This window comes from Streptomyces sp. NPDC007095 (assembly GCF_040634475.1).
Classification (GTDB): Bacteria; Actinomycetota; Actinomycetes; order Streptomycetales; family Streptomycetaceae; genus Streptomyces.
Window position 1 is genome coordinate 1 of sequence record NZ_JBEYFS010000080.1, and the last position, 46,361, is coordinate 46,361.

At 71.8% G+C, this 46,361-nt stretch carries 38 protein-coding genes and 2 pseudogenes; 26 read left to right on the top strand and 14 right to left on the bottom strand.

What is annotated here, in order from left to right; all coding sequences use genetic code 11:
* From ABZ656_RS26230 to ABZ656_RS26250, 5 genes are all read left to right on the top strand, one after another.
* The coding region (locus ABZ656_RS26230) for a LuxR C-terminal-related transcriptional regulator (RefSeq protein WP_360270881.1) at nt 1–487 on the top strand (487 nt) is incomplete at its 5' end.
* A 175-nt stretch (nt 488–662) separates the two neighbouring features.
* Nucleotides 663–1,181, top strand: coding sequence for a hypothetical protein (locus ABZ656_RS26235; RefSeq protein ID WP_101404051.1), 519 nt, complete (start codon nt 663–665; stop codon nt 1,179–1,181).
* Between the two features lie 17 nt (nt 1,182–1,198).
* Entirely contained in the window at nt 1,199–1,396 is a 198-nt protein-coding gene (locus tag ABZ656_RS26240) for a hypothetical protein (protein ID WP_101402986.1), read from the top strand.
* A 175-nt stretch (nt 1,397–1,571) separates the two neighbouring features.
* Entirely contained in the window at nt 1,572–2,234 is a 663-nt protein-coding gene (locus ABZ656_RS26245) for an HdeD family acid-resistance protein (RefSeq protein ID WP_360270884.1), read from the top strand.
* A 111-nt stretch (nt 2,235–2,345) separates the two neighbouring features.
* The gene (locus ABZ656_RS26250; RefSeq protein WP_101404052.1) at nt 2,346–2,810 is read left to right on the top strand and encodes an SHOCT domain-containing protein; all 465 of its coding nucleotides are present in this window, start codon (nt 2,346–2,348) and stop codon (nt 2,808–2,810) included.
* A gap of 64 nt (nt 2,811–2,874) precedes the next feature.
* Here ABZ656_RS26250 and ABZ656_RS26255 read toward each other — a convergent pair whose 3' ends face one another.
* From ABZ656_RS26255 to ABZ656_RS26270, 4 genes are all read right to left on the bottom strand, one after another.
* Entirely contained in the window at nt 2,875–5,133 is a 2,259-nt protein-coding gene (locus tag ABZ656_RS26255; RefSeq protein ID WP_360270918.1) for a PAS domain S-box protein, read from the bottom strand.
* A 217-nt stretch (nt 5,134–5,350) separates the two neighbouring features.
* Complete coding sequence (locus tag ABZ656_RS26260) at nt 5,351–7,795, bottom strand: SpoIIE family protein phosphatase (protein ID WP_360270886.1); 2,445 nt, start codon at nt 7,793–7,795, stop codon at nt 5,351–5,353.
* Nucleotides 7,796–7,987: 192 nt separating this feature from the next.
* Entirely contained in the window at nt 7,988–8,689 is a 702-nt protein-coding gene (locus tag ABZ656_RS26265; protein ID WP_101404054.1) for a CBS domain-containing protein, read from the bottom strand.
* 124 nt (nt 8,690–8,813) lie between these two features.
* On the bottom strand, nt 8,814–9,821 hold the full coding sequence (locus ABZ656_RS26270; RefSeq protein ID WP_101402989.1) for a nitroreductase family protein: 1,008 nt from the start codon (nt 9,819–9,821) through the stop codon (nt 8,814–8,816).
* Nucleotides 9,822–10,507: 686 nt separating this feature from the next.
* On the opposite strand from ABZ656_RS26270, the gene sulP reads away from it, so the two are divergent.
* A complete protein-coding gene (gene sulP / locus ABZ656_RS26275) occupies nt 10,508–12,247 on the top strand; it encodes a sulfate permease (protein ID WP_360270889.1) in 1,740 nt (579 codons plus the stop codon).
* On the opposite strand, the gene ABZ656_RS26280 is transcribed toward sulP, so the two are convergent.
* A complete protein-coding gene (locus ABZ656_RS26280; RefSeq protein ID WP_360270891.1) occupies nt 12,226–14,556 on the bottom strand; it encodes a heavy metal translocating P-type ATPase in 2,331 nt (776 codons plus the stop codon). The two genes, sulP and ABZ656_RS26280, sit on opposite strands and share 22 nt — an antisense overlap.
* A 328-nt stretch (nt 14,557–14,884) precedes the next feature.
* Between ABZ656_RS26280 and ABZ656_RS26285 the strand changes: the two genes are divergently transcribed.
* From ABZ656_RS26285 to ABZ656_RS26300, 4 genes are all read left to right on the top strand, one after another.
* The gene (locus ABZ656_RS26285; RefSeq protein ID WP_101402992.1) at nt 14,885–15,514 is read left to right on the top strand and encodes a hypothetical protein; all 630 of its coding nucleotides are present in this window, start codon (nt 14,885–14,887) and stop codon (nt 15,512–15,514) included.
* A 168-nt stretch (nt 15,515–15,682) separates the two neighbouring features.
* The gene (locus ABZ656_RS26290; RefSeq protein ID WP_101402993.1) at nt 15,683–16,564 is read left to right on the top strand and encodes a universal stress protein; all 882 of its coding nucleotides are present in this window, start codon (nt 15,683–15,685) and stop codon (nt 16,562–16,564) included.
* Nucleotides 16,565–16,650: 86 nt separating this feature from the next.
* The gene (locus ABZ656_RS26295; RefSeq protein ID WP_360270893.1) at nt 16,651–17,685 is read left to right on the top strand and encodes a zinc-dependent alcohol dehydrogenase; all 1,035 of its coding nucleotides are present in this window, start codon (nt 16,651–16,653) and stop codon (nt 17,683–17,685) included.
* Between the two features lie 5 nt (nt 17,686–17,690).
* Nucleotides 17,691–18,578, top strand: a complete 888-nt coding sequence (locus ABZ656_RS26300; protein ID WP_101402995.1) for a universal stress protein — start codon at nt 17,691–17,693, stop codon at nt 18,576–18,578.
* A 5-nt stretch (nt 18,579–18,583) separates the two neighbouring features.
* Here the strand turns inward: ABZ656_RS26300 and ppk2 are convergent, their stop codons facing one another.
* Nucleotides 18,584–19,387 (bottom strand): polyphosphate kinase 2, encoded by an 804-nt coding sequence (gene ppk2, locus ABZ656_RS26305; RefSeq protein WP_360270895.1) that lies wholly within the window; start codon nt 19,385–19,387, stop codon nt 18,584–18,586.
* A gap of 85 nt (nt 19,388–19,472) precedes the next feature.
* On the opposite strand from ppk2, the gene ABZ656_RS26310 reads away from it, so the two are divergent.
* The 4 genes from ABZ656_RS26310 to ABZ656_RS26325 are packed head-to-tail and all read left to right on the top strand — an operon-like array spanning nt 19,473 to nt 26,064.
* Nucleotides 19,473–21,872 carry a phosphoketolase family protein gene (locus tag ABZ656_RS26310; protein WP_360270897.1) on the top strand — a complete coding sequence of 800 codons (2,400 nt, stop codon included), beginning with the start codon at nt 19,473–19,475 and terminating at the stop codon, nt 21,870–21,872.
* 54 nt (nt 21,873–21,926) lie between these two features.
* Nucleotides 21,927–22,943, top strand: coding sequence for a type I glyceraldehyde-3-phosphate dehydrogenase (gap, locus tag ABZ656_RS26315; RefSeq protein ID WP_360270899.1), 1,017 nt, complete (start codon nt 21,927–21,929; stop codon nt 22,941–22,943).
* Nucleotides 22,940–23,683 (top strand): HAD-IA family hydrolase, encoded by a 744-nt coding sequence (locus ABZ656_RS26320; RefSeq protein ID WP_101402998.1) that lies wholly within the window; start codon nt 22,940–22,942, stop codon nt 23,681–23,683. Before gap ends, ABZ656_RS26320 begins: the two co-directional genes overlap by 4 nt.
* A 2-nt stretch (nt 23,684–23,685) precedes the next feature.
* On the top strand, nt 23,686–26,064 hold the full coding sequence (locus ABZ656_RS26325; protein WP_101404056.1) for a glycosyl hydrolase family 65 protein: 2,379 nt from the start codon (nt 23,686–23,688) through the stop codon (nt 26,062–26,064).
* Nucleotides 26,065–26,079: 15 nt separating this feature from the next.
* Here the strand turns inward: ABZ656_RS26325 and ABZ656_RS26330 are convergent, their stop codons facing one another.
* Nucleotides 26,080–26,811: a universal stress protein gene (locus ABZ656_RS26330; RefSeq protein ID WP_101402999.1), complete on the bottom strand. Its 732-nt coding sequence runs from the start codon at nt 26,809–26,811 to the stop codon at nt 26,080–26,082.
* A 170-nt stretch (nt 26,812–26,981) separates the two neighbouring features.
* Between ABZ656_RS26330 and ABZ656_RS26335 the strand changes: the two genes are divergently transcribed.
* The 4 genes from ABZ656_RS26335 to ABZ656_RS26350 all read left to right on the top strand — a co-directional run bounded on the left by ABZ656_RS26335 (nt 26,982) and on the right by ABZ656_RS26350 (nt 32,959).
* Nucleotides 26,982–29,675, top strand: coding sequence for a GNAT family N-acetyltransferase (locus ABZ656_RS26335; RefSeq protein WP_360270902.1), 2,694 nt, complete (start codon nt 26,982–26,984; stop codon nt 29,673–29,675).
* Nucleotides 29,676–29,687: 12 nt separating this feature from the next.
* Nucleotides 29,688–30,419 carry a CBS domain-containing protein gene (locus ABZ656_RS26340; protein ID WP_101403001.1) on the top strand — a complete coding sequence of 244 codons (732 nt, stop codon included), beginning with the start codon at nt 29,688–29,690 and terminating at the stop codon, nt 30,417–30,419.
* Between the two features lie 26 nt (nt 30,420–30,445).
* Entirely contained in the window at nt 30,446–30,955 is a 510-nt protein-coding gene (locus ABZ656_RS26345; protein WP_101403002.1) for a flavodoxin domain-containing protein, read from the top strand.
* A 243-nt stretch (nt 30,956–31,198) separates the two neighbouring features.
* Complete coding sequence (locus ABZ656_RS26350; RefSeq protein WP_180362274.1) at nt 31,199–32,959, top strand: GAF domain-containing protein; 1,761 nt, start codon at nt 31,199–31,201, stop codon at nt 32,957–32,959.
* Between the two features lie 94 nt (nt 32,960–33,053).
* Here the strand turns inward: ABZ656_RS26350 and ABZ656_RS26355 are convergent, their stop codons facing one another.
* From ABZ656_RS26355 to ABZ656_RS26365, 3 genes are all read right to left on the bottom strand, one after another.
* Nucleotides 33,054–33,755 carry a response regulator transcription factor gene (locus ABZ656_RS26355; RefSeq protein WP_101403003.1) on the bottom strand — a complete coding sequence of 234 codons (702 nt, stop codon included), beginning with the start codon at nt 33,753–33,755 and terminating at the stop codon, nt 33,054–33,056.
* Nucleotides 33,756–33,889: 134 nt separating this feature from the next.
* On the bottom strand, nt 33,890–34,552 hold the full coding sequence (locus ABZ656_RS26360; protein ID WP_101403004.1) for a CBS domain-containing protein: 663 nt from the start codon (nt 34,550–34,552) through the stop codon (nt 33,890–33,892).
* Nucleotides 34,553–34,580: 28 nt separating this feature from the next.
* Entirely contained in the window at nt 34,581–35,045 is a 465-nt protein-coding gene (locus tag ABZ656_RS26365) for a cyclic nucleotide-binding domain-containing protein (protein ID WP_101404058.1), read from the bottom strand.
* Between the two features lie 198 nt (nt 35,046–35,243).
* Here ABZ656_RS26365 and ABZ656_RS26370 point away from each other — a divergent pair, with 198 nt between their 5' ends.
* The 4 genes from ABZ656_RS26370 (at nt 35,244) to ABZ656_RS26385 (ending at nt 40,825) form a co-directional block, all read left to right on the top strand.
* Nucleotides 35,244–36,152 (top strand): universal stress protein, encoded by a 909-nt coding sequence (locus ABZ656_RS26370; protein ID WP_360270905.1) that lies wholly within the window; start codon nt 35,244–35,246, stop codon nt 36,150–36,152.
* A 20-nt stretch (nt 36,153–36,172) separates the two neighbouring features.
* Entirely contained in the window at nt 36,173–38,803 is a 2,631-nt protein-coding gene (gene ppdK, locus ABZ656_RS26375) for a pyruvate, phosphate dikinase (RefSeq protein WP_101403006.1), read from the top strand.
* Nucleotides 38,804–38,996: 193 nt separating this feature from the next.
* Nucleotides 38,997–39,815 carry a universal stress protein gene (locus ABZ656_RS26380; RefSeq protein WP_360270907.1) on the top strand — a complete coding sequence of 273 codons (819 nt, stop codon included), beginning with the start codon at nt 38,997–38,999 and terminating at the stop codon, nt 39,813–39,815.
* 128 nt (nt 39,816–39,943) lie between these two features.
* On the top strand, nt 39,944–40,825 hold the full coding sequence (locus ABZ656_RS26385; RefSeq protein WP_101403007.1) for a universal stress protein: 882 nt from the start codon (nt 39,944–39,946) through the stop codon (nt 40,823–40,825).
* 114 nt (nt 40,826–40,939) lie between these two features.
* Here the strand turns inward: ABZ656_RS26385 and ABZ656_RS26390 are convergent.
* Nucleotides 40,940–41,488 (bottom strand): annotated as a pseudogene (locus ABZ656_RS26390) (universal stress protein); the annotation flags it as partial.
* Here ABZ656_RS26390 and ABZ656_RS26395 point away from each other — a divergent pair.
* Entirely contained in the window at nt 41,488–41,760 is a 273-nt protein-coding gene (locus ABZ656_RS26395) for a hypothetical protein (protein WP_360270920.1), read from the top strand. The pseudogene ABZ656_RS26390 and the gene ABZ656_RS26395 overlap by 1 nt on opposite strands.
* A gap of 42 nt (nt 41,761–41,802) precedes the next feature.
* On the opposite strand, the pseudogene ABZ656_RS26400 reads toward ABZ656_RS26395, so the two are convergent.
* Nucleotides 41,803–42,126, bottom strand: a pseudogene (locus tag ABZ656_RS26400) (TrkA C-terminal domain-containing protein); the annotation flags it as partial.
* Nucleotides 42,127–42,275: 149 nt separating this feature from the next.
* Between ABZ656_RS26400 and ABZ656_RS26405 the strand changes: the two are divergent.
* Complete coding sequence (locus ABZ656_RS26405; protein ID WP_180362276.1) at nt 42,276–43,139, top strand: universal stress protein; 864 nt, start codon at nt 42,276–42,278, stop codon at nt 43,137–43,139.
* Between the two features lie 84 nt (nt 43,140–43,223).
* Here the strand turns inward: ABZ656_RS26405 and ABZ656_RS26410 are convergent, their stop codons facing one another.
* Both ABZ656_RS26410 and ABZ656_RS26415 read right to left on the bottom strand, forming a co-directional pair.
* Complete coding sequence (locus ABZ656_RS26410; RefSeq protein ID WP_360270910.1) at nt 43,224–44,375, bottom strand: site-2 protease family protein; 1,152 nt, start codon at nt 44,373–44,375, stop codon at nt 43,224–43,226.
* 18 nt (nt 44,376–44,393) lie between these two features.
* Nucleotides 44,394–45,239 (bottom strand): CBS domain-containing protein, encoded by an 846-nt coding sequence (locus ABZ656_RS26415; RefSeq protein ID WP_360270912.1) that lies wholly within the window; start codon nt 45,237–45,239, stop codon nt 44,394–44,396.
* Nucleotides 45,240–45,422: 183 nt separating this feature from the next.
* Here ABZ656_RS26415 and ABZ656_RS26420 point away from each other — a divergent pair, with 183 nt between their 5' ends.
* Both ABZ656_RS26420 and ABZ656_RS26425 read left to right on the top strand, forming a co-directional pair.
* Entirely contained in the window at nt 45,423–45,902 is a 480-nt protein-coding gene (locus ABZ656_RS26420) for a hypothetical protein (protein WP_360270914.1), read from the top strand.
* A gap of 23 nt (nt 45,903–45,925) precedes the next feature.
* Nucleotides 45,926–46,342 carry a hypothetical protein gene (locus ABZ656_RS26425; protein ID WP_360270916.1) on the top strand — a complete coding sequence of 139 codons (417 nt, stop codon included), beginning with the start codon at nt 45,926–45,928 and terminating at the stop codon, nt 46,340–46,342.
* Nucleotides 46,343–46,361: the final 19 nt, after the last annotated feature.

Here is a 46,361-nt window from a genome sequence, read left to right on the forward strand (position 1 = left end):
GCTCGGCCTGCTCGACCGTCTGCGCACCGAGGGCCCGGCCGGTCCGGCGGTGACCGTGCGGGCCACGCTGACACGGGCGCAGGCCGCACTGGAGTCGGGTGACTCCGCCGCCGCGGGCAAGCTGGTGGGCCAGGCGCTCCTGGAGGCCCGGCGCGAGCGGCTGCGGCGTCCTTTCATCGAGGCCGGACCGTGGATCCGACGTCTCCTGGGCACGGCGCCACTGCGGCCACTGGCCGCGGGCTGGTTGACGACCGGCGAGGCGCCCCGGCCCGAAACACCCGCACCGCTCGTCGTACAGGAGCTGAGCGAACGCGAACGCGACGTTCTCCAGCGACTGGCCCAGACGATGTCGACGGAAGAGATCGCGGCCGACCTCTGCGTGTCGGTGAACACGGTCAAGACCCACCTCAAGAGCGTCTACCGGAAACTGGCGGTGAACCGGCGCAACGAAGCGGTGCGCCGGGCGCGCGAGCTGCGGCTGCTGTGAACCCGTACCGGTGAGCACCCTCGCCCGTCACGGGTGAGGCGCGGGACGAGCCGTTCGGATGCGATGGGAGTGGCGGCACCACGCACCTCCCGACCGGGCGGGGCGCCCGCATCCCGAATCCGGCGATGCGGCCGATGCCCTCGGTCCGGTGCGCCGAGTCGGAAAGAAGGCCCTGATGTCCCGGACCGAACCCGTCGTACCCTCAGCGGCCGACGCCGACCATCGGGCGCAAGCCGACTACACCGGTGGTGTCTACGGGTCCATGCTCGCCGCATCGGTGGTGATCGGCACCGGCACGCTGGGCTCGTTCGCCCACCTGGAGCTGGCGGTGTTGCTGTTGGGTACCGGCGTGGCGTTCTGGATCGCGCACGTGCACGCCCAGCTCTTCGGAGCGCGTCTGGCCCGACAGTCCCTGGACCGGAGGACCGTCGTCGAGGTGTGCCGTGCGGAGTGGCCGATCGTCAAGGCCGCCGTCCCGCCGACCGTGGCCGTGGCCGTCAGCCCGCTCCTGGGCCTCGACCTCCAGGGCACCTTCTGGCTGGCGCTCGCCGTCGCCGTGGCCGGGCAGGTGGGCTGGTCGGCGGCCGCGGCACGGAGTGCGGGCGCCTCCTGGTGCCTCACGGCCGTCACTGCCTCGATCAATCTGCTGCTCGGCCTGCTGATCATCTCGTTCAAGCTCGTCCTGACGCATTGAAAGGTCGTTCTGAGCCCATGCGCTACGAGATCCGTGTCGAGGGACACATGACGGAGACGCTGACCAAGGCGTTTCCGGAGATGGATCACGTGGTGATGTCCGGTCAGACAGTCCTGTTCGGCCCCGTTGTCGACGAGGCGCACCTGTACGGGCTGCTGGCTCGCTGCCAGTCGCTGGGACTGCACGTCGTGGAGATGCGCCGACTACCGGAGTGACGGGGCGGCCGCCGTCCCGAGGGTGGGGACGATCACCCGCCCCGGGGCAGGGACGATCACCCGCCGGGGGTGACCCGGCAGCGGGCGGCGCGCGGGACGCTGACCCGGTGCAGTCCCCGCACACCGTCCCGTCGGCGGTCCGGCGACGACCCGCTCGACCGCGTGAGGAGGAGCCATGACCGAATCGCGTGGTCCGGCGCCGCGTACCGAACCCGGGCCAAGGCCCGAAGGGCCGGCCTCCGCGCCGCCCGCCGACCCCGAGGAACTGCTGGCGGGACTCGGCCGCTCATGGACCTGGATCCTGGGTTCGGCGGTCTCGACGCTGGTGCCGGGCATCCTGGTACTGGTGTGGCCGGACGAGACCCTGCATATCCTGGCCGTACTCATCGGTCTCTACCTGGTCGTGACCGGGGTGTTCCGCTTCGTGGCGGTCTTCGGCCGCGATGAGCACGGCGAGCGGCTCCCCGGGCTGCTGCTTTCGGTGCTGTTCGTCCTGGCCGGGGTGCTGTGCCTGAGGAACCCGCTGCAGACCATCGCCGCGCTCTCGCTGATCGTCGGCATCGTCTGGCTCGTGTCCGGCATGCTGACCGCCTACACGGCCATCGCCATGAAGGCCCTCCCGCACCGTGGTGTCGTCTTCTGCGCCGCGGCGCTCGGCATCGTCGCGGGAGTCGTGGTGCTCGCCCTGCCGACCGAGTCCGCCCGCGCCCTGACCCGGCTGCTCGGCCTGTGGCTCGTGCTGCTCGGCCTGATCGAACTCGTCCTCGCCTTCGCCTGGCGAGCCGCGCTCCGCCGGGCACGTGCCGCGGACCCGTACGGCTCCGCCCCGTCGCCCTGAGACTCCGCGCGGATGTTCACCCGTGCCGGGTGAGGCCGGACGAACCTTGCCGTGCGCATGCTGAATCTGGAGGAACGACTGCCGGGCGAACGCCCGGGATGGAGGAGCGACATGAGCACACAGATGTACCTCGCGTACGACTACCCGCTGCTGAGCGTCTTCTGGAGCATGCTCTGGTTCTTCCTGTGGATCATGTGGTTCATCCTGCTCTTCCGGATCATCGTCGACATCTTCCGTGACGACGAGCTGAGTGGTTGGGCCAAGGCCGGCTGGCTCCTGTTCGTGATCCTCCTGCCCTTCCTGGGCGTCCTCGTCTACGTGATCGCCCGCGGCAGGAACATGGGCCGCCGAGAGGTGAACCAGGCCCGCGCGCAACAGGAGGCCTTCGACTCCTACATCCGGCAGACGGCGGGCGGCGGCACCGGAACCAGCAGCGTCGACGAACTGGCCAAGCTGTCCGAGATCCGCGCCCGCGGCGACATCACGGACGACGAGTTCCGCCGGGCGAAGGAACTCGTCCTGAGCGGTCAGGGCCCGTCCAGCGGCTCGGGCACCGCCACCTCGTCCGGCCAGTGAGCGACGGACGAGGCGACGCCGGGCAGCACGATGTCACCAGGCAGCACGATGACGGCGGGTCCGCTCACAGGCGGAGGGTGAACCAGGTGGTCTTGCCGTCGTCGGTGGGGCGTACGCCCCAGTTGTCGGCGAGCGCGCGGACGAGGATCAGTCCGCGCCCGCACTCGTCGTCGTCGGCCGCGAAGCGGGGTTGGGGCAACTGCGGGCTGTGGTCGCCGACTTCGACCGTCAGGTCCGAGGCGGTCCGGCACAGGTGCAGCCCGATGGGGCCCTGGGCGTGCTGAACGGCGTTGGTGAGGACTTCGGAGAGCAGCAGCCGCGCGTCGTCCGCTTTTGTGGCGCAGCCCCACGAGGTGAGGGCCTTGCTCAGGAAGGCTCGGCCCTCGGGGACGGAGTCGGGGACTGCCGGGAGGTCGAGGGAGACGGTGGCCAGTGGCGCGTCGGGCAGCCGAGTCAGCAGCAGGGTGACATCGTCGTTGTGACCCTCGGCGTCGGGCAGCAAGGTGGTCAGGACGTGGTCGGCAGCCGCCTCCAGGTCGGGGGCGGTCGTGAACAGGTCGCTCAGCGTGGCGGTGAGCTGCGAGAGCTGGTCCTCGATGTCGCTGCCGGGGGTCTCGATCAGTCCGTCGGTGTAGAGCACGAGGGTGGCGCCGGGCGGGATGACCGCGCTGCACTGCTGGTAGAGGACATCACCCACGCCGAGGGGCGCGTTGACGGGCGCGGGCAGCGCACGGGCGCCCTCGCCCGGGGTGGCCACCAGGGTGGGCAGATGTCCGGCGGAGCAGATCGTCACCGCGTCCGCGTCGGCCGCGATCACCAGGTAGCAGCAGGTGACCAGTTGGTCCGGGACGTCGAGGTCGGCGACGGCCGCGTCGAGGGCCTGCATGAGCTGGCGGGGCTGCATTCCGGTCTTGGCCAGGGCGTGCGCGGCGGATCGCAACTGGCCCATGACTGCGGCGGCTTCCAGCCCGCGTCCCATCACGTCGCCGATCAGGACGCCGACGCGGCCGGCGCCCAGCGGGACCAGGTCGAACCAGTCGCCGCCCACCCCGGCCCCCTGGGTGGCGGGCCGGTAGCGGCTGGCGGTCGTGAGACCGGGGATGGCGGGCGGAGTGCCCATCAGACTGCGCTGCAAGGTCAGCGCGATGTGCCGCTGTTGTTCGTACAGGACAGTCAGCTCGGCTTCGGCCCGCTTGCGATCGCTGATGTCGCGGACGATGGCACACGCGCCGATGACCTCGCCGTCGGGGGAGCGGGTCGGCCACAGTGTGATGTCGACGTCGAGGAGGTCGCCGTGACGGGTGACCCGCAGTGTCTCGAAGTGTTCGACCCTTTCCCCGTTGCGCAACCGGTCCATCAGGAGGTCGATCTCGTGGCCGTGTTCGGGCGGGGCCAGCAGGGACACGTGGTGGCCCATGACCTGGGCGCGTGTATACCCGTAGAGGCGTTGGGCGGCGGCGTTCCAGTAGGTGATGTGCCCGTCGAGGGTCTTGGCGAGGATCGCGTCCTGAGAGGACTCGACGAGCGCGGCCAGCTCGTTGATGCGTTCCTCGGCCGCCTTGCGGTCGCTGACGTCGCGGACGGCGGCGGACACGAGGAGGCCGTCGGTGGTCTCCAGGGGGCTGAGGCTGATCTCGACGGGGAATTCGGTGCCGTCCTTGCGCAGGCCGTGGAGTTCGAGACCGGCGCCCATCGGGCGCACCTGGCGGTTGTTGGTGTAGCCGGTCCTGTGCTGGGTGTGGTGGGCTCGGAAGCGGTCGGGTACCAGCAAGTCCACTGAACGGCCGAGGAGTTCCTCGCGGCCGTAACCGAAGAGCGCTTCCGTCTGGGCGTTGACGAGTCTGATCGTCCCGGTGTCGTCCACGATCACCATGGCGTCCGGCGCCGCCTCCAGCAATCCCCGGAACCGGTCCTCGGCCGCCTTGCGGTCGCTGACGTCGCGGACGGCGGCGGAGACGAGGAGGCCGTCGGTGGTCTCCAGGGGGCTGAGGCTGATCTCGACGGGGAATTCGGTGCCGTCCTTGCGCAGGCCGTGCAGCTCAAGGCCGGCGCCCATCGGACGCACCTGACGATTTTCGGCGTAGCCGGTGCGGTGCAGTGAGTGGTGGGCTCGGAAGCGGTCGGGTACCAGCAAGTCCACTGAACGGCCGAGGAGTTCCTCGCGGCCGTAACCGAAGAGCACTTCGGTCTGGGCGTTGACGAGTCTGATCGTCCCGGTGTCGTCCACGATGATCATGGCGTCCGGCGCCGCCTCCAGCAATCCCCGGAACCGGTCCTCGGCGCCTCCCGAACGGGCACCGCACTCCCCGGCACAGCACGTCAACGCCGCGCAGCCCGACGCCGAGGCCGGTGCGGCCGATGCCGAACTGATCGTTTCTCCCACGTTCGCCCCCCACGGACCCGCCCCATGGGGTCGTTCGGGCCATCTCAGCGCACTTGGGTCACGATCACTCGGGCATGTCTCATTCTGGCCGCTCCGCGGTCGATCGTGTCTGCTGTGAGCGCGGGCTACGTCCGTCTGCAGACATGTTCGGTCGCCGTTACGTTCGCTCGTTCTGGATGTCGATCTCCGCCCAGATCGACTTCCCTCCGGGCAGGTGGCGCGTGCCCCAACGCTTGGCGAACTGGGCCACGAGCAACAGGCCGCGCCCGCCCTCGTCGAAGGTGCGGGCCCGCCGCATGTGCGGGGCGGTACTGCTGCCGTCGGAGACCTCGCAGATGAGCACGGTGTCGTGGATCAGGCGCAGCTGAATGGGAGGGCCGCCGTAGCGGATCGCGTTGGTGACCAGCTCGCTCACCACCAGCTCGGCGGTGAAGGAGACCTCGTGCAGTCCCCACTCCGCCAGGCGACGGGAGACCTCGCCACGCGCGCCCGCCACGGCGGCCGGGTCGGCAGGCAGATCCCAGGTGGCGACCCGGCTCGAGTCGAGGGCGCGGGTGCGTGCCACGAGCAGGGCGACGTCGTCCGACGGCTGCGCGGGGAGCAGGGTCTTGACCAGGTCGTCGCAGAGGGCCTCCAGCGAGGCAGCGGGCCGTTCCAGGCGCTGGCGCAGCAACGCCATGCCCTTGCCGAGGTCGTGTTCGGGGACCTCGACGAGGCCGTCCGTGTACAGCGCGAGCAGGCTGCCGCGGCGCACCTCCCATTCGACCGCCTCGAAAGGCAGCCCGCCCACTCCCAGCGGCGGGCCGACCGGCAGGTCGATGAACTCCGCCGTCCCGTCGGGCGTCACCACGGCGGGCGGAGGATGCCCTGCTCCGGCGGCCGCGCAGCGGCGCGAGACCGGGTCGTAGACCAGGTACAGACAGGTGGCGATGAGATCGGTGACGTTGTCGAGCTCCGGCTCCTCCGTGCCCGTGCCCTCCTCCGCCCTGAGATGGGTGACCAGGTCGTCCAGATGGACGAGGAGCTCCTCGGGAGGGAGGTCGACGTCCGCCAGAGTGCGTACCGCGGTCCGCAGCCGTCCCATGGTGGCGGAGGCGTGCAGACCGTGGCCCACCACGTCTCCGACGACCAGGGCGACCCGGGCGCCCGACAGGGGGATCACGTCGAACCAGTCGCCGCCCAGCCCGGCCCGGGAACGGGCCGGCAGATAGCGGTGCGCCACCTCCACGGCCTCCTGGGCGGCGAGCCGCTGCGGAAGCAGACTTCGCTGCAGGGCCAGGGCGGTGTTCCGCTCGCGCGTGAACCGGCGGGCGTTGTCCACGGCCACGGCGGCGCGCGCGGCGATCTCCTCCGCGAGGAGCAGATCGTCCTCGTTGAAGGGGTCCTGGCGCCGGTGGCGGACAAGCACGGCCACCCCGAGCGTGATGCCTCGGGCGCGCAGCGGGATGACCATGAGCGAGTGCATTCCGAAGGTGCGGACCTTCACCGCGCGCTCGGGGTCGGCCGTCCCCCAGCTCTCGACGGCGTCGTCCCGGGTGCTGTGCAGCGAGGAATGCCCGGTGAGCAGGCAGCGGGCGGGCGGCGAGGATTCCGGGTAGTAGTCGACATCTCCGGGCTGGATCACCGACTCGGGGACGCCGGGAAGGACGGACTGCTGCGCGGCGCGGCGCAGACCGACGGAGCCCTCGCTGGGAGTCCTGGGCTCGAAACCGCGGAACAGCGAGTCCAGCAGGTCGATACTGATGAAGTCGGCGAGCCGGCCCACCGCAAAGTCGGCCATCTCCTGAGCGGTGCGCGTCACGTCGAGGGTGCTGCCCACCTGTGCGCTGACGTCGTTCAGCAGGGCGAGCCGTTCCCGGGCCCGGTGCTGCTCGGTGGTGTCGAGAGCGACGACCTGTACGTGTCGCACCTCTCCCGCGGGGTTCCTTACGGGGGACACGGTGACGGCCCAGAAGATTCCGTGGGCTCCGGGCCGGGGCCGGCCATGTACGTGGAAGAGTTCCGGTGCCCCCGTGTCGAACACCCTGCGCATCCCCTCTTCGACCCTGGTGCAGACATGGGGCGGCAGGATGTCGGTGACACGCCGACCGCGCATCTGCCGCTCTGTGAGCCCCAGTTGACGGGTCGCGCCGGCGCTGCCGCGCAGGACCCGCAAATCGGAGTCGTAGATCATCACAGGAAGGTGGCTCTGCGCGAAGGCCTCCTCCGTCGTGGCCTCGTCCTTGTCCGGATGCGGCTCCTGACCCGGACGAGGACGTTGTGGAGGCGTGGCCACGATGAGCCATTGCGCGTTGCCCTCGCGGTCGAGTGACGGGTACGCCCGCAGCTCGGCTTCCGTGTGATGGCCGTCGCGGTGTCGCAGCGGGGTCGTCCCGCTGCGTCCCTCAAGTACCGCGGAGAAGTCCACCGGGGCGTCGGCGTCGCAGCCGAACAGACACGCCGCGGGGCGCCCTACGACGTCCTCGTACGGGTACCCGAGCAACCGCTGCGCGCCGGTACTCCACCCGGTGACGGTCCCCCGCGCGTCGACGACCGCCGTGGCCGAGGTGACCGGGTCCGGAAGCTGACCGAGGCCGTTTCCCAGGGGGCCGGCATTCTCCATGTCCCATCATCGCCCATCCTGCCCCCCGGGGACCCTCGGGCCCTGGGGAGACACAGCAGAGGCCGCAGGTCGGCGGAACGTCGCATCCCGTCGCGTCGGTTCCTTCCCCCACTTGTATCGCTCCTTGAGCGCACACGCAGGTCGGCGTCCAGCCCCCCGCGCGCGCCGGAAAGTGCCGCCGCACCGCGACCGTCAAGGCGACAGTTGGGTGTGGCGCGGTGAGTCGGCGTACAGGTTTTCGGAGGTGTCGTCCGTCCGGTGGCGCAGCTGTTCGGTGACCTCCACGACTCCGTCCACGCCTTGGCACATCCGCACGGCGACGGGGATGAGGGATTTCCGCTCGACGGTTCCCGCCAAGGAGACCCGGCCGTCCACGACCCGCACGGTCACCGAGTCGGGCGAGATGCCCAGGGTGCGGACCAGTACGTCACCGGAGATCTCCTCGCGGATGGCACTGTCACCGCGCAGGAACACCCGCAGCAGGTCGGCGCGGCTGATCAGTCCGACCAGCCGGTCGACTTCGTCCACCACCGGCAGCCGCTTGACGTGCGAGCGCTCCATCACCTGGGCGGCCTCCACCACCGTCCATTGCGGCCGGGCCGTGATGGCCGGGCTGTTCATCAGACCTCGGGCGTCGGTCGCCTCCTGCTTGTCCCGGTCGGCGGGGAGCGGGTGCAGGACCGGCAGCAGTCCTGCGGGGTCCAGCTGACCCGCCTCCTTGCGCAGCAGATCCGCCTCTGACACCACGCCCACGGGCCGGTCGTCGTCGTCCACGACGGGTATCGCCGTGATGTCGTACTCGGCCAGCAGTTTGGCGATGTCCTTGAAACCGGCGTCCTCGCGCACTCGTACGACCGAAGTCGTCATCAGATCGCTCACCATCCGGTGCCGCATGGCTTCCGCCTCCTTCGTCACGTGCGTTCCCCTCCACTGTGCGGTGCTCTCGGCCGTCGCCCCATGGGCCGGTCGGCCCCGGCCCCGGCCGACCGGTCCCGGGGGAGGGGTGATTCGTCCTCGGTCAGTACTGGTCTCCCTGAGGGACGGCGCCGTCGAGGTCGAGGAAGAGCAGCGGTGTGCGACGGGGCGTGGGAGGCCCTTCCGGGCCGTAGCCGAATCGGATGAGCATCTGCACGTGGTCGAAGGGGGACGTCGCGGGGCGCAGGTCGTCGCGGAGGTCGGTCCACTCCAGAGCCTGGTGCAGGAGTGAGGTGCGCAGACCGTGCGCCGTGGCGACGAGCAGGACGCACTCAAGCGCCTGCCCGGCCCGGAGCCAGTCGGTGCGCCGGTCGTGGCCGGTGCTGAGCGACGCGAGCGCGGGTGTCCGTTCGAAGGGCCGGGCCGGCAGCCGCTCCAGGGATCGCCGCGCGCTGAAATCACGCATGGGGAGCTGCTCGAAGGTGTCCTGCGGCCCCAGCGCCGCGGACGGGATGCCCGTGTCCTCGGCCCCGTCGCGGCTCGACCAGCGGCGGCTTTCGGCGCCGCGTGCCGGGTCGGCGTGGTTACGGCGCTCCGCTTCGGTGGTGATCCGCAGCAGCCGCGCCGTCTCACGCGGGCCGGTGACGGCGAGCGTGGCGCCTTCGGCTTGGGCGGCTTCGGCAAGCTCGTGGCGAACGGACACGGGAACGGGCTGGTCGCCGAAGGGGAAGCGGCTGCTGTGCCGGTGCCAGATGGCCTCGTACAGATCGTCGCCGTGGAGTGTGCGGGGGCTGGTGCGCCCAGTGATGTGCACCGAGGCGAGCAGACCGGGACGGCGGGGGTCCGGGAGCAGCCGAGTGACCGGCTTCCAGCCGAAGTGGCTCACCGCGACCCGCAGGTTGAACAGGGCCGCGCCGGCGGCGATGTGCAGGGCCCGGCCGTGCGGATCCTCGTGCGGCAGTGCCCGTCCGGCGTCGGCGTGGATCTCCACGGTGGTCGAGTCGGCGTCGAGGCGGAAACGCCAGGGCTGCGTGTTGTGCATCGAGGGCGCGGCGACGGCCGCAGCGATCAGCTTCTCCAACGCCGACGAGTCCAGATACGTGGCGGACATGGGGGCCTCCTCCCGGATGAGGTGTGCTGCGGTGCTTGCCATGCTTGAGCCTGCTGCCGTCGGCGGAGCGGGGCGAAGGGGCCGTCCGGCCCCAACCTGAGGCTGTGTGGGTACCGGTAGGGGGCAGCGGTGCCGGGTGGTCCCCTTCGGACCGGAGGTTGACCTGCTGGTCCCGGCAGGAGGGCCCGGTCGGTCCCTCCCCGGTGAGGGGCGCCCATGGGACGTTCCTGGCAGCAGCCGGCAGTGAGTGATCCAAGTGGCGCCGCACGACCGGATGAAAGGCGCCGACCGGGGACAGAGGGGGACCGGTGGGCCCACCCGCGGTCGAATCCGGGTGCGCCACGCCGGAAGCGAGACGTCCGAGAGGCATCACACGGAGTTCCGCTACGGTGGCTTCGGCGGTTCTGTCCGGCTGCCGGTCGGGTCGAAGAGCGGCGAGGCGACCGCGGAGTGGCGAAGAGCGGCGAGGCCACCGCGGAGTACAGAGACTGTGTCCGCACCGTCAGCGTTCCGGTGCCGGAGACGACGGCGGGAACCAGGACGATCCCCGTGCATCACGTCCGACACGCCATCGCTGGCTACGTCGCGATGCCCGGCGAGCCCGGAGCGCCGCCCATGAGGGCCGGTCGGCCCTCGCGGTGGGACGCCCGTGGGGCGATGCTGAAGGGGGTGACGAAGGGAGCCCCATGTCCGAGCGCCCGGGTGCGACCGCCGGGGAAGGCCGACGCGGTCTCGTGCGGCGGGTGGCTCCAGGACTCACCGTACTGGCCGGATACCACCGTTCGTGGCTGCGCGGCGACCTGCTGGCCGGAGTGACCGTCGCGGCCTATCTCGTTCCGCAGGTCATGGCCTATGCGGGCCTCGCGGGACTGCCGCCGGTCGCGGGGCTGTGGGCGATCCTCCCCGCCCTGCTGCTGTACACCCTGCTGGGTTCGTCACGGCTCCTGTCCGTCGGGCCCGAGTCGACCACCGCACTGATGACCGCCACCGTGGTCGGGCCACTCGCCGCGGGCGCCCCGGACCGGTACGCCGCGCTCGCCGCCGGGCTCGCGGTCGTGGTCGGGGCGATGTTCCTGGTGGCGTGGGCGGCACGGCTCGGCTTCCTCGCCGATCTGCTGTCACGGCCGATCCTGGTCGGCTACCTGACAGGCGTGGCGCTCATCATCATCGTCGACCAGCTCCCCAAACTGACCGGTGTCAGCACCTCGGGATCCGAGTTCTTTCCTCAACTGCTCTCCTTCGTGAGGAACCTGGGAGAAGCCCATCCCGCCACGGTGATCTTCTCCGTGGCGGCGATCGCGTTCCTCTTCGCGGTCGCGCGGTTCTTCCCCGGTGTCCCGGGCCCCCTGCTGGCCCTGGTGCTCGGTACGGCGGCCGTCGCGGTCTTCGGACTCGAGGACCACGGCATCGCCGTCATCGGCGCGGTACCGGCCGGGCTGCCGAGCCCCGGCCTGCCGACGCCGGGCGACCTGCCGCAACTGGTACTGCCGGCACTCGGCGTGCTCCTGGTCGGCTACACCGACGTCATCCTCACCGCGCGCGCCTTCTCGGCCCGCGGCGACGAACTGGACCCCAACCAGGAACTGTTGGCCCTGGGGGCCGCGAACCTGGGCGCGGGCGTGCTGCACGGTTTCCCGGTGAGCAGCAGCGCCAGTCGCACCGCGCTCGCGCACTCGGCCGGGGGCCGCAGCCAGGCGTACTCGCTCGTCGCCGGCGCACTGGTGCTCGCCGTGCTGCTGTTCCTCAGCCCGCTCCTCGCGCACACGCCGTCGACCGTGCTGGGCGCCCTGGTCGTCTATGCCGGGGTCCGCATGATGGATCTGGCCGGGTTCCGCAGGCTGGCAGCCTTTCGGCGCCGGGAGTTGCTCCTGGCCCTGGGCTGTCTCGCCGGAGTGCTGGCCCTTGACATCCTGTACGGCGTGCTCGTGGCGGTCGGCCTCTCCGTCGCGGAACTGCTCACCCGGGTGGCCCGCCCGCACGACGCGGTCGAGGGTCTGGTGCCGGGCCTGGCCGGGATGCACGACGTGGACGACTATCCGCAGGCCCGCACGGTCCCCGGCCTGCTTGTCTACCGCTACGACTCGCCCCTGTTCTTCGCCAACGCCGAGGACTTCAAGCGGCGGGCGCTGGCGGCGGTCGACCGACACGAAGGTGCTGTCGACTGGTTCGTCCTCAATACCGAGGCCATCGTCGAGGTGGACATCACCGCGCTCGACGCGGTCGACGCCCTGCGTCAGGAACTCGAACAGCGTCACATCGTCTTCGCGCTCGCCCGCGTCAAGCAGGACCTGCGCGACGACCTCGACGCCTTCGGGCTGACCGAGGCCATCGGCACCGAACGGATCTTCCCGACTCTGCCCACGGCCCTGGCCGCCTACCGGGAGTGGCTCCGACGCGGCGGCCGCTACTGGGCGAGCGAGAAGTAGTTCTCCTCCTCCTGCGTGAAGTGCAGGCGCAGCACGCTGTGCAGGCCGTACAGACAGGCGCGCAGGTCGTCGAGTTGTTCGGGGCGCGGTGCGCCGTCGGTCCCGCTGAGCGCGAGGTGCGTGGCTATGCGTCCGGCGAGGCGCTCGATCTCGGCGTGGGCGCGGCTCATGGTGGCGGTGGTCTCGGGGCCGCCGAGCGAGGAGGCGAGGGCCGGGTAGAGCTGGTGCTCTTCGGCGTACTCGTGGGGTAGCAGCCGCTCGGTGAGAAGGCGGTGCACCTCACGTACCGATGCGAGAGCTGCGGGCCCTGGAGCGTTCGAGAGCTGGTCGGCGGCGCCCCGTACGGCTTCGAGGACCTCCTGCAGATCGTCGTGCTCGGCGGCGAAGCGGTGGATGAGGGCCTCGGTGGTGGGCTCCAGGGACGGCCGGCTCTTCCGGTCGGTGCGCAGGGCGCGCAGCGCGTTGAGGATGACGGCGATGTCGATGCCCTCCTGGAGCAGGGCACCAGGGGCCGGCGGCAGCATGCCGAAGGCGGCCACGGCCATCGCGGCGAGCGACATCAGCATGCCGCCGAGCGCGCTCTGCACGGCGATGCGCCGGGCCCGTACGGCGATGGTGACGGCGTCGGCGAGGCGGTCCACCCGATCGGTGGTCAGCACGATGTCCGCGGCCTGCGAGGAGGCGCTGGAGCCACGGGCCCCCATGGCGACGCCGACGTCCGCCGCGGCGAGGGCGGGGGCGTCGTTGACGCCGTCACCGACCATGACGGTCACGGCGCGGGCGCGTTCGGCGCGTACGGCGGCGACCTTCTCGGTGGGCGTGAGCTGGGCGTGGACGGCGTCGAGGCCGAGCACCGTGGCCACCTCGCGGGCGGGTTCCGTGCGGTCGCCGGTGAGCATCACCAGCCGTTGGATGCCCGCCGCGCGCAGTCGGCGCAGGGTCCGGGGAGCGTCGGGGCGCAGTGGGTCGCGCAGCAGTACGGCGCCGGCGAGGCGGCCGTCGACGGTCAGCCAGGCGACGGCGGCGCCGTCGAGCGCGGCACGGTTGTCGACGGCGCGTGCCCACGTCGGGTCCCCTGCGCCTACGCCGTGGCGGCCGACGGTGAGGTGGTGGCCCTCGACCGTGCCGGTGGCCCCCAGGCCGGGCTCCTCGGCGACGTCCGCGGGCATGGAGAGTTCCAGGTCCCGTGCCTGGGCGGCGTCGACCAGGGCATGAGCCAGGACGTGCGGTGAGAGCTGATCGAGCGAGGCCGCCAACCGTAGGACCTCCGTCGGCTCCCGGCCCGGTGCGGCGGCCACGTCGAGCACCCGTGGGCGGCCGGACGTCAGGGTGCCGGTCTTGTCCAGTAGCAGGGTGTGGGCCCGGCCGAGGTTCTCCAGAGCGCCGCCGTCGCGGACGACCACGCCGTAGCGGGAGGCACGGGACAGGCCGGAGACGATCGCCACGGGCGCGGCGAGCAGCAGCGGGCACGGGGTGGCGACCACCAGGACCGCGACGGCCCGCACCGCGGAACCGCTGACCCACCAGGCCAGCCCTGCCACAGCCACGGACAGCGGCAGAAACCAGGCGGCGTACCGGTCCGCGAGCCGGACCACGGGGGCGGACTCGGCGCCGGCCTGCTGCGCCAGCCGGACGATCTCCGCGTAGGTGCTGTCCTGCTCGGTGGCGGTGGCCCGCAGCTCGAACGCGCCACCCGCGTTGACCACACCGCTGCGCACCCGCTCGCCGTCGGTACGCTCGACCTGCTGGGACTCCCCGGTGAGCACCGACTCGTCGAGCACGGCCGTGGCGCCGGCCACCCGACCGTCGACCGGGACCACCTCGCCCGGACCGACGACCACCAGGTCACCGACCGCGACCTCGGCGAGTGACACCTCCCTGACCAGATCGAGGGTCCGGACGCGGGCGGAGTGCGGCGCGTGTTCCAGCAGCGCGCGCAGATCGTGCGAGGCGCGCCGCTGTGCCGCGGCCTCCAGAGTCCGTCCGGAGGCCAGCATGAGTGCGATCAGCGCCCCGGCCAGGTACTCCCGCACCGCCAGGGTCCCGCCGAGCGCCAGGACCGCGATGAGATCCACGCCCGCGTGTCCCTGTCGCAGCGCGGCCAGTACCCAGACGACGGCGGGCACGACAGCGATCACGGTGCCCAGACCCCAGCACAGGTCGGCGATGTCGGGCGCACCGGCGAGCCAGGCGATGCCACCGGCGGTCAGGGCGCCGGCGGTGGCCGCCAGCAGCAGTGGTTCGAACCGCCGGCCGGAGAGCAGGGGGGTGGGGTGGCGGAACAGTTCCCACGGGATGCGCCGGTCCATGATGTGCCCTCGAATCTGGCGGCGGGTGCTCTCTGATGGTCTCTCTCCATCACACCGCTGAGACCGCACGTTCGGCAGGGGACGAACGGCCCCCGTCCGCGCGACCGTGCGGACAGGTGAGCCACGACCTGGGGCGACTGCCCGGGGCCGCTTGCTCGCGCAGTGCCGTCGAGATCTCGTACGGCAAGCCCAACAGCCCTCGCAGACAGGGCCGTTCGGCCCCCGGTCGCGGCCTTTCGGCACCCGGTGCTGCCCGTCCCGCGCCACCAGAGTGGTCGCTGTCGGGCACCGGTCCGACACTCTCCGATTCCCCGAAGGGATCACCGCCATGGCCGTGCACGAGCACCCTCACCGGAGCCCGGGGTTCCACCTGCCGTCATTCCGCAGGAACCGGGCCGCGTCCACCTCTGAGTCCGCCGTGTCGGCGAGCACCGACACGCACACCCTGCGGGCCTACTCCTTCGCCTCGCTGCGCCTGCTGACCGGATTCGTCTTCCTGTGGGCGTTCCTCGACAAGACCTTCGGGTTCGGCTATGCCACCCCCTCCGGCAAGGGCTGGATCGACGGCGGCTCGCCGACCAAGGGCTTCCTCAGCGGCGTCGCCGCAGGGCCGATGGAGTCCACCTTCCACTCCTGGGCGGGCGACACCTGGGCGGACTGGCTGTTCATGGCCGGACTGCTCGGCATCGGGCTCGCCCTGGTCGGCGGGATCGCGCTGCGCCTGGCAGCGGTCGCGGGCACCGCGATGATGGCGCTGATGTGGGTCGCCGAGTGGCCGCCCGCCAGGCACCTGTCCGACGGCACGGCGAGCATGTCCACCAACCCGTTCGCGGACTACCACCTCGTCTACGCCGTCGTCCTCATCGCCCTGGCACTGGCCGCCGCCGGCGACACCCTGGGCGTCGGCAAGCTCTGGGCCAAGCTGCCGATCGTCCGTGACCACGGCTGGCTGCGCTGACCGCGGAAGGGAGGGCGGCACCCGGAAAGGGCCGCCCTCCCACGCCCGCCCCGCGGGTCCATAGGGCCGATCGGCCCCTTCCGGGGACCTGCGGCCCCTGCACCGCGAACCCCCACGACACGACGCTGGAACCGGGACCTCGCGATCCCGGTTCAGGAGGTGGAGAGCATGCCCCGCAGCGTCACCGTAGGCCTCGACGGCTCGCCCGAGAGTCGTGCCGCCGCCGACTGGGCGGCCCGTGAGGCGAAGCTCCGCGGGCTGGCGTTGAAGCTGGTGAACGTCTGGGAGCCCGCTCCGGAACCCATCGCCCAGGCACTGCTGCCCGGCCCCGAGACCCACCAGCAATGGAGTGAACGGATACTGCGTGAAGCAGCCGACGGACTGCGGGCGGCCCACCCGGGGGTCGACGTGCTCGTGGAGCAGGTCACCGGCCGGCTGGCCGAGGCGCTGATCGACGCCGCGAAGGACGCCGAACCGCTGGTGCTCGGATCCCGCGGTCTGAGCGGGGTGGGCGGCTTCGTGGTCGGTTCCGTCGGCCTGGCCGTCGTGGCGCACGCCGAGCGTCCGGTCGTCCTCGTACGGGCCGCGGAAGACACCTCGGATACCGACTCCGCCGTCCCGCCCTCCCGGCCCGTCGTGCTCGGGCTCGACACCACGGCCCCCGACGACAGCCTGATCGGCTTCGCCTTCGAGGCGGCCCTCCTGCGCGGCGCCTCCCTGCGTGTCGTCCACACCTGGAACGAGCCGCCCTACATCGCGTACGGCGTGCCCCCGGACCTGGAACTGAACGCCCGAATCGGCGCTGAGGAGGCTGCCGCCGTGAGCGAGGTGCTGCGGCCGTGGCGGCACAAGTTCCCGACGGTGGACGTCGTCGAGGACTCCCTGTCCGGGAAGGCGGCCAACCACCTCGTGGACGCCTCCGCAGAGGCCTCCCTGGTCGTCGTCGGCCGCCGCATCCGCCGTTTCCCGCTCGGCGCCCACATCGGGCCGGTCACCCACGCAGTACTGCACCACGCCACCGCCCCCGTCGCCGTGGTCCCGCACGACTGACGCCCGGCACGACTGATCACCCGGCATGACCGATCACCCGACACGACTCACCATCAGACACGCCTCACCAGCCGAGGAGAGACCCCATGAAAGCGGCAGTCGTACGAGCGTTCGGCGAACCCCTGGTCATAGAGGAGCGCCCCGACCCCGAGCCCGGCCCCGGCCAGGTCCGCATCCGGGTGGAGGCCTCCGGGCTGTGCCACACCGACATCCACGCCGCGCACGGCGACTGGCCGGTGAAGCCGAACCCGCCCTTCGTCCCCGGTCACGAGGGCGTCGGGCTGGTCGAGGCCCTGGGCGACGGCGTCACGCACCTCACGCTCGGCCAGCGCGTCGCGGTGCCCTGGCTCGGCTCGGCCTGCGGACGGTGCGAGCACTGCCTGTCCGGCTGGGAGACGCTCTGCGAGCAGCAGGTCAACACCGGATACGGGTGCGACGGCGGCTACGCCGAGAAGATGCTTGCCCGGGCCGACTTCGCCCAGCCGGTGCCCGACGGGATCTCCCCGCTCGACGCCGCCCCGCTCACCTGCGCCGGGGTCACGACGTACAAGGCCCTCAAGGTCGCCGGTGTCGGCCCCGCCCAGCTGGTCGCCATCTCGGGCATCGGCGGACTGGGCCATCTGGCGGTCCAGTACGCGAAGATCGCCGGGGCGACGGTGGCGGCGATCGACGTCACCGACGAGAAGCTCGAACTCGCCTCGGAACTCGGCGCCGACCTCGTCATCGACGCCCGCACACACGACCCGGCCGAAGTGCTCAAGCGGTTCGGCGGCGCGCACGCGGCGATCGCGCTCGCGGTGAACGAGGCCGCGTTCGCCGCCGTGTACGGAGGACTCCGGCGCGGCGGGAAGCTCGTGATGGTGGCCCTGCCCGCGCACGGGACCATCGAGGTCCCGATCTTCGACACCGTACTGAACGGCACGTCGGTGATCGGCTCGATCGTGGGCACCCGGCAGGACCTGGCCGAGGTCTTCGAGCTGCATGCGGCGGGCCGCACCCGGGTCATCCGCGAGTCCCGGCCCCTCGTCTCCGTCAACGAGTCCATCGAGGCGGTGCTGCGCGGTCAGGTCAAGGCCCGGATCGTCTTCGACTTCGATGAAGACTTCGGCGAAGGACGGTGAGGACGGTGGAGCTGCCCCTGGTCGTGGGCGTCGACGGCTCGGAGTCCAGCCTGCGCGCCGTGGACTGGGCTACGGACGAGGCCGCGCTGCGCGGCGTACCGCTGCGCCTGGTGTACGCCTCACTGTGGGAGCGCTACGAGGGCGCCGCGCTCGCCGAGGGCGTCGGCAGGCCCTCGGAGCAGGTGATGGCCGACGGCATCGTCGAGGCCGCCGCGCGACGGGCCCACCGCCGGGCCCCCGAGGTGAAGGTCACCACCGACGTCCTGCCCGACGACGCGGCGAGCGTGCTGCTGAACGAGGCGCACACCGCCGCCGCGCTGGTCGTCGGGTCGCGCGGCCGCAGCGGCCTCGCCGAACTGCTGCTCGGCTCGGTCAGCCTCACGGTCGCCGGCCGCGCCGCGTGCCCGGTGATCGTGCTGCGCGGCAACCAGGACAACCAGGCAAGGGCCGGGACGCACCGGCGCGTGGTCCTCGGAGTCGGAGAAAAGGAGGGACCGCACAGCACGGAGGTCATACGGTTCGCCTTCGAGGAGGCCGAGGCCCGCAAGGCCACCCTGGACGCCGTACGGGCCTGGCGCTGCCCGGCGTACGAGAGCACCGACGACCCCCTGCACGCGGGCGAACCGGCCCGCTTGCACGAGCAGCGGGCCGCGGAGATCCTGGACTCGGCACTGAGCAAGGCCGCGGCCGAGCATCCCGCCGTGGCCCTGATCCGCAGGACCGCCGAGGGCAGCGCCCGCCGGGTCCTGCTGGACGCCTCGGACGACGCCGACCTGCTGGTCGTCGGAGTCCGGCGCCACCACGGACTCGCCGGACTCCAGCTCGGCCGGGTCGCCCACACGCTCCTGCACCACTCGGCCTGCCCGGTCGCCGTAGTACCGCAACGGGGGTGAGCTTCTCAGAGAGTCGCCGCGTGGTCGGGGACGTACGTCTGCAGATCGCGCGGCGGGCGCACGTAGCCCGTCGACGGCGGCCGGGGCGGCAGTTCGAGAACCGGTGGTTTCACCTCGTGGTACGGAACGGAGCCGAGCAGGTGGGCGATCATGTTCAGGCGGGCCCGGCGCTTGTCGTCGCTCTCCACGATGTACCACGGAGCCTCCGAGACGTCCGTGTGCACCAGCATGTCGTCCTTGGCCCGGGAGTACGCCTCCCAGCGGGTGATCGACTCCAGGTCCATCGGGGACAGCTTCCAGCGCCGCGTCGGATCCTTCAGCCGGCGCCGGAACCGCTTCTGCTGCTCCGCGTCGCTCACCGAGAACCAGTACTTGCGCAGCAGGATCCCCTCCTCGACCAGCATCCGTTCGAAGATCGGGCACTGGCGAAGGAAGAGCTGGTGCTCCTCCTTCGTGCAGAAGCCCATGACGTGCTCGACGCCGGCGCGGTTGTACCAGCTCCGGTCGAACAGCACGATCTCCCCGGCGGCGGGCAGATGCTCGACATACCGCTGGAAGTACCACTGGGTGCGCTGGCGCTCGGTCGGCTTGGGCAGCGCCACGGTCCGTGCGACGCGCGGGTTGAGAAGCTCCGACACCCGCTTGATGGTGCCGCCCTTGCCCGCCGCGTCCCGGCCCTCGAAGACCACCACGAGCCGGGCGCCCTCGGTGCGCACCCACTCCTGAAGCTTCACCAGCTCCGTCTGCAGGCGCAGCAGCTCCCGCTCGTACGCCTCAACCGGCACCTTCGCCGTCGTCTCCCCGGCCATGCCGCCTCCTCCGCTCGATCACGCACACCGATGCCACGCCCCGCGACACACCTCGTGACGCACCCCGATGACTTACGGAGTCACCATGCCCAAGGTCGGACCGCCCAAGGTCGAACACCAGGACAGCACCGTACTGACCGACGAGGAACTGCGCACCCTGGACGCCCACTGGCGAGCCGCCAACTACCTTGCCGTGGGCCAGATCTACCTGCTCGCCAACCCACTGCTGACCGAGCCCCTGACCCCCGCGCACATCAAGCCGCGGCTGCTCGGCCACTGGGGCACCTCACCCGGCCTCAACCTGGTGCACACGCACCTCAACCGGGTGATCAAGGCCCGCGGTCTGGACGCGCTGTGCGTGTGGGGCCCCGGTCACGGCGGGCCCGCGGTCCTCGCCAACTCCTGGCTGGAGGGGACCTACAGCGAGACGTATCCGAACGTCTCGCGGGACGCGGCCGGCATGGAGCGGTTGTTCCGGCAGTTCTCGTTCCCCGGCGGAGTGCCCAGCCATGTCGCGCCCGAGACACCGGGCTCGATCCACGAGGGCGGTGAGCTGGGCTATTCCCTCGCGCACGCCTACGGGGCCGCCTTCGACAATCCGGACCTGCTGGTCGCCTGCGTGATCGGGGACGGCGAGGCGGAGACCGGCCCGCTGGCCGCGTCCTGGCACTCCAACAAGTTCCTCGACCCGGTCCACGACGGCGCCGTGCTGCCGATCCTGCACCTCAACGGCTACAAGATCGCCAACCCGACCGTCCTGTCCCGGATCCCGGAGGCCGAACTCGACGAACTGCTGCGCGGCTACGGCCACGACCCGATCCACGTCACCGGCGACGACCCGCACGAGGTCCACCGCGCGATGGCGGACGCCTTCGACCGGGCCCTGGACAGCATCGCGCTGATGCAGCGCACAGCCCGCGAGGACGGCGTGCCCGAGCGGGTGCGCTGGCCCGTGATCGTGCTGCGCACCCCGAAGGGCTGGACGGGACCGGCGGAGGTCGACGGCGTGCCCGTCGAGGGCACCTGGCGCGCCCACCAGGTACCACTGGCCGCGGTCCGCGAGAACCCCGAGCACCTGCGGCAGTTGGAGACCTGGCTGCGCTCGTACCGTCCCCAGGAACTCTTCGACGCCGAGGGGCGGCCGGTCGCCGAAGTCCTCGCCTGCGTGCCCGACGGCTCGAAGCGCCTCGGCGCCACCCCGCACGCCAACGGCGGTCTGCTCCTCCGTGATCTGCCGATCCCCTCCCTCGACCGCTACGCCGTGCCCGTCGACAAGCCGGGTGCCACCCTGCACGAGCCCACCCGGGTCCTCGGCGACCTTCTCGAACAGGTCATGAACGACACCTCCCACCGCCGCGACTTCCGGCTGGTCGGCCCCGACGAGACCGCCTCCAACCGTCTCCAGGCCGTCTTCAACTCCAGCGGCAAGGCGTGGCAGGCCCAGACCCTCCCGGTGGACGAGCACCTGGACCGGCACGGCCGAGTGATGGAGATCCTCTCCGAACACCTCTGCCAGGGCTGGCTGGAGGGCTACCTCCTCACCGGCAGGCACGGATTGTTCTCCTGCTACGAGGCGTTCGTGCACATCGTCGACTCGATGGTCAACCAGCACATCAAGTGGCTCAAGACGTCGAGGGAGCTGGCGTGGCGTGCCCCGATCGCCTCCCTCAACTACCTGCTCACCTCGCACGTCTGGCGCCAGGACCACAACGGCTTCTCGCACCAGGACCCGGGCTTCGTCGACCACGTCCTCAACAAGAGCCCCGAGGTCGTACGCGTCTACCTGCCGCCGGACGCCAACACCCTTCTCTCGGTGGCGGACCACGTGCTGCGCAGCCGCGACTACGTGAACGTCGTCGTCGCCGGCAAGCAGCCGTGCTTCGACTGGCTCTCCATGGACCAGGCCCGCGACCACTGCGCCCGCGGCGCCGGGATCTGGGAATGGGCGGGCTCGGCGAACGGGGACCGCGAACCGGACGTCGTTCTTGCCTGCGCGGGTGACGTCCCCACCCAGGAGATCCTGGCCGCCTCCGATCTGCTCCGACGCCATCTGCCCGAGCTCGCCGTCCGCGTCGTCAACGTCGTCGACATGACCCGGCTGCTGCCCCGCGACGAACACCCGCATGGAATGGGCGACTTCGAGTACGACGGGCTGTTCACCACCGACAAGCAGGTGATCTTCGCCTACCACGGCTACCCCTGGCTGATCCACCGGCTCGCCTACCGCCGCACCGGCCACGCCAACCTGCACGTCCGCGGCTACAAGGAGATGGGCACCACCACGACCCCGTTCGACATGGTCGTCCGCAACGACCTCGACCGCTACCGCCTCGTCATGGACGTGATCGACCGTGTCCCCGGCCTCGGCGTGCGCGCCGCCGCCGTCCGCCAGCAGATGGCCGACGCCCGCACCCGCCACCACGCCTGGATCCGCGAACACGGCACCGACCTGCCCGAAGTCGCCGACTGGACCTGGACCGGCTGATCACCCACCCCACACCCGGCTGAGATCCCTCACACCGCAGAGGAGTTCATCGCCATGACCGTACGCGTCGGCATCAACGGCTTCGGCCGCATCGGCCGCACGTATCTGTGCGCGGCACTCGACCGGGCGGAGGCGGGCACCCAGGACGTCGAGGTGGTCGCCGTCAACGACATCGCGCCGCCCGCCACCCTGGCCCACCTGCTGGAGTACGACTCGACGTTCGGGCACATCGGGCGGGAGGTCCTGCACGACGACAGCTCGATCACCGTCGACGGTCGGCGCATCGCCGTCACTGCCGAACGCGATCCGGCCGCCCTGTACTGGTCCGACTACGGCGCGGGCATCGTCGTCGAGTCCACCGGCCGCTTCCGTGACCGCGACGCCGCCGCCCTTCACCTCAAGGGCGGCGCCCACACGGTGCTGCTCTCGGCGCCCGGCAAGAACGCGGACGCCACCATCGTCATGGGGGTCAACGACGACACCTACGACCCGCACGACGACCGGATCGTGTCCGCCGCCTCCTGCACCACCAACTGCGTCGCGCCCATGGTCAAGGTGCTCCACGAGGCCTTCGGAATCGAGCGCGGCGTGATGACCACCATCCACGGCTACACCAACGACCAGTCCCTGCTGGACGGCCCGCACAAGGACCTGCGCCGGGCCCGTTCGGCGGCCCTGAGCATCATCCCGACCAGCACGGGAGCCGCCCGCGCCGTTGGGCTGGTGCTACCGGAACTGGCCGGCGCCCTGGACGGTATCGCGGTGCGCGTGCCCGTCGAGGACGGCTCGCTCACCGACCTCGCGGTGGTGCTGCGGACGGCGGCGACGGCAGAGGAGATCAACACGGCCTTCGCCGAAGCATCGGAGGGACCGCTGAACGGCATCCTGCGCGTCTCGAAGGCACCGATCGTCTCCCGGGACGTCATCGGCGACCCCGCCTCCTGCGTCTTCGACCCGGCCCTCACCCAGGCCAACGGCACCCTGGTGAAGGTCTTCGGCTGGTACGACAACGAGTGGGGCTACACCAACCGCCTCCTCGACCTCACCGCACTGGTGGCCGACGACCGATGAGCTCGGAGCGGAGCGGCACGGCCCGCGTGCCCCGTGCGCTGCAGGGGACGCGGGCCGTGGTCCTCGACACCGACGGCGTCATCACGGACTCCGCGCGGGTGCACGCCGCCGCGTGGAAGACGGCCTTCGACGCCTTTCTGAGCCCACGCGGCGAGCGCCCCTTCGACCCGCGCGAGGACTATCTGCGCTACGTCGACGGCAAGTCGCGCCTCGACGGCGCCGCGGCCTTGCTCGAAGCCCGGGGACTGCGGCCCTCCGACGCCGAGGTCCGCGCCGTCGCCGCCCACAAGGAGCGGCTGTTCACCGAGCGGCTGCGTGCCGGGGGCGTCGACGCCTACCCGGGCACGGTCCGTCTGCTGCGCGCCCTGCGGTCCGCCGGGATCCCGCTGGCCGCCGCCTCCGCCTCCCGGCACGCGGCCGAACTCCTCGAACAGGCGGGAGTACGCGGTCTCTTCGACACACTGGTGGACGGAGGGGAGGCCGCTCGGCTGGGTCTGCCCGGGAAGCCCGACCCCGCTCTCTTCCTGGAGGCCACCCGCCGCCTCGGGGTCCCCGCCGAACACGCCGCCGTCGTCGAGGACGCCCTCGCCGGAGTCGAGGCCGGGCGACGCGGCGGATTCGGTCTCGTCGTGGGCGTCGACCGCGCCCGCACCCCGGCCACCCGGACCGCCCTGATCAAGCACGGCGCGGACCTGGTGGTCGACGATCTCGCGGAGCTGCTCGAACAGGAGGGGAAATGAAGATGCCCGACTGGACCTGGGCGTACGAAGGCTACGAGCCCGCTCAGGAGCGGCTGCGCGAGGCGCTGTGCACCCTCGGCAACGGCTACTTCGCCACCCGGGGCGCGGCTCCCGAATGCGTGGCGGACCCCGTCCACTACCCGGGGACGTACGCGGCAGGCTGCTACAACCGCCTCACCTCGGACGTGGCCGGACACCGGGTCGAGAACGAGGACATGGCCAACCTCCCCAACTGGCTGCCACTCCGCGTGCGCACCGCCTCCGGGAACTGGCTCACGCCCGACACCCACAAGGTCCTCGACCACCGCCAGACCCTGGACCTGCGCGCGGGCACACTGGAACGCACGCTGCGCTACGAAGACGAGCTGGGCCGGTGCCTCGCCGTAAGGCAGGTGCGGCTGGTCCACATGGCCGACCCCCATCTGGCCCTGCTGCGCACGGAGTTGACCGCCCAGGGCTGGTCCGGGGAGATCGAGGTCGAGACGGCGCTCGACGGGACGGTCGCCAACACCGGTGTGGAGCGCTACCGCTCCCTCGCCTCCCGGCACCTCACGGACGTCCGGACCGGCACCGCGGCGCCGGACACGATCTGGCTGGACTGCCGGACCAGCACATCCGACATCAGGATCGGCCTGGCGGCCCGCACGGTCGCCGATGCACCCGCCCAGACCGTGGACGCACACGAGGACGCGCGGGCGGGTCAGCTGCTGCGGCTCTCCCTGACCGACGGCCGGACGGTCGCTGTCGACAAGACCGCCGCCCTGCACACCTCCCACGACCCGGCCGTCGAGGAACCGGCGCACGCCGCCCTCGACCGGGTCGGCCGCGCTCCTGACTTCGCGGACCTGCTGGACTCCCACCGCACGGCCTGGCAACAGCTGTGGCGCAACGCCGAACTGGACGTGCCGAACAGTGCGGGCCCGGTGCTGCGGCTGCACCTCTTCCACGTGCTCCAGACGCTCTCCCCGCACACCGCGGAGCTGGACGTCGGCGTGCCGGCGCGCGGCCTGCACGGTGAGGCCTACCGCGGACACGTCTTCTGGGACGAGCTGTTCGTCCTGCCGTACCTCAACCTGCACTTCCCCGAGGTCTCCCGCGCCCTGCTCACCTACCGCCACCGCCGCCTCGAGCAGGCCTGCCGGGCCGCGGTCGACGCCGGGCACACCGGTGCGATGTACCCGTGGCAGAGCGGCAGCGACGGCCGGGAGGAGACCCAGGAACTGCACCTCAACCCGCGCTCCGGCCGCTGGCTGCCCGACCACTCACGGCTCCAGCACCACGTCGGCTCGGCGGTCGCGTACAACGTGTGGCAGTACTGCGAGGCGAGCGGCGACACCGAGTTCCTGCACACCAAGGGCGTCGAGATGCTCGTGCAGATCGCCCGCTTCTGGGCCGGCCTCGCGGTGCACGACGGGACGCTCGGCCGGTACCGGATCCGTGGAGTCGTCGGCCCCGACGAGTACCACGACGCCTACCCCGGCGCCGAGCGGCCGGGACTCGACGACAACGCGTACACCAACGTCACCGCCGCCTGGGTGATCGCCCGCACCCTCGACGTCCTCTACGACCTGCCCGAACTGCCACGCCGGGACCTCTGCGAGCGAACCGGCCTCGACGCGGCCGAACTCGAGAACTGGCAGGAGGTCTCCCGCAAGCTGTACGTGCCCTTCCACGCCGGGGTGATCAGCCAGTTCGAGGGCTACGGCGCACTGAAGGAGCTGGACTGGGACGGCTACGGGAGACGGTACGGCAACATCCGGCGGCTCGACCGGATCCTGGAGGCCGAGGGTGACAGCGTCAACCGCTACCAGGCGTCCAAGCAGGCGGACGTCCTGATGCTGGGCTACCTCTTCTCGCCGGCCGAGCTCGGCGGGCTGTTCCGCAGGCTGGGGCACGAGGTGGACGACACAGTCTGGCGGCGCACCGTCGACCACTACCTGCGGCGCACGAGTCACGGCTCGACCCTGAGCAGCGTGGTGCACGGGTGGGTGCTGGCCAGGGCGCGGCGTGCGGAGGCGTGGGCGTTCGTGCACGAGGCGCTGGCCGGGGACATCGCCGATCTGCAGGGCGGCACCACGGGGGAGGGCATCCACCTCGGTGCCATGGGCGGCACCCTTGATCTCGTCCAGCGCTGCCTGACCGGTCTGGAGACCCGGGGCGGCGTGCTGCGGCTCGATCCGGTGCCGCTGCCGGAGTTCTCCGAGTACGGCTTCGCGATCCGCTATCGCGGCCACCGTGGAGTACAACTACGCCTGACAGCAGATGAGTTGAGGATTGCTGTGCCTGCTTCCGACCAGGACCCGATCGACATCGCCCTCGCGGACCGCACCGTGTCCGTGGCGCCCGGGGAATCCCGCACCCTCACCCTGCCGGACCGGTGACCGGACGGTCCCGCGTCAGCGCGGAATCACGGCCACCGGGCACGCGGTCTGCTCCAGCACGTGCCGCACGGTGGGACCGAGTGTCCGACCCGCGCGGCCGACCACCAGGAGCTCCGCCGGGACCGACGCCTGGAGCAGGGCGGCCGACGGGCTCTGCAGGCGGACGTCCTCGTAGACGTCCACCTGCGGATACTTCTCCCGCCACGGCCGCAGCGCGTCCGACAGCAGCTGCACCTCCTGGTCCTCCCATGCGCCCCGGTCCTCCTCCGGCAGCGCGTACGGCATCCACCGCTCGGCGCGGGAGGGCAGCCGCCAGGCGTGCACGACGTGCAGCCGGGCACCGCGGCGCCGGGCGGCGTCGAAGGCGAAGTCCACGACGGCGCTCACCGGGTCGCGGGCATCCACGCCCAGAACCACCTGGCCCGTACGCCACTCGCCGCCCGTACGGCCGTGGCCGCCGCCCGGCACCAGCACCACCGGCAGAATCGAGCGGGCCGCCACCTCATGGGCCACGGAACCCATGCCCGGCCCCGGGGCACCGTCCTCGCCGCGCAGCCCGAGAACGGTGCACGCGGCCCGCGAGCCCAGAGAGAGCAGCGCCGCGGCGATCCCTCCGGCCGGTTCGGCCCCCTCGATGTGCACGACCCGCAACGGCAGCCCGCGCAGCCGCGCGTCACCCGCCGCCCACTCGGCCGCCGCCCTGCTGGGCGCGGAGGCGTCGACCCCGACAACGATCGGCTCGGTCATGGCAGTTCGTCCCTCCACGTGCACGGGATTCCAGGGTGTCCACCCTCGGCCGTGGACCGGCCCACGAGACAGGGGCCGACCGGCCCATGCGGCGCACCCGACCAGCCCCTGGGGCGGGGCCTCGCGCCGCTGGATGCTCGAAGGGTCGAGAGGTTTCGAGGAGGCCCGAGATGACGGACGACGACCGCGACCGCCCCACCGTGCACGCCCTGCTCTCGGACGGCACCACCGTGTGCATACGGCCCGTGCGGTCCGGTGACCACGAGCAGCTGCGAGGGCTCTACGAGGAGATGTCACCGGAGAACCTCCGGCTGCGGTTCTTCGCCGCCAGCCGCCGCTCCGCCGACCTGGCCGCCGAACGGGCCGCGGCGCCGGCCCGCCCCGGATACCGGGCGCTGCTCGCCGAGACACAGGGCCGGGTGATCGGCCTGGCCGAGTACGAGACCGTCGACGACCCCGAGACGGCCGAGATGTCGATCGCCGTGGCCGACGGGCTGCACCACCGGGGTGTCGGCACCCTCCTGGTCGAACACCTCGTCTCCGCCGCCCGTGCGGACGGTGTCACCACGTTCACCGCCGACGCACTCAGCGAGAACTACGAGGTGCTGCGGCTCTTCACCGACCTGGGCCTGCGCGCCGGACGCCGGTTCGAGGGTCCGGAGGTGCGCTGCACCATCGCGCTCGACGAGGACGACACCTACCTCGCGGCCGTCGAGGCCCGTGGCCGGGCCGCCGACGTCGCCAGCCTGGAACCGCTGCTGCGCCCCGACGCGGTCGCCGTGGTCGGCGCCGGACGCAGGCCAGGATCGGTGGGGCGGGCTCTCCTGCACCATCTGCACGCGGGGGGCTTCACCCGACGGCTCTTCGCGGTGAACCCCCACGTCTCCTCGGTCCTCGGCGTGCCCTCCTACCCGTCGGTCAGCGCACTGCCCAAGGTCCCCGATCTCGCGGTCCTCGCGATACCCGCGGACGCTCTGCCCGCCACGGCCGAAGAGTGCGGCAAGGCCGGCGTACGGGCGCTGCTCGTGGTGACGGCCGGGCTCGACCCCGACCAGGCGGAAGAGCTCATGACCGCGTGCCGTACCTACGGCATGCGGCTCGTCGGTCCCAACTGTCTCGGCATCTCCAACACCGACCCGAGGCTCCGCCTCGACGCCACCTTCGCGGCCGATCACCCGCGCCCCGGCACGGCGGGCGTCGCCGTACAGTCCGGCGGCGTGGGCATCGCCCTGCTCGACGGGCTGTCCCGGCTCGGCATCGGTGTCTCGTCCTTCGTGTCGCTCGGCGACAAGTACGACGTCAGCGGCAACGACATGCTCCAGTGGTGGGAGAGCGACGGCCGTACCGACCTGGCCCTGCTGCACCTGGAGTCCTTCGGCAACCCGCGGGCCTTCTCCCGCACAGCCCGGCGAGTGACCCGCCGGATGCCCGTCCTGACCGTCGACGCGGGCCGTACCGAGGCCGGCCGCCGTGCCGCCGCCTCGCACACCGCGGCCGCGGCGACCCGGACCATGACCCGACAGGCGCTGTTCACCCAGGCGGGCATCACCGCAACCCGCTCGGTGGGCGAACTCCTCGAAACCGCCGCGCTGTTGCACGCCCAGCCGCTCCCGACCGGGACCCGGGTGGCGATCGTCACCAACGCGGGCGGCGCGGGTGTCCTCGCGGCGGACGCCTGCGCCGAAGCCGGACTGTCCCTGCCCGCCCCCACCCCCGAGCTGATCGACGATCTGCTCGCCGTGCTGCCCGAAGGAGCGGCCGTGGGCAATCCCGTCGACGCCACGGCGGCCGTCACGGAGGACCAGCTCAGGGACTGCGTGGACCGGCTGGTGCGGTACCCGGGCATCGACGCCGTGCTCCTGGCCCTCGTCCCCACCGCGGTCGCCGTGGCGACCGGTGACGACCTCGTCCGCGCCCTCACCGATGGCCCGGGCCGGCGGGAACGGCCCGTCGCCGTCGTACGCCTTGAGCAGGACCTGCCGGTCAGGCTGCTGCCCGCGCGGGAGGGCGGCGCCATCCCCTCGTACGCCGAACCGGTCGCGGCGGCACGGGCCCTGACGCACGCCGCCCGTCGCACGACCTGGCTGAACCGGCCGGCGGGCACGATCCCGGACCTGGTGGAGGTCGACACGGCCTCGGCGCACACGGTCGCCGAGACCTACCTCGCCGCCCATCCGGACGGCGGCTGGCTCGACCCGCGCACGTGCGCCGAACTCCTCGCCTGCTACCGCATTCCGCAACTTCCGTGGGCCTGGGCCGAGACCGAGGACGACGCCGTCATCGCCGCCGAACGGCTGCGCGGTGCCGACGGCCGCGTGGTCATGAAGGCCCACTGGCCCGGCCTGGTCCACAAGACCGAACAGCACGCGATCCATCTCGACCTCCAGGGCGACGCCCAAGTGCGCGCCGCGTTCAGGGACTTCGAGACCCGGTTCGCCGGACTCATGACCGGAGTCGTCGTCCAGCCGCTGGCCGCGCGCGGCACCGAAGTGTTCGCGGGCGTGGCGCAGGACGACGTCTTCGGCCCCTTGGTGCTCTTCGGGCTCGGCGGTACGGCGACCGAGGTGCTGGCCGACCACGCCGCCCGCCTCGCCCCGCTGACCGACCACGACGTGCACGACCTGATCACCACGCCGCGCTGTGCGCCCCTGCTGCTGGGCTCGCACGGCGGCCGGCCGGCCGATCTCCAAGGCCTCGAACAGCTCCTGCTGCGGCTGTCCCGCATGGCGGGCGACCTGCCGCAGCTCGCCGAGGCCGACTTCAACCCCGTCCTGGCGACACCTGCGGCGGTCACCGTGCTCGACGCACGCGTCCGCCTGCTGCCGCGCCGCGCCCAGGACCCCTATCTGCGCCGACTGCGCTGAGGAGGAACAGAGATGAGGCAGAACAAGGTCGGATCGGTGATGGCCACGGAGGTCGTCACGGCCCGGTACGGCACCCCCTTCAAGGAAGTGGCACGGCTGCTCACCGAGCACCGCATCAGCGGCCTGCCGGTGATCGACGAGGACGACAAGGTCCTCGGTGTGATCTCCGAGACCGACCTCATGGTCCGGCAGGCGGGTGTACCGGACCCCTACGAGACGCCGCGCCGCTTCCGGTTCACCGGGATGACCCGCGGAGCCCGACGGCAGGCCGCCAAGGGGCACGCCCGTACCGCCGGACAGCTGATGTCCGTGCCACCGGTCACCGTGGGCGCCGACGACACCATCGCCGAGGCCGCCCGGACCATGGCGCGCAGCCGCGTGGAGCGGCTGCCGGTGGTGGACGACGAGGACCGGGTCGTCGGCATCGTCACCCGGCGCGACCTGATCCAGGTCTTCCTGCAGCCGGACGACGTGATCCGCCGCGAGGTGATCGACGAGGTGCTGGTCCGCACACTGTGGCTGCCCCCCTCGACCGTCGCGGTCGACGTGCACGAGGGCGTCGTCACCCTCGACGGCCATGTGGAGCGCCGGAGCGAGGCGGAGATCGCCGTCTCCATGACCGACAGGATCGACGGCGTGGTCGCGGTGGTCGACAAGCTGACCTACCGGATGGACGACTCGCATCTGCGGCCGGACGAGCCGGCCCTGCACGGTGTCACCGAGGAATGGCTGCGCAAGCTGTGAAGCGGGGCGAGAGGAGGGGTACCGCCATGCCGACCAAGGTGCTCGTCGTCCATGGGACGACGAACGGATCGACCGCGCGGATCGCGGAGACCATCGCGGAAGTCCTGCGCAAGGGGGGTGTGTCCACCGAGGTGTTGCCCGCTCACTCGGTGACGGACGTCGAGTCGTACGACGCCGTGGTCGTGGGCGGTGGACTGTACGCGGGCCGCTGGCACAAGGACGCCCGCCGCTTCGTCCGTCGGCACGGCCGAGTGCTGGCCGGGCGTCCGCTGTGGTTCTTCAGCAGCGGTCCGCTCGACGCCTCGGCCACGGAGAAGGACATCCCGCCCGTCCCCGGAGTGCGGCGGGCCATGACCCGGCTCGGCGTCCGTGCGCACGTCACGTTCGGGGGCTGCCTGGAGGAAGGGGCCAAGGGATTCGTCGCCCGGAAGATCGTTTCCTCGGGGAAGGGCGGGGACTTCCGTGACTTCGGGCAGATCGAGGCGTGGGCCACGGACATCGGAACCGTACTGGCGTCCGGAGCGCGGTCGGGTTGAACCCCCGTGCCGCTTCGGGACCGGGCGCAACCGGAACCTTTCGGGTTGCGCCCTGACGGCGTCCTGAAGCCTGATGCGGCCGGACGAGACCCTGGTGACGGCTTGATGGCCTGACGGCCTGAACTACGCTCAGGATTCCCGTCGTCGGGGCAGTACGTGATGCTGCTGAGGCCTCCCAGGCAGTACCGTGAGGGCAGGCGAACTGGTGCGCGGTCTTGTCCGCCGAATCGGCTGGAGGAAGCGATGGGCGCGGACACACGCGGGGGAACCGAGCAGCATCTGCCCAAGCTTCGGCTCGACGAGCTGCTGGGCGAGCTGCAGGTACGCATCGACGCCGTCCGCGGCACTCGGGACCGCCTGCACAACCTGCTGGAGGCCGTCCTGTCCGTCGGACGGGAGCTGGACCTGCCACAGGTGTTGCGCAGCATCGTCGAGGCCGCCGTGGTCCTGGTGGACGCCGAGTACGGGGCCCTGGGCGTGATCGGTGGCGACCGGAAGCTGTCCGCGTTCATCACCGTCGGCATCGACGACGAGTGGCGGTCCGAGATCGGGGCGCTGCCCAGCGGGCACGGGCTCCTCGGCGAGCTGATCCGGCACCCGGTGCCCCTGAGGCTGCCGGAGCTCTCCGAGCACCCCGAGTCGTACGGCTTCCCTGCCCACCACCCGGCGATGCACTCCTTCCTCGGCGTACCGATCCGGGTGCGCGACGAGGTCTTCGGGAACCTGTACCTCACCGAGAAGCGCAACGAGCGGGAGTTCGACGCGGAGGACGAGTCCGTCCTGTCGACGCTGGCCGTGGCCGCCGGCGTCGCCATCGAGAACGCGCGGCTGTACGAGGAGACCAGGCTTCGCGAACGCTGGCAGCGGGCAAGCGGGAAGGTCACCAGTGTCCTGCTGACCGGCGCGCCCAGCGCGGAGGTGCTGGAGCTGATCGTCGACGAGGCCCGGAAGATCGTCTCCGCGGACATGGGAATGATCGCGGAGGGCGTACAGGGCGAGGAGGCGCTGCGGCCCGCGCTGGCCGTCGGGCTCGGCGCGGAGCAGCGCGGCGGCCTGGTGATGTCGACCCGGGACGGCTTCGTCGGAGCCGCGCTGAGCTCCGCGGAGCCTGTGGTCAGCGCCGACATCGCACACGATGCGCGCGCGGGCGAGGGCGAAGCCCAGTGGGCCGGGCTCGGACCCGTCGTCGCGGTGCCGCTCGGTACCAGCGGGAAGGCCCGGGGTGTGCTGCTGCTCGGGCGGGTCCAGGGCGGCGCACCCTTCGGAGACGCGGACACCGGACCGCTGCTCGGGTTCGCCGACCAGGCCGCACTGGCGCTGGAGCTGGCCGAGCGACGGCGGGACGCGGAACAGATCGCGCTGCTCCAGGACCGCGACCGCATCGCCCGGGACCTGCACGACCTCGCCATCCAGCGGCTCTTCGCGGCCGGCATGACACTGCAGAGCGCCCAGCGCTTCATGGAACACGCCGAGGGAATGGAGCGACTGACGCGGACCGTCGACGACCTCGACGACACCATCAAGATCATCCGGTCCACGATCTTCGGGCTGCGGACGCACGGTGGGGTCGGCAGGGAGGGCAACGGTCTGCGTGGCCGGGTCTCCGAAGCGGTCACGGCCTCGACCACGTCGTTCGGGTTCCCGCCCGCGCTACGGATCGAGGGGCTCGTCGAGACCGATGTCCCCGGCGACATCGCCGACCACGCCGTCGCGGTGCTCGGTGAGGCGCTGAGCAATGCGGTCCGGCACTCCGGAGCGCATGCCGTGGACGTCCGACTCCAATGCGCCGGGGGTGAGTTGACGCTCACCGTGACGGACGACGGCTGCGGGGTGTCGGGTGACGTACGGCGCAGCGGGCTGAAGAACATGGACGAGCGGGCCGTCGCCCTCGGGGGCGTACTGACCCTCGGCGAACGGCCCGAGGGCGGCGGCACACGGCTGGTGTGGCGGGTACCGGTGGGCGCACCCGGCGCCGGACCGGGGCCCGGTCCGGCGAATGGCTGAGACTGCCGGTGACCTGTGCGTCCGGTGTCCGGCGGCTGCCGGTGGCGGGGGCTGGTCGCTCAGGTCGCAGCGCCCCTGAAGGGCACTCCCGGGGTCAGCGAGTCTGGTGGTCGGCGGTGTCGGGGTGCTCCAACTGGCTGGCCAGGACCGCCGCCTGGACCCTGCGCTGGACGCCTAGTTTGGCCAGCAGCCGGGAGATGTGGTTCTTCACCGTCTTCTCGGACAGATAGAGCCTCTTGCCGATCTCCCGGTTGGTGAGCCCGTCCCCGATCAGCGCGAGGATGTCGCGCTCGCGGGGCGAGAGGCCGGCGAGTTCGGGAGCGAGTGCCGGGGCCTCGGTGGGGTCCGCGCGCAGCGACCGCATCAGCCGGGCCGTCGTCGTGGGGTCCAGCATCGACTGGCCGGAAGCCACGGTGCGGACCGCCGCGACCAGGTCGGAGCCCTTGATCTGCTTGAGCACGTACCCCGAGGCTCCGGCCATGATCGCGTCGAGCAGGGCCTCCTCGTCGTCGAACGACGTCAGCATCAGACAGGCCAGCTCCGGCATCTGGTTCCGCAGCTCCCGGCAGACGCTGATCCCGTCGCCGTCCGGCAGCCGTACGTCCAGGACGGCCACGTGCGGCCGCAGCGCGGGGCCGCGCACCAGCGCGTGCTCGACGCTGCCCGCGTCGCCGACCACCGAGATGTCCGGCTCGGCGTCCAGGAGATCGGTCAGACCGCGGCGCACCACCTCGTGGTCGTCCAGCAGGAAGACCCGGATGGGGTTCTGTTCCGTGAAGGTGCGCGCCTCGGCCATGACGACCCCTTGTTCAGTTTCAGTGGTGGACTGCGGACCACGAGCGGGTTGAGACGACGATCATCACGCTCCGGGGCCGAACGCACTAGGGCCGACCGGCCCAACTTGAGAGCGGTCCTGGAAGCGACCTCCGGTCACCGCTCCGGCTGTCCGGACGGCCCCGTGAGCTCGAACTCCACGTCCACCACACCTTCGACGGCCCGCACCAGGCGCGCGGCCACGGGCACCAACGAGGTGTCCCTGACACGCCCGGCGAGGGTGACGACCCCATCGTGCACCTGTACCCGCACGGGTGACAACGGTGCACGGAACAGATACGACACCACCTCGCGGCGCACCTCCTCGGCGATGTCCTCGTCGTCCCGCAGGAACACCTTCAGCAGGTCGCCGCGGCTGACGACGCCTTCGAGCAGGCCCATGTCGTCGACGACGGGGAGCCGCTTGACCTTGGCGTGCGCCATGGCGCGTGCGGCCTGCGCCAGAGTCGCGTTCGCCCGGACGGTGACGGCCGGGGCCGTCATCAGGTCCTCGGCGGTCACGGCGCCGGCCTTGGCGAGATCGGGAAGCCTCCGCAACTGCGTGTACCGGTCCGGATCACCGTCGCGGAACTCCTCCTTGGGGAGCAGATCGGCCTCGGAGACCACCCCGATCACCCGGCCCTCGCCCTCCAGGACGGGCAGCGCACTGACCTTCCACTGCTCCATCAACTGCACGATCTCCTTGAAGTTGGCCTTGCGGCCGATGGCGGCGACGGTGTGGGTCATCACGTCGCTGACGATGTGCGGGGTGCCGTGCACGGTGACTCCTCGGTGGATTGCGACGTGGTCAACTGAGACTTCCGCTGCCGTAGGGCGCGTACATGTCCAACAGCCGGGTCCTGGCCGACCGCAGACGGCGGGCGACCGTGTCTCCCACCCACTGGCTGACGGCCATGCCCAGCGCCGGATCGGCCCGACACATCTCGCGGACGGCTTCGGCGTCGAACTCGTACGCGCGCACCGGACTCGTGGCCTCCGCGCCCAGGTGCCAGGTGTGCGGTCCGAACAGCCAGGACCAGCCGACGAGTTCGTTGTGCCCGACGCTCTCGATGACGGCCGCGCGGCGGCCGGGCACGCGCATGTCGAGAGCCACCGTGCCGGTACGGATGATCCAGAACCGGTCCGCTCGCCGGCCCTCCTCGAACAGACGCGTTCCCAGCGGGAACGACACCTCCCGGGCGATGTGCATCAGCCGCTCGCCGTGCTCGGCGGGCAATGCCCGCAGCATGCTGGAAGTGGGGGAAGCGTTCATGATCGTGTCCTCTTCCTCGAGCTCCTCTTCCAGGAGCGCGACCCTGCCACCTCCAATCTCTTCTCCGGGCCGCCCTTCCACCATGGGCCGAAGGGCCCCTCGGAAGGGCCTGCCCGGCCCCTGCACCCGAGCACGGCCCGGTATCAGGCTCGATGGCAGAAGAGGAATCCACCGGCATGCACGCAGGAGGTGCGGACCATGCTTCGACACGTCGCCGCGGGGATCGACGGTTCTCCCGAAGGCCTGGCCGCCGCGCACTGGGCGGCCAGGGAAGCCATGCGCCGAGGCACGGCACTGCGCCTGGTGCACGCCTGGGAGTGGCAGCCGCGGCCGGCCCCGAGCGTCCCCGCGGACATGTCGCAGCGGTCCTGGGCCGAGGACATGCTGGCGCAGGCGTCGGACAGCATGCGCGCCGCGCACTTCGGCCTGCAGGTCATCACCCACTCGGTCGCCGACGCACCGGTCGGGGCCCTGCTCGCGGCGGCCGAAGAGGCCGAGCTGCTGGTCCTCGGCTCGCGCGGGATCAGCGGCGTCGCGGGCTTCCTGACCGGATCGGTGTCACAGCGGGTGGTCGCCAGGTCACCGCGCCCCGTGGTGCTGGTGCGGGCGGGGGAGTGCACCGCCGACGAGCACTTCTCGGCGGTGGACGGAATCTCGCCCGACGAGATACCCGAGACCCCGTACCGCGACGTCGTGCTCGGCCTCGACACGGCCCGGCCCTGCGACGAACTGATCGAGTTCGCCTTCGACGCCGCCCGACGCCGTGCCACCCCGCTCCGCGTGGTCCATGCCTTCAGCCCTCCGCCCGCCTACGCGGCGATCGACAGGCTCGCCCCCGAGAACGGCCCCGAACTGCTCGCCGAGCACGAACGCGCCGTGGTCGCGACGCTGCGCCCCTGGTGCGAGAAGTTCCCCGAGGTCGCCGTGAGCGAGACCGTCACCGAAGGGCGCGCGGCCGGCGAGCTGATCCACGCCTCGGCCGGCGCGGCCCTCCTCGTGGTGGGACGCCGGGTGCGCGAGACCCGGCTCGGCACCCACCTCGGCTCCGTCGCGCACGCCGTACTGCACCACGCGCCCTGCCCCGTCGCCGTCGTCCCGCACGCCTGAACACCCCCGGAGGATGAGAGATGACCAGGTACGTGTACGCATTCTCCCAGGGCGGCCGTGACATGACGGACCTGCTCGGCGGCAAGGGAGCCAACCTGGCGGAGATGACCCGGCTGGGACTGCCGGTACCGCCCGGCTTCACCGTCACCACCGACGCCTGCCGGGAGTACCTGGCCACCGGCGAGGAACCGGGAGAACTGGCCGCCCAGGTCGCGCACGCGCTGGTGGAGTTGGAACGACGCACCGGTCGCGAGCTGGGCGGCCGTGACAACCCCCTGCTGCTGTCCGTGCGTTCGGGCAGCAAGTTCTCGATGCCCGGGATGATGGAGACGATCCTGGACATCGGCCTCGGCGACGCATCCGTCCTCGGACTCGCCAAGGCCACCGGCAGCGAGCGCTTCGCGTGGGACTCGTACCGCCGCCTGCTCCAGATGTACGGCCGCACGGTCCTCGGCATCGCCCCGGAACTGTTCGAGCGGCGTGGGAGCACCGACGACCCCGCCCGGCTCGTCGAGGACTACAAGCAGGTGATCCGGGACGCGACGGGCGAGGAGTTCCCGCAGGACCCCGGCGCGCAGCTGTACCGCTCGATCCGGGCGGTCTTCCGCTCCTGGAACAGCGAGCGCGCCCGCCTCTACCGCCGTCGCGAACACATCCCCGACGACCTGGGCACCGCCGTCAACATCCAGGTCATGGTCTTCGGCAACCTCGGTCCGGACTCCGGCACGGGAGTCGCCTTCACCCGCGACCCGGCCACCGGCGCCCGTGGTGTCTACGGCGACTACCTGCAGGACGCCCAGGGCGAGGACGTCGTCGCCGGCATCCGCAACGCCGTGCCACTCGCCGAACTGGAACGGCTCGACCCGCCCTCGTACCGGCAACTCAGCGACCACATGGGCACGTTGGAGCACCACTACCGCGACCTGTGTGACATCGAGTTCACCATCGAGCGAGGCACGCTCTGGATGCTCCAGACCCGGGTCGGCAAGCGCACCGCCGAGGCCGCCTTCCGTATCGCCGAGGCACTCGTCGACGAGGAACTGATCGGCGAGGACGAAGCGCTCGCCCGGGTCTCGGGCGCGCAGCTCGCCCGCCTGATGTTCCCCCGCTTCGAAGCACACGCCGAGACGAAGCCGCTCGCCCACGGCGTCCCTGCGTCCCCCGGAGCCGCTGTCGGAGCGATCGTCTTCGACTCGGCCGAGGCGGTGCGGCGCGCCGCGACGGGGGAGAGGGTGGTCCTCGTACGCCGGGAGACCACCCCCGACGACCTGCCGGGAATGGTCGCGGCCGAGGCCGTCCTCACCAGCCGTGGCGGCAAGACCAGCCACGCGGCCGTCGTGGCGCGGGGCATGGGCAAGGTGTGCGTGTGCGGCGCCGAGGAACTGACGGTGGACGTCGAGGCACGGACGCTCACCGCCCCCGACCGGACCGTGCTCGCCGAAGGCACGGTGATCTCCGTGGACGGCACGGCGGGCACGGTCCACCTCGGGGCACTGCCGCTGACCGACTCGTCGGTGGGCCACTTCCTGGACACCGGGGACCGCGACGGGGCATTGACCGCCGCCGTGGCCCGCACCCTCGAACACGCCGACTCCGTGCGCCGCCTGGGGGTGCGCGCCAACGCCGACACCCCCGAGGACGCGGCCCGCGCCCGCCGCTACGGAGCCGAGGGGATCGGACTGTGCCGCACCGAGCACATGTTCCTCGGCGAGCGTCGCAGTCTGGTAGAAGCGATGATCCTCGCCGAGGACGAGACCGGGCGGCGCGCCGCCCTGGACGCGCTGCTGCCGCTCCAGCGGGCCGACTTCGCCGGCATCCTGGCCGCGATGGACGGGCTGCCGGTGACGATCCGTCTGATCGACCCACCACTGCACGAGTTCCTGCCCGACCTCACCGAACTCGCCGTCCGTGTCGCCACCCACCCCACCGCGCACGACCGGCGCCTGCTGGCCGCCGTGGAGCGCACGCACGAGAGCAACCCGATGCTCGGGCTGCGCGGCGTGCGCCTCGGACTCGTCGTCCCGGGACTGGTCGAGATGCAGGTACGGGCGATCGCCGAAGCCGTCGTGGAGCGGCTGCGGGACGGGGGAGACCCCCGGGCCGAGATCATGGTTCCGCTGGTCGGCACGGTGGAGGAGCTGCGGATCGTACGGGCGGCTGCGGAGCGCGTGCTCGCCGAGGTGTCGAAGTCGTCCGGACTCACGGTCGACTGCCCCATCGGCACGATGATCGAACTGCCCCGTGCGGCGCTGACCGCCGGCCGGATCGCGGAGGCCGCCGACTTCTTCTCCTTCGGCACCAACGACTTGACGCAGACGGCGTGGGGACTGTCCCGCGACGACGTCGAGGCGTCCTTCTTCCCCGCCTATCTCGCCCAGGGCATCTTCGCCACCTCGCCCTTCGAGACACTCGACCGGGACGGCGTCGGCCGACTGGTCCGGATCGCCGTCGAGGAGGGCCGCGCGACGAACCCGACCCTGAAGATCGGCGTCTGCGGCGAACACGGCGGCGACCCGGACTCCATCCACTTCTTCCACGACACCGGCCTCGACTACGTCTCCTGCTCGCCGTTCCGCGTTCCCGCCGCCCGCCTGGAAGCAGGCCGCGCGGCACTGTCGAACCGGGCCGACGGGGCGTCCGCGGCCACCTAGTGCCGCGGCAGGCAACGTTTGCCCGTCAAGGAGCGGCGTCCGGTGCGTGCTCTCGGCGTGCCGGCCGGAAGTCCTCGTACTGGACGTACTTGGGCTTTCGGCCGGTGCGGCGAGAGTGCGTGCCGGGCGTCGCGACGGGGCGAACGTTGCCTGTTGCGGCACTAGACAACACCGACCAAGGGGAGGGACAGACATGACCACCCGTCATGTGACCGTCGGCGTGGACGGCACGCTCATCGCCGTGCGGGCGCTGGACCGGGCCGCCGAGGAAGCGGTGCTGCGCGGCGCCCTGCTGGACATCGTGTACGCCGTGCCCGACCTCGACGAGGCCGGGCCGGTACTGGCGTCCGCGGCTGCCCGGGTGCGCGAGCGGCACCCCGGCCTGCCTGTCACGGCCTCCGCCTTCGAGGGCGGACCGGTCCAGGCACTGGTTCAGCACGGTCGGGGCGCCGAGCTCACCGTGGTCGGTACACGAGGGCTCGGCGGTGTCGCCGGCTTAGTGTTCGGCTCGGTGAGCCTGCGGCTGGCCGCGCGGACGTGCGGTCCGCTGCTCGTCGTACGCGGGAACCACCGGTCCGCCCGCCGCGGTGAGGTGTTGCTCGGCATGGAAGGCGACGCCGACGCGGATGCCGCGGCATACGCCTTCGCGGAGGCGGCGCGCCGCGGGGTCCGGCTGAGTGTGCTGGACGCCGTGGCCTCTCGACGCCCGGCGCCCGCGCCAACGGCCCTGATTCCCGCGGATCGGGCGCGGGACGATGCCGTCGTGCGAGTACCGACCGAACAGGCTGTACCGCGCCGTGCGGTTGCCGGGCTGCGGCAGCGCTATCCCCAAGTCGAAGTGGTGCTCCGCACGTTCGACTCCGGCAGGGTGCACTCGCTGCTGGAGGCGACCCGCGAAGCCGCCGTCGTAGTCGTCGGTGCCCACGGTCACCCCCACCACATCGGCCCGCGACCCGGCCCGGTCACCACCGCCCTGCTGCATCACTCCCACTGCCCGGTCGTGATCGTGTGAACCGACCCTCGCGGCGGAACGGGGCACGTGCGGACGGGCCGTTCGGCCCCGGGCCGGGACCTGCGGCCCCTCCTGACGTGGGCCTGCCACCCGGAGACTGAGTCGCATCCCCTTGAGGAGGTCCGCACATGTCCCGCAACGTCACCGTCGGTCTGGACGGTTCGCCCGAGAGTCTCGCGGCGGCGGACTGGGCCGCTCACGAGGCCCTGCTGCGCGACGCGCCCCTGCGCCTCGTGCACGCCTGGCAGTGGCAGCCCTACATGTACTCCCCGCTCGCGGGCGTCTCCGTGCCGCCCGTGGACGACCCGCGGGGCGAGTGGGCCGAGCGCCTGCCGCGGGAGACCGCCGCCCGGCTTGCCGAACGCCACCCCGGCCTGCACATCTGTGCCGAGCGGATCCCGGAGCAGCCCGTCACCGCGCTGCTGGCTGCCGCCGCGGAGGCCGATCTCCTGGTGCTCGGGTCCCGGGGCCTGGGCGGAGTCACCGGGTTCATCGTCGGCTCCGTGGCACTCGCCGTCGTGGCCAGGACCGAGCGGCCGGTCGTCCTCGTACGAGCCGGCGAACGTGTCGCAGACGACCACCTGAAGGGCGGTGTCGTGCTCGGCCTGGACCTGGAGCATCCGGACGGTTCCCTGATCGGATTCGCGTTCGAAGCCGCTTCTCGGCGCGGGCGGAACCTTCGCGTCGTCCACGGATGGAGTCTGCCGTCCTCCTACGGCTACGGCGGCGCCTTCGACCTCGACCTCAACGCGGAACTGCGCGCGCAGGTCCGGCACAACATGATCGAGGTACTGCGGCCGTGGCGGGAGAAGTTCCCCGGCGTCGAGGTGAACGAGCAGGAGGTGGTCGGCAGCGCGGGCTCCCACCTGGTCGACGCCTCCCGGGACGCGGCACTGGTCGTGGTCGGGCGTCGCAACCGGCGTAGGCCGGTGGGTCCACACATCGGACCGGTGACGCAGGCGGTGCTGCACCATGCCGCCGCCCCGGTGGCGGTGGTCCCGCACGACTGACCGGGCACATGGCGGCGGTCAGGCGTGCAGTGAGCCTGAGCCTGAGCCGGTCAGGCGTGCAGTGAGCCTGAGCCTGAGCCTGAGCCTGAGCCGGGCGTCCGGGCCCGGCCGCCGTCACTCGCTCTGCGGCACGATCGCCACCGGGCAGTCCGCGTGATACAGCAGGCTGTGGCTGACCCGGCCGAGCTGACAGAAGTGGCCGTGCCTGCGCTGGGCCCCGACGACGACGAGGTCCGCGGCCGCGGAGCGGTGCAGGAGCACCTTGCTGGCGGGCCCTTCGACCGTCGTCCGGTGTACGCGGATGCCCGGGTGGTCCACCACCGCGTCGCGGAGCACGGCGTCGAGCAGTTCCGATGCCCGGTGCTCGTGGCGGCCCTCCGGTTCCCCGGCGAGCCGGGGATCGTGGGTCGTCTCGTCCGAGGGGCGGCGCCATGCGCGTACGACATCGAGGGCGGACTTGCGTGCCTCGGCCTCGCGGAAGGCGAACCGCGCCGCCTCCACGCCGGTGGAAGGGTCTCCCGCACCCAGCAGAATCCGCTCATGGGCACCCTCCAGTCCGGCCTTGTCGCCGCGGACCACGATCTCCGGGCAGTGTGCTCGAGCCGCCACTCCGAGGCCGACCGAGCCCAGGAGCAGACCCTTGAACTCGCCGCGGCCACGTGATGTCCCGGGCCCTCACGGCGGCCCACGTCTCCGCCGCGCCCGCCAGGGCCGCGGCGCTGGCACTCGCCTGGTACACCGTACTGCTGTACGTCGTCGCCGGAGCCGGCGCCGCCGTGAGCAGTGGCTGGTGGCCGGGCGTCGCGATCGTGGCGGCTTCCAGCGGGCTCGCTCTCAAGGCGATCTGGTTCCACCCGCGGCTCGCCGCAGGGGTCCTGCTCGACGTGGGAGTCATCCTCGCCGTGGTCTTCGTATGGCCCGGATCTCTCCACTGAATCCGGATCCTGTTCGGTGGCGGCGTGGGAGACGACGAAGTGTTCGTCGCCCGGCTGGAGCCGCGTCTCGGGGGTGGGGACGTTGGGCTGTCCGTCGCGGACGACCGTGGCGATGACGGCGCCCGCGGGGAGCGTGGTCTCGGTGAGCGTGCGGCCCGCGGCGAGGGAGCGCGGTGTGATGGCGGTTTCGATGACGTCGACGCCCGCCTTGCTCAGCCTCAGCAGGGCAACGGTGTCCGTGACACCGGTCGCCTCCTCCACGGCCAGGTTCGGACCGGCCTTCGCCGCAACGGCGAGCAGCGCCCCCTCGGTGATGTCGCCCGGCTCGCGGCCTCCGTCCCCCGGCGTCCGTACGGGGATTTCCATACCCGTCGTCACACCTTGGCACGGCGGGGTCACAGCGAACGGCTGGTCTCGCGGACCGGGACCTTCGGCCCTGCCCGTGGGCCGACTGGGATCTCCCTGCCGTCCGCAGGCGGTGTCAGGGTGGAATGACCTGGCGCCCAGGAGGGATCATGGTTGACGTACGCGTGCCGATCGTCGTAGGGGCGGACGGATCCGAGACCGGCGCACTCGCGGTCCGTTGGGCCGCTGTCGAAGCCGCTGCCGGTGGCACAGACCTGCACATCGTGCACGCCACCGCCCTCGACGCCCCGGGCGGGCACCGGCCCGACTACGCGGCCCGGCTGGTGCTCGAAGCCGGACAGGACATCCTGGACGAAGCGGTCGCGCTGGCCACCGGTCAGGTGCCCGACCTGGGTGTCACCTCCACGCTCAGCCGGGACTCCGCGGCCCGGGCCCTGCTCGGCGAGGCAGGGGCGAACGGAATGATCGTCGTGGGTTCGCGTGGGCTCGGTGGGTTCGCCGCGCTCTTGCTGGGTTCGGTCGGACTTCGGGTCGCCGCCCGTGCGACGGTTCCGCTCGTCGTGGTCCGCGGAGCGCTCGAACCCGTCCCGACGGGTGTCGTAGTGGCCGCCGTACGTGACGAGAGGGACCTCGACGCGGCTCGCTTCGCGGCGGAGGCAGCTGGTCGGCGCAAGGCGTCACTGCGCGTGTGGAGTGCTTACACGTTCTACCAGTACGCCGGGAGCATGGTGCCGATGCTCGACGACCTCACGGAGATCGTCGAGGAGCAGACGAGCGCCACCGCCCGTCTCGTCGGACCCCTGCGGGACGAATTCCCCGCCCTCACGGTGACCGTTGACGTCGTGCGGGCCCCGTCCGTGGCCGGTGCCCTTGTCGACGTGTCCGCCCACGCGGACCTCCTCGTCATCGGTGCCCGTCGCCCCGCACACACGATCGGCGCGCCCTTGGGCCACGTCGCCCACGCCGTGCTGCACCACGCGCACTGCCCCGTGACGATGGTTCCCGGGCGATGAGTCCCACCGCGCCGGTGCCGCCGCACCCCTGAGTCACCCCGGCAGCTGGAGGCCGCGAGCCGGGCGACATCACCGAGGGAGGAGTCACCCCGGCAGCTGACCGAGGGAGCGCCGTGTGGCGTCGCTCAGCGTGTGCTGCTGGAGCAGTCGCATCAGGTCGTGCGGGGTGACGATCCCCACGAGGGGCCCGCCGTCGACGACCAGGATCCGCATCCCGGCCTGCGTGTGGACCCGTCCGAGGACGTCGTTGAGCAGTTCGCCCGGGGCGGCCAGGGTGAGTTGCGACAGCGGCGTGGCCACGTCGCGTACGCGCACCGTCGCCCGGCTGTCGGCCGGCACGGTGGCGATCGCGCGCATCTGGACGATCCCGGTGGGGCGGGCGTCCAGGTCGAGCAGCGGTATCGCCGAGTGCCGGGCCCGAACCGCGACCTCGTCGATGAACCGGTCCACGGTCAGCCAGTCGGATGCGGTGGTCACCGGACTGGACATGGCCTCGGCCACCCGCACTCCGCGCAGCGCCGTGGTGAGGACGGCCCGTTGCCGTTCGGCGCCGGCGGTGACGGCGATGAACAGGCCGACGAAGGCCAGCCAGAGACCGCCGCTCGCCCCGCGCAGCAAGGCCAGCCAGCCCGCGGCCATCAGCAGCATCCCGACGACCTGCCCGCCCCGATCGGCCGCCAGCTCGGCGCGGTCGCGTTCCCCGGTGCGCCACCACAGCGCGGCGTGCAGCACCCGCCCCCCGTCCAGCGGCACGGCGGGCAGCAGGTTGAGCGCACCGAGCAGCAGGTTGGCCCAGCCCAGCCAGATGAGGAGGGCCGCGGGTACCGCCCAGCCGGAGACGTGGTGCAGGCCCGCTCCCGCGGCTAGGGCGACGCCACCGATGAGGAGGCTGGTCACGGGTCCGCTCGCGGCCACAGCCAGCGCCACCGGGGCGGTGCCAGGCTTACCCGTGCGGGTCATTCCGCCCATGGCCCACAGGGTCACGTCCTCCACCGGGACGTCGTTCCTGCGGGCGGTGGCCGCGTGCGCGGCCTCGTGCAGCAGCAGGCTCGCCACCAGCAGCACGGCACCGGCCAGGCTCATGGACGTGTACACGGTGATCGACCGGCCGGGAAGCCACGCGGGCAGCGTGTCGTGCCTCAGTCCGTACGCGATGAGAACCACCAGCAGCGGCACGCTCCAGTGCATGCGCAGCGGCACCCCGAACACCCGGCCGATCTGGAACGAACCCTTCATGGGTGCTGCCGCCCTCGGTCAGTGCGCCGTGAGATGTTCGGAGACCTCGACCACGTCGTCGATCTCCTCGATGGATTCGAGCAGCTTCGGGATGAGCGATCCGTCCATTTCGCCGCTCACGCTGACCACGCCGTTCTCCACGGTCACCTCGAAGGCGTCGGGATCGAGCAGGAAGTCCTGCCGGATGATCCGGGTCTCGATCTCCTCGCGGATCTTCGTGTCATCGCGCACCAGAGCCCGTACCAGGTCGATCCGGCTCACCACGCCCACCAACCGGTCCTTGTGATCGACGACCGGTAGCCGCTTCAGGCGCGAACGCGCGGCCAGCCAAGCGGCGTCGGCCACCGTCGTGCCGGGAGCGACCGTGATCGCCGGGGAGGTCATGAGGGTGGCCGCGGTCTCCCCGCGGCCCTTCTCGTACAGGCGGTGCTCCCGGAGCCGGCGAATCGGGCCGGGGTGAGGGACCGCCACTTGCGCCGCCGCCTTGGCCAGCAGGTCGGACTCGGAGACCACGCCGATCACCCGGTCGTCGGCGTCGACCACGGGCACGGCGCCGAGGTGCTCACGGGACAGTGTCCGGACGATCTCCAGGAAAGGTGTTTCGCCCGTTACGGAGACGGCCGGCACGCTCATCACCTCGCGCACACGCGGGATGGCGGGGGCCGACTCGTCCTCGTCGAGGACGGGTCGCGGTCCCTTCGGGCGAGGGGGCTGCTCGTCGGCGCGCGCCGCGGAAGTGGTGGCCACGGCACTGAGATAGCGCAGCATCAGGTCCTGACGGTTCTCCTCGCCGGGCCTCCAGCCGCGTCCGGGCACGGCCTTCCGCGCCTGCCGCTCCACGGAACCACGTTCGAGTCCACTCATGGCAGCCTCCCTGAAGCGCGGGGCCGAACCCTTTACAGGACCAGTCTCACGCCGGTGGAACGGCTGAGCACAGGGCCGGTCGGCCCCCGGCCGGGGACGGGCGGCCCTACTCCGCGAGCTGCGTTCCTCCCTAACGTGGACACTGGACTGGGAGCGACGCGACCGACTCGTAGGAGCGCTGCTGTGGCGGGATTCCGGGATTTCCTGATGCGGTTCCGGCCGGTGGGTCTGCCCGGTCCGGCCGCCGCGGGAGGAGTGCCCGCCGACCGGTCGGCCGAACTCGCCGCCGAGCTGGAGCCGCCGCTCGTACTCCTGGAAGAGACCGAGGCCGAGGCGCGGGCCGTGCGGGAGCGGGCGGACGAGGAGGCGGCTCGGCGCCGTCGGGCGGCCGAACGGACTGCCAAGGACATCGTCGAACAGGCCCGAGCGCGTGCACCGGTCGTACGGGAGCAGAGCGCCGCCCTGATACGCGACGCCACCGAAGCCGAGGCCATGGAGCTGCTCGCGGCCGCCGCGCGCGACACCGTTGCCCTACGGCGCCGGATCGAGCTCCGCACGCCCGCACTCGTGGACCGTCTCGTGAACGCTCTGGTCGAGGAATTGACGGCCCCGGACGACGAACGCCAGGAAGGGGGCCCGCCACCGTGGGCGCCGGGTGGGTAGCGGGCGTGACGCGGTCCAGGGCCATGCTGTCCAGGTGCCTGGGCGCCGGGGCCCAGGACGTGGCCGGCGCCGTGACACTCGACGACGCGCTCAGGTACCTCGGTGCCACGGCGTACGGGCACGATCTCGGCTCGGAGGCCGACCTGGCCGACGCCCAGCGGGCGGTGTCGGCGACGCTTCTGTGGCATCTGCGGGTGCTCGCCGGATGGCAGCCCCGCGCGGGCGCCACCGCCATCCGGCTCCTCGCCTCCGGATTCGAGATCGCCAACGTGGACGACCACGCCCGCGCGCTGTCGGGCGCGACCCCCTCCCCGCCCGCGCGGCGCCCCTACGGACTGGGTGCGTTGGCGACGGCGTGGCCGAGGCTGTCCCACACCGGCTCGCCGGCCGAGCTGCGCGCCGCGATGGCCGGCTCCGCATGGGGCGACCCGGGAGTGTAGCTCCTCGATCACCAGCGAC

Coding starts and splice junctions, on each gene's coding strand:
- ABZ656_RS26235 (WP_101404051.1), top strand. CDS start 663: ATGTCCCGGACCGAACCCGTCGTACCCTCAGCGGCCGACGCCGACCAT.
- ABZ656_RS26240 (WP_101402986.1), top strand. CDS start 1,199: ATGCGCTACGAGATCCGTGTCGAGGGACACATGACGGAGACGCTGACC.
- ABZ656_RS26245 (WP_360270884.1), top strand. CDS start 1,572: ATGACCGAATCGCGTGGTCCGGCGCCGCGTACCGAACCCGGGCCAAGG.
- ABZ656_RS26250 (WP_101404052.1), top strand. CDS start 2,346: ATGAGCACACAGATGTACCTCGCGTACGACTACCCGCTGCTGAGCGTC.
- ABZ656_RS26260 (WP_360270886.1), bottom strand. CDS start 7,795: ATGGAGAATGCCGGCCCCCTGGGAAACGGCCTCGGTCAGCTTCCGGAC.
- ABZ656_RS26265 (WP_101404054.1), bottom strand. CDS start 8,689: ATGCGGCACCGGATGGTGAGCGATCTGATGACGACTTCGGTCGTACGA.
- ABZ656_RS26270 (WP_101402989.1), bottom strand. CDS start 9,821: ATGTCCGCCACGTATCTGGACTCGTCGGCGTTGGAGAAGCTGATCGCT.
- sulP (WP_360270889.1), top strand. CDS start 10,508: ATGTCCGAGCGCCCGGGTGCGACCGCCGGGGAAGGCCGACGCGGTCTC.
- ABZ656_RS26280 (WP_360270891.1), bottom strand. CDS start 14,556: ATGGACCGGCGCATCCCGTGGGAACTGTTCCGCCACCCCACCCCCCTG.
- ABZ656_RS26285 (WP_101402992.1), top strand. CDS start 14,885: ATGGCCGTGCACGAGCACCCTCACCGGAGCCCGGGGTTCCACCTGCCG.
- ABZ656_RS26290 (WP_101402993.1), top strand. CDS start 15,683: ATGCCCCGCAGCGTCACCGTAGGCCTCGACGGCTCGCCCGAGAGTCGT.
- ABZ656_RS26295 (WP_360270893.1), top strand. CDS start 16,651: ATGAAAGCGGCAGTCGTACGAGCGTTCGGCGAACCCCTGGTCATAGAG.
- ppk2 (WP_360270895.1), bottom strand. CDS start 19,387: ATGGCCGGGGAGACGACGGCGAAGGTGCCGGTTGAGGCGTACGAGCGG.
- ABZ656_RS26310 (WP_360270897.1), top strand. CDS start 19,473: ATGCCCAAGGTCGGACCGCCCAAGGTCGAACACCAGGACAGCACCGTA.
- gap (WP_360270899.1), top strand. CDS start 21,927: ATGACCGTACGCGTCGGCATCAACGGCTTCGGCCGCATCGGCCGCACG.
- ABZ656_RS26320 (WP_101402998.1), top strand. CDS start 22,940: ATGAGCTCGGAGCGGAGCGGCACGGCCCGCGTGCCCCGTGCGCTGCAG.
- ABZ656_RS26325 (WP_101404056.1), top strand. CDS start 23,686: ATGCCCGACTGGACCTGGGCGTACGAAGGCTACGAGCCCGCTCAGGAG.
- ABZ656_RS26330 (WP_101402999.1), bottom strand. CDS start 26,811: ATGACCGAGCCGATCGTTGTCGGGGTCGACGCCTCCGCGCCCAGCAGG.
- ABZ656_RS26335 (WP_360270902.1), top strand. CDS start 26,982: ATGACGGACGACGACCGCGACCGCCCCACCGTGCACGCCCTGCTCTCG.
- ABZ656_RS26340 (WP_101403001.1), top strand. CDS start 29,688: ATGAGGCAGAACAAGGTCGGATCGGTGATGGCCACGGAGGTCGTCACG.
- ABZ656_RS26345 (WP_101403002.1), top strand. CDS start 30,446: ATGCCGACCAAGGTGCTCGTCGTCCATGGGACGACGAACGGATCGACC.
- ABZ656_RS26350 (WP_180362274.1), top strand. CDS start 31,199: ATGGGCGCGGACACACGCGGGGGAACCGAGCAGCATCTGCCCAAGCTT.
- ABZ656_RS26355 (WP_101403003.1), bottom strand. CDS start 33,755: ATGGCCGAGGCGCGCACCTTCACGGAACAGAACCCCATCCGGGTCTTC.
- ABZ656_RS26365 (WP_101404058.1), bottom strand. CDS start 35,045: ATGAACGCTTCCCCCACTTCCAGCATGCTGCGGGCATTGCCCGCCGAG.
- ABZ656_RS26370 (WP_360270905.1), top strand. CDS start 35,244: ATGCTTCGACACGTCGCCGCGGGGATCGACGGTTCTCCCGAAGGCCTG.
- ppdK (WP_101403006.1), top strand. CDS start 36,173: ATGACCAGGTACGTGTACGCATTCTCCCAGGGCGGCCGTGACATGACG.
- ABZ656_RS26380 (WP_360270907.1), top strand. CDS start 38,997: ATGACCACCCGTCATGTGACCGTCGGCGTGGACGGCACGCTCATCGCC.
- ABZ656_RS26385 (WP_101403007.1), top strand. CDS start 39,944: ATGTCCCGCAACGTCACCGTCGGTCTGGACGGTTCGCCCGAGAGTCTC.
- ABZ656_RS26395 (WP_360270920.1), top strand. CDS start 41,488: ATGTCCCGGGCCCTCACGGCGGCCCACGTCTCCGCCGCGCCCGCCAGG.
- ABZ656_RS26405 (WP_180362276.1), top strand. CDS start 42,276: ATGGTTGACGTACGCGTGCCGATCGTCGTAGGGGCGGACGGATCCGAG.
- ABZ656_RS26410 (WP_360270910.1), bottom strand. CDS start 44,375: ATGAAGGGTTCGTTCCAGATCGGCCGGGTGTTCGGGGTGCCGCTGCGC.
- ABZ656_RS26415 (WP_360270912.1), bottom strand. CDS start 45,239: ATGAGTGGACTCGAACGTGGTTCCGTGGAGCGGCAGGCGCGGAAGGCC.
- ABZ656_RS26425 (WP_360270916.1), top strand. CDS start 45,926: ATGCTGTCCAGGTGCCTGGGCGCCGGGGCCCAGGACGTGGCCGGCGCC.